Annotated in this window: 39 protein-coding genes, 2 tRNA genes and 1 pseudogene; 16 read left to right on the forward strand and 26 right to left on the reverse strand. The window is 67.6% G+C overall.

The features are described from left to right. The 8 genes and pseudogenes from QM619_RS02770 to QM619_RS02805 form a co-directional block, all read right to left on the reverse strand. A partial coding sequence (locus QM619_RS02770) for a class I SAM-dependent DNA methyltransferase (protein ID WP_415104079.1) occupies positions 1–3,376 on the reverse strand: 3,376 nt, incomplete at its 3' end. After that, positions 3,373–5,259 carry a C-terminal helicase domain-containing protein gene (locus QM619_RS02775; protein WP_415104151.1) on the reverse strand — a complete coding sequence of 629 codons (1,887 nt, stop codon included), beginning with the start codon at positions 5,257–5,259 and terminating at the stop codon, positions 3,373–3,375. The genes QM619_RS02770 and QM619_RS02775, both read right to left, overlap by 4 nt. Positions 5,260–5,325: 66 nt before the next feature. Continuing rightward, a pseudogene (locus tag QM619_RS02780) lies at positions 5,326–6,213 on the reverse strand (DEAD/DEAH box helicase); the annotation flags it as partial. A 632-nt stretch (positions 6,214–6,845) separates the two neighbouring features. Beyond that, on the reverse strand, positions 6,846–7,166 hold the full coding sequence (locus QM619_RS02785) for a hypothetical protein (RefSeq protein ID WP_415104081.1): 321 nt from the start codon (positions 7,164–7,166) through the stop codon (positions 6,846–6,848). Between the two features lie 92 nt (positions 7,167–7,258). Further along, a complete protein-coding gene (locus tag QM619_RS02790; RefSeq protein WP_415104083.1) occupies positions 7,259–7,576 on the reverse strand; it encodes a type II toxin-antitoxin system RelE/ParE family toxin in 318 nt (105 codons plus the stop codon). Next, on the reverse strand, positions 7,573–7,809 hold the full coding sequence (locus QM619_RS02795; protein ID WP_415104085.1) for an addiction module protein: 237 nt from the start codon (positions 7,807–7,809) through the stop codon (positions 7,573–7,575). Before QM619_RS02795 ends, QM619_RS02790 begins: the two co-directional genes overlap by 4 nt. Positions 7,810–7,883: 74 nt before the next feature. Next, positions 7,884–8,549, reverse strand: a complete 666-nt coding sequence (locus QM619_RS02800; protein WP_415104087.1) for a relaxase domain-containing protein — start codon at positions 8,547–8,549, stop codon at positions 7,884–7,886. 9 nt (positions 8,550–8,558) lie between these two features. Further along, positions 8,559–8,738, reverse strand: a complete 180-nt coding sequence (locus QM619_RS02805) for a hypothetical protein (protein WP_415104089.1) — start codon at positions 8,736–8,738, stop codon at positions 8,559–8,561. Between the two features lie 349 nt (positions 8,739–9,087). Here QM619_RS02805 and QM619_RS02810 point away from each other — a divergent pair, with 349 nt between their 5' ends. Beyond that, complete coding sequence (locus QM619_RS02810; protein ID WP_415104091.1) at positions 9,088–9,807, forward strand: hypothetical protein; 720 nt, start codon at positions 9,088–9,090, stop codon at positions 9,805–9,807. Positions 9,808–9,905: 98 nt separating this feature from the next. Here QM619_RS02810 and QM619_RS02815 read toward each other — a convergent pair whose 3' ends face one another. From QM619_RS02815 to QM619_RS02830, 4 genes are all read right to left on the reverse strand, one after another. Then, positions 9,906–10,577 (reverse strand): hypothetical protein, encoded by a 672-nt coding sequence (locus QM619_RS02815; RefSeq protein ID WP_415104093.1) that lies wholly within the window; start codon positions 10,575–10,577, stop codon positions 9,906–9,908. Positions 10,578–10,656: 79 nt separating this feature from the next. Continuing rightward, positions 10,657–11,697 (reverse strand): tyrosine-type recombinase/integrase, encoded by a 1,041-nt coding sequence (locus tag QM619_RS02820; RefSeq protein WP_415104095.1) that lies wholly within the window; start codon positions 11,695–11,697, stop codon positions 10,657–10,659. 165 nt (positions 11,698–11,862) lie between these two features. Continuing rightward, positions 11,863–12,093: a helix-turn-helix domain-containing protein gene (locus QM619_RS02825; RefSeq protein WP_415104097.1), complete on the reverse strand. Its 231-nt coding sequence runs from the start codon at positions 12,091–12,093 to the stop codon at positions 11,863–11,865. 182 nt (positions 12,094–12,275) lie between these two features. After that, positions 12,276–12,349, reverse strand: a tRNA-Met gene (locus tag QM619_RS02830). 147 nt (positions 12,350–12,496) lie between these two features. Between QM619_RS02830 and QM619_RS02835 the strand changes: the two genes are divergently transcribed. The 5 genes from QM619_RS02835 to QM619_RS02855 are packed head-to-tail and all read left to right on the forward strand — an operon-like array spanning position 12,497 to position 17,435. After that, positions 12,497–14,023: an ABC transporter substrate-binding protein gene (locus tag QM619_RS02835; protein WP_415104099.1), complete on the forward strand. Its 1,527-nt coding sequence runs from the start codon at positions 12,497–12,499 to the stop codon at positions 14,021–14,023. 10 nt (positions 14,024–14,033) lie between these two features. Further along, positions 14,034–14,993, forward strand: coding sequence for an ABC transporter permease (locus QM619_RS02840; RefSeq protein ID WP_415104101.1), 960 nt, complete (start codon positions 14,034–14,036; stop codon positions 14,991–14,993). Beyond that, entirely contained in the window at positions 14,990–15,802 is an 813-nt protein-coding gene (locus QM619_RS02845) for an ABC transporter permease (protein WP_415104103.1), read from the forward strand. Before QM619_RS02840 ends, QM619_RS02845 begins: the two co-directional genes overlap by 4 nt. Beyond that, positions 15,799–16,632, forward strand: a complete 834-nt coding sequence (locus QM619_RS02850; protein WP_415104105.1) for an ABC transporter ATP-binding protein — start codon at positions 15,799–15,801, stop codon at positions 16,630–16,632. The genes QM619_RS02845 and QM619_RS02850 overlap by 4 nt, the downstream gene beginning before the upstream one ends. After that, positions 16,629–17,435, forward strand: a complete 807-nt coding sequence (locus tag QM619_RS02855) for an ABC transporter ATP-binding protein (RefSeq protein WP_415104107.1) — start codon at positions 16,629–16,631, stop codon at positions 17,433–17,435. Before QM619_RS02850 ends, QM619_RS02855 begins: the two co-directional genes overlap by 4 nt. A gap of 27 nt (positions 17,436–17,462) precedes the next feature. Here QM619_RS02855 and QM619_RS02860 read toward each other — a convergent pair whose 3' ends face one another. From QM619_RS02860 to QM619_RS02895, 8 genes are all read right to left on the reverse strand, one after another. Continuing rightward, positions 17,463–18,710 carry a type II toxin-antitoxin system HipA family toxin gene (locus tag QM619_RS02860; protein WP_415104109.1) on the reverse strand — a complete coding sequence of 416 codons (1,248 nt, stop codon included), beginning with the start codon at positions 18,708–18,710 and terminating at the stop codon, positions 17,463–17,465. Further along, positions 18,707–20,395 (reverse strand): DUF262 domain-containing protein, encoded by a 1,689-nt coding sequence (locus QM619_RS02865; protein WP_415104111.1) that lies wholly within the window; start codon positions 20,393–20,395, stop codon positions 18,707–18,709. Before QM619_RS02865 ends, QM619_RS02860 begins: the two co-directional genes overlap by 4 nt. 113 nt (positions 20,396–20,508) lie before the next feature. Next, positions 20,509–22,134 carry a DHA2 family efflux MFS transporter permease subunit gene (locus tag QM619_RS02870; RefSeq protein WP_415104113.1) on the reverse strand — a complete coding sequence of 542 codons (1,626 nt, stop codon included), beginning with the start codon at positions 22,132–22,134 and terminating at the stop codon, positions 20,509–20,511. Continuing rightward, entirely contained in the window at positions 22,131–22,751 is a 621-nt protein-coding gene (locus QM619_RS02875; protein WP_415104115.1) for a PadR family transcriptional regulator, read from the reverse strand. Before QM619_RS02875 ends, QM619_RS02870 begins: the two co-directional genes overlap by 4 nt. 155 nt (positions 22,752–22,906) lie before the next feature. Beyond that, entirely contained in the window at positions 22,907–23,695 is a 789-nt protein-coding gene (locus tag QM619_RS02880; RefSeq protein ID WP_415104117.1) for an inositol monophosphatase family protein, read from the reverse strand. 56 nt (positions 23,696–23,751) lie between these two features. Next, entirely contained in the window at positions 23,752–24,762 is a 1,011-nt protein-coding gene (gene rsgA / locus QM619_RS02885) for a ribosome small subunit-dependent GTPase A (protein ID WP_415104119.1), read from the reverse strand. Further along, on the reverse strand, positions 24,759–26,024 hold the full coding sequence (aroA, locus tag QM619_RS02890; protein WP_415104121.1) for a 3-phosphoshikimate 1-carboxyvinyltransferase: 1,266 nt from the start codon (positions 26,022–26,024) through the stop codon (positions 24,759–24,761). Before aroA ends, rsgA begins: the two co-directional genes overlap by 4 nt. After that, positions 26,021–26,632 carry a DoxX family protein gene (locus QM619_RS02895; RefSeq protein WP_415104123.1) on the reverse strand — a complete coding sequence of 204 codons (612 nt, stop codon included), beginning with the start codon at positions 26,630–26,632 and terminating at the stop codon, positions 26,021–26,023. The genes aroA and QM619_RS02895 overlap by 4 nt, the downstream gene beginning before the upstream one ends. Before the next feature lie 59 nt (positions 26,633–26,691). On the opposite strand from QM619_RS02895, the gene QM619_RS02900 reads away from it, so the two are divergent. From QM619_RS02900 to rsrA, 3 genes are all read left to right on the forward strand, one after another. Then, a complete protein-coding gene (locus QM619_RS02900; protein WP_415104125.1) occupies positions 26,692–27,414 on the forward strand; it encodes an SOS response-associated peptidase in 723 nt (240 codons plus the stop codon). A gap of 218 nt (positions 27,415–27,632) precedes the next feature. After that, a complete protein-coding gene (locus QM619_RS02905) occupies positions 27,633–28,268 on the forward strand; it encodes a sigma-70 family RNA polymerase sigma factor (RefSeq protein WP_415104153.1) in 636 nt (211 codons plus the stop codon). Continuing rightward, positions 28,255–28,506, forward strand: coding sequence for a mycothiol system anti-sigma-R factor (gene rsrA, locus QM619_RS02910; RefSeq protein WP_415104127.1), 252 nt, complete (start codon positions 28,255–28,257; stop codon positions 28,504–28,506). Before QM619_RS02905 ends, rsrA begins: the two co-directional genes overlap by 14 nt. A gap of 178 nt (positions 28,507–28,684) precedes the next feature. Here the strand turns inward: rsrA and QM619_RS02915 are convergent, their stop codons facing one another. Then, positions 28,685–28,759: a 50S ribosomal protein bL37 gene (locus QM619_RS02915; protein ID WP_413774476.1), complete on the reverse strand. Its 75-nt coding sequence runs from the start codon at positions 28,757–28,759 to the stop codon at positions 28,685–28,687. Positions 28,760–28,833: 74 nt separating this feature from the next. Between QM619_RS02915 and QM619_RS02920 the strand changes: the two genes are divergently transcribed. Next, a complete protein-coding gene (locus QM619_RS02920) occupies positions 28,834–30,291 on the forward strand; it encodes a sensor histidine kinase (protein ID WP_415104129.1) in 1,458 nt (485 codons plus the stop codon). A 44-nt stretch (positions 30,292–30,335) separates the two neighbouring features. Here QM619_RS02920 and QM619_RS02925 read toward each other — a convergent pair whose 3' ends face one another. After that, on the reverse strand, positions 30,336–30,587 hold the full coding sequence (locus tag QM619_RS02925) for a WhiB family transcriptional regulator (RefSeq protein WP_415104131.1): 252 nt from the start codon (positions 30,585–30,587) through the stop codon (positions 30,336–30,338). 200 nt (positions 30,588–30,787) lie between these two features. On the opposite strand from QM619_RS02925, the gene QM619_RS02930 reads away from it, so the two are divergent. After that, on the forward strand, positions 30,788–31,168 hold the full coding sequence (locus QM619_RS02930) for a hypothetical protein (RefSeq protein ID WP_415104133.1): 381 nt from the start codon (positions 30,788–30,790) through the stop codon (positions 31,166–31,168). A gap of 13 nt (positions 31,169–31,181) precedes the next feature. On the opposite strand, the gene QM619_RS02935 is transcribed toward QM619_RS02930, so the two are convergent. Next, positions 31,182–35,117, reverse strand: coding sequence for a multifunctional oxoglutarate decarboxylase/oxoglutarate dehydrogenase thiamine pyrophosphate-binding subunit/dihydrolipoyllysine-residue succinyltransferase subunit (locus tag QM619_RS02935; protein WP_415104135.1), 3,936 nt, complete (start codon positions 35,115–35,117; stop codon positions 31,182–31,184). 108 nt (positions 35,118–35,225) lie between these two features. Beyond that, on the reverse strand, positions 35,226–36,101 hold the full coding sequence (locus QM619_RS02940) for a helix-turn-helix domain-containing protein (RefSeq protein WP_415104137.1): 876 nt from the start codon (positions 36,099–36,101) through the stop codon (positions 35,226–35,228). A gap of 48 nt (positions 36,102–36,149) precedes the next feature. Between QM619_RS02940 and QM619_RS02945 the strand changes: the two genes are divergently transcribed. After that, a complete protein-coding gene (locus QM619_RS02945) occupies positions 36,150–36,527 on the forward strand; it encodes a VOC family protein (RefSeq protein ID WP_415104139.1) in 378 nt (125 codons plus the stop codon). A 72-nt stretch (positions 36,528–36,599) separates the two neighbouring features. Here the strand turns inward: QM619_RS02945 and QM619_RS02950 are convergent. Then, positions 36,600–36,674 (reverse strand) — tRNA-Arg (locus tag QM619_RS02950). Positions 36,675–36,916: 242 nt separating this feature from the next. Between QM619_RS02950 and QM619_RS02955 the strand changes: the two genes are divergently transcribed. From QM619_RS02955 to thrH, 4 genes are all read left to right on the forward strand, one after another. Further along, complete coding sequence (locus QM619_RS02955) at positions 36,917–37,432, forward strand: hypothetical protein (RefSeq protein ID WP_415104141.1); 516 nt, start codon at positions 36,917–36,919, stop codon at positions 37,430–37,432. 89 nt (positions 37,433–37,521) lie between these two features. Continuing rightward, complete coding sequence (gene lysA, locus QM619_RS02960) at positions 37,522–38,925, forward strand: diaminopimelate decarboxylase (RefSeq protein WP_415104143.1); 1,404 nt, start codon at positions 37,522–37,524, stop codon at positions 38,923–38,925. A gap of 31 nt (positions 38,926–38,956) precedes the next feature. After that, complete coding sequence (locus tag QM619_RS02965; RefSeq protein WP_415104145.1) at positions 38,957–40,258, forward strand: homoserine dehydrogenase; 1,302 nt, start codon at positions 38,957–38,959, stop codon at positions 40,256–40,258. 3 nt (positions 40,259–40,261) lie between these two features. Further along, positions 40,262–40,870, forward strand: a complete 609-nt coding sequence (gene thrH / locus QM619_RS02970) for a bifunctional phosphoserine phosphatase/homoserine phosphotransferase ThrH (protein WP_415104147.1) — start codon at positions 40,262–40,264, stop codon at positions 40,868–40,870. Positions 40,871–40,928: 58 nt separating this feature from the next. On the opposite strand, the gene QM619_RS02975 is transcribed toward thrH, so the two are convergent. After that, a complete protein-coding gene (locus tag QM619_RS02975; protein WP_415104149.1) occupies positions 40,929–41,369 on the reverse strand; it encodes a hypothetical protein in 441 nt (146 codons plus the stop codon). Positions 41,370–41,626 lie beyond the last annotated feature (257 nt).

Below are 41,626 nucleotides of genomic sequence, written 5' to 3' on the forward strand. Positions count from 1 at the left end.
GGCTGGCGTGGGGACGGAGGTCCCACTTGCCGTCGTCGTCCTTCAGGCCGGGCTCAGTTCCTGAACCATCATGTTTGAGCGACCGCTCGACCGTGTCCGGATGGTACAGCGACGTCGCCTGAAGGAACCCAGGTTCGCCGCCGTCCGCGTAGACGTGCACGCCGTAGCTCACGAGGTGATGGACCTCGAAGAGCGACAGTTCGTTGATGAACTGCCAGTGTCGACGGAGCCGCCGGTAGGTCGCCGAGCGCAACAGCCCGGCCTTCTCGTCGGTGAAGTGGGTCTCCGGGTGGATGAGGCCGACCGAACCTGTTGGTTTGGCGTGCCGCCAGGTTTGCTCCATGAAGCAGCGGTAGAGGTCGGGCTGAAGGCCGACGAGGTGCGCGTACTGAGCACCGTCGCCGAGGAAGGCCGCAATCGACGCAACGTCAGCGGTGCCGTCGAGCAGCAGTTCCCGAGTGCCAGGGATGGCGAGTGCGGCCTCGCGGTGCGCCTTGTCCTCGGTCGCGGTCGACTTGGACTTGAGTTGCCACCACGGGTCGGCCTCGGCGAGTAGTGCCTCGACATCGGAACGTGGGCGGACCCAGGGCGGGTTTCCGACCTGGAGGTCGAAGCCGCCTCGCGAGAAGACCGGGGCGAAGTCGAGCTCCCAGTGGAAGAAGCCCTGCTGCGCTGCGACCCGCTCGGCAGCAGCCACCCAAGGGTGGTCTTCGAGAATCTTTGCGACGTCGCTGACCATCGCGAAGCCCAGGTCGCTCTCTTCGGCAACATCGAGGTCGTCCCAGCTCGCAGCAGATGCCAGGGACAACTGACCGACGTGCTGCTTCTTGATGTTCCCGACTCGGCCGAGGAGCTTCTGGAGCGCCTCGATCCATTCGTCGAAGGACGGCGGTGCAGTCTCCTCCGTCAGCGGCCAGAACCACATGGCGCACCAGGCATCCATGACGCGACGTAGGCGACGGTAGGCGCCGTTCGGGTTCGCGAGGCTCTCTTCGATCTGCTCGCGAGTGACGGCGCCACCAACTGGTAGGCCATCTGCGCCCCAGACGTCGATCGAGCGTCGTACCTCGCTCTCCGCGATCGAGAGCCGACGCCATGTGAGTTGCCAGAGCGCTTCGACGCGGCGGCCGAGGCCGACGAGGGTGTCGACCTGTGTCTTGGTCGGCTGAACGAGCACCTGCTTGCGCCACTGCTTCAGCTTCGCCAGCGCTTCGGGGGCGAGTTCCTTGGCCTCCTTGGCGTTGATCGCTGATCCCCAGCCTTCGGCTGGCAGCAAGAAGTGGTGGACGCTGCCGCTCGCTGCACCGTCCCGTCCTTCGGTCACGTCGTCGGGAAGGTCAGTGATCGGGACATCGTTCGGGACGGCCTTCAACCATGCGCGCTTCTTCTCGACCTGGTGGCGCGGATAGACGGCGTGGCGCGCGCCGATCAGCGAGTTGCCGCGACGGAGGTGGAGGCCGAACCAGGGTGCTTGCAGGCCCGCCATCATGGTGTCGAGCCAGAGCGAGATTTCGGCCAGTTCGACGGCGGTGGAGTTGAGGTCCACGCCGTAGACGTTGTGGAGCGCGAGGTACGCCTTCACCTTCTGGAGTTCCTTCGGGTACTCCTCCGGGTCGACTCGCTCGCCCAGCTCGTCTTGGCGACGGGCGAGGTACTCGGCTGCCAGTTGCCGCACGGCTTCGATGGCGAACGCGCCCGACCCGAGTGCGGGCTCGCAGACCGTCATGGACAAAATGTCAGAAGCCGAGGTTGGTGTGTCGTCCTGGTCGAGCAGCTCTTCGAGTGCCTGGCTGACTGTGAACCTCGTCAGCACCTCCGGCGTGTAGTACGAGGCCGACTGTTGGCGCTCGCGACCAGCGAGTCGGAACACGAAGGAGCCGGTCTTGTGGAGCACCGGCTTGCTCTCGCTGGTGATCGGGTCCTCGTAGCGGACGAAGTCCTTGTCGTCGATGCCGCTGGCCCGATCGACGGGAACCAGCCACGAGCCCTTCGACCCGTCTCCACCCTTCGCGACCTCGTACAGGTCGGTTTCGGCAAACCGTCCTGTGTAGGACATCAGGCCCTCGTAGACCGCGCCGAGTTGGTTGATGCCGAGTTCGGCGTACGAGATGAATCCTCGATCGCTGCCGCGCTTCTCCTTGCTGAGGAGCAGGTGCTGGAGGACGCGCTGGAGTTCAACGTTGCTGAGCTTGACCTCGTCGATCAGCGTGGTGGCTTCGGGGCGAAACAGGTCGGCCTTGAGGGACCGGAAGGTGAGGGCTTGCAGGAGACCCTCGTCCTGCTCGGCTTCCGTCGGTGTGTAGCCCTGGTCCACAAGCTTGAACAGAACCGACAGCGACTCGTAGAGGTGGGAGCCGGTCTCGGCTTGCGGCGAGGTTAGCGGTGTCTGGATCAGGTCACGGAGCCGGTCGAGGCTGTAGCCCTGCTCGTACTCCGGTGCACCTGTCGGGAGCACGGCGAGTTCTGGTGATGCCTCGGCGTAGAGCAGGAACAGAATTCGGTAGAGGAACCGCAACGACTGCTTCGCGAGCGGCTGCGCCTCGCTCTCGGGGAGCGGTGGAAGTCCCTTGGCTGCGCGTCGGGTCACCACGTCGTTCGCGATGATCTCGATGGAGAGGCGCACACCCTCACGGAGGTCCTGGGAGACCCCGACGGTGTGGTTGATCGACTCTTCGAGGACGTTGTGCCACCAGATGTTGCCCTCGGGGTCCGGTGCCAACGACTCGGCGGAGACACACGTCAGGGCGGTGTCGGTCTCGCCGCCCTTCTTGTCGTCGTTTCGTTCGCTGACAAGTTGGAGGTCAATAGCGAGGTAGCGGCCCTCCGGCCAGCGCTCGCGTTCGGCTACGAGCGCGATCCGTCCTGCGAGCACGAGTGCGAAGTCGGGGGCGTCATCCTCGACGAACAGTGCCGACAGCAGTCGGGAGACTGAGTGAATCTGGGTGGAGTCGTCAACGTCGTACGGCTCGGCAAGCGTCGCGACGTCCTTCTCCAATAAGTCGTCAGCGGTTTCGACGGGCGCGGCGGCGACAAGCACGACGCCCGGGCCGTCCGTCAGGCTCACCTGCCGGACGAAGGTCACCGGACCGGCCACCGTGCTGGTCAGGCCAAGTGCGTTGTATCCAAGAACGTCGATCAGGTCCTTGCGGATCTCGCCGGACAGGTCAGGGTCGTCGTTGAGTGAGGCCAGCCGCGACAGGAGCGAGCCGCGTGCCGCGGTGAACCGGGAACGAACCGAGCCCGCGTCCTTCTGCTCGTCCCACACCTTGCGGCGCGCGAGCACCTGGGCCTTGAAAGACTGGCGCGTCGCGTCAGTGGTGAAGTAGTGCTCGCTGATCCAGTCCTCACCGATCAGAATCGCGTCGCTCACGCTCACTTGGCACCTTCCTTCGGCACAACGACCAGCAACGGGCGAACCAACCGCTGATCGGGAAGCAGGGACTCGGCGATCTCCTTCTCACCGACCACCAGAGAGCGACGCTCCCTGACTTCAGAACGCTGCACGAGCGCATCGGCCTCGTCGTCCCACTTGTTGACGCGGGCTGCCCATGCCTCGACGCGAGCGCGAGTGTCCTTCTCGGCCGCATCGACGACAGCCGAGAGGGTCTTGCGGGCTTGGCGGACGGCCGGCGCGACGTACTTCGTCAGGCGATCAAGGTCTTTGGGCGAACCGGAGTTGACGTGATTGCTGGCGATGCCGAGAGCCTCCAGTGCGCTTCTCAGGCTCGGATGCGGCTCACTCAAGGCGAGTTGGTCCGGCCCGCCACCCACAAACTTCGTCAGCAGGAACGATGAGGCGACGACCTGACCACGTCGGTTGCTCAGCGTCCCGTGTAGAAGGACGGAGACCTCGTCTACTGGTCCGTGGACTGCAAACACCTGGTTGCGGCCGAGTTGGGCAAGCGCACGGTCTGCCGCCCACTCCAGCACGGGGTGGAGTGGTGAGAGATAGTGAGCCTCGGGCCACAGCGTGTGCTGACCAGCCCCGCGAGCTGCCTCCAATGATGCCTGCCCACGACCGAGCGTCGTCGCGAGGCGGAGCCGCTCTGTGACCTCACGGTCCTTGATGTACGACTGCGGCAACACTTCCAGCCGCCTGCGCAGATCGGGCGACGGGGCAAGGTCGGCGATCTGATGGGTCGGTTCTTCCCTCCAGGAGACGCCGTCGGGCCACGGAAGGCCGGGAGTCTCCAGTACTTCGTTGAGGGTGTCCTTGAGGAAGTCGAGGTCCGCGTCGTAAACCGTGGTCGGGCCGTCGCTGACCGACTGTCCGCCGCCGTCCTCGACGTCGCCGATGAGTCGTGCAAAGAGGTCGTCGAAGCTATCGCCAGCACCGACCTGGCTGACTTCTTTGACGGTGTCCTCGAAGCTCTGCTGGCCAGCGAGCACCTTGCGGATCTCGTCCTCTTCGGTCTTCACATCGTGCTTGCCCATCAGCGACGCAGAGTCGCCGAGAGCCTTGTGAGCCTCATGCTCGCGTTCCATCAGTCGGGTCAACACGCGGAGGTCGCCGAGCGAGTTTTCGATGTCAGGGTCGAGAAGCAGCGTGGTGATGCGTGGCTGGTGCTTCTGCCCGTAGCGGTCGACGCGGCCGTTGCGCTGTTGGATGCGGATGAGAGACCACGGAATGTCGTAGTGAATCAGGTTATGGCACTGAAGGTGGAGGTTGACACCCTCAGAGGCGACATCGCCGGTGACCAGAATGCGGATGGATGAAGACTCCAACTTGAAGGACTCGACGACGGCCTGCTGGTCAGTGTCGGTCAGGCCACCGTGCAGCACCTCAACCTCGTCCGCCTTGAAGCCGAAGTCCTTGCAGAGCTTCTCGCGAAGGAAGTGAAGCGTCGGCACGCGCTCGGCGAACACAACGGCGCGCATCGCCTTACGCTTGCCGACTCCGATGTCGGACAGATGCGCACGCAGTGCGTCGTATTTCGCCGTCGGCTCAGTCAGGCCGCGCTGGGCCAACTCCTCCAGCCTCTTGAGGGCAGCCTCCTCAACCTGTTCTGCGGCGGACAAGTCGTGGCCGAGGCGCTTGCGTCGCTCGGAAGCCGAAACGAGCAGCGCGGCCGGTGACGACAGGAACGCCTTGACCAGCGTCCACGGGAACAGTGACGAGTTCGGCCCAGAGTAGGGGCTCTTGCCACTCGACGGGTGGAGCCACACCTCGTCGAGCTCGTGGGCGATCTCGTTCTCGATGGCGGACGCCTTGATGATCTGGTTGTCCGGCGGTAGGCGTTCGGCCCAATCACCGCCCACGTAGCTGGCGACCTCTTCGCTGTGGCGGTGCCGCCGAATGACGAGGCGCTGGACTTGCTCTTCGACCAGATCGCCGTCGGGAGTGACCGCGCTGGGCTCCAACATCCGAATCAGCTCTGCGAAGGATTCCTTGCGGCCGTTGTGCGGAGTCGCCGAAGCAAGGATCAGAGCGTCGGTGCGGCTGGACAGCAGACGGGCAAGGCGGTTGTTCTGCGAGGCTCCGGTGACGTTGTGGCTCTCGTCGATAACAACCGCATCCCAGTGCTGCTTGCGCAGGTGGCTGATGTAGCGGTTGCTCTTGAGCGTGTCGATCGAAATGACAACGCGCTTGAAGTAGGCGAACGGGTTACGATTGCCGGGCAGTTTCTGGCGGATGCGCTGGATGCCGAGCGAGTCGAGGCGGACGAACGGCAGTGCAAAGCGAGTCCACATCTCGAACTGCATCTGCTCCAGGACGTGCCTTGGCGTGACGATCAAGATGCGCTCGCCGCGCCCACGCCGGACAAGTTCGGAGAGGATCATCCCGATCTCCAGCGTCTTGCCGAGACCGACCGCATCGGCGAGCAGGATGCGAGGACGGAGGTTATCGGGAGCGAGTGCCTTGCGCACCGCTGCGAGTTGGTACGGGAGGCTGTCAGCGAGCCCCTGTGTCGCGACCGTCAGCGCCGGGTCGGTGATCGGAACAGCCGTCTTGCGAGCCATCGCTTCGAGCCAGAGCCTCGACCGACGGTGACCCGGCGACTCGTCGGCGACAACCTTCGCCTCAGCGGGATCGAGCAGTTGGATCTCGTCCAAGGCCGTCGAGAAGGTCGCCGACGTGTCCCTGACCAACTCCGAGACGCCTTGGACGGTTACGAACCACTCGCCATCGCTCGCGCGCTCGGCGCGCGTGACCAGCCACTCCTCGTCGCGGATGAGCAACACGGAGCCTGGAGCTGGAAGCGTGTCGCCCATTCGACTCATTGGTGTCGCTCTCTCGAAGGTGTCCTGCAAGTACAAGGACAAACCTATCGACGGTGGCCGACGTAATCCTGCGAGACCACGCCTTTCGCCCTGTGGTCACATGCTGAGATGACGGCGTATGGGGTTTCGTTGCCGTTCGTCATTGGTTGTCGACGGTTGTATTTGACTGTCATCGAACGTTGCTGAAAACCCTTGCAGGGCAGGAGATTTGGCGCTTGACAACCGCTTCGATGAGGCGCGCCTTCGATGTATGGGTGTCTCCATGACCACCGCTCCCTCGGCTCGGGCCGGGGTCAACGGGGCCGCCGAATCGGCGGCCCCGTTGGGGATGTCTCTGGTGGTGGTGACTCACCACCACCGAAGTTCTCACGAGCGTCCTTGACGGTGGTGCGGACTCCGCACCACCGGGTCAGATGGAACGGTCCCGTCGATTCGGCGGAACCGTTCGGTGGTGAGGACTCCTCACCACCGTCGGCTGGCCCGGCGCGATCGATTCGAGCGAACCGTCTGAATCACGTTTCCGCAAGTCGTAACGGCTCCGCCGAGTCGGCGGAACCGTTGGTGGGGCCGAATCGGCACCACCGTGAGCAGTCTCCTCATGACCGAATGACTGCCGCACGTCGCTACAGCCGGGCGCGTTCGGCATTGACCTCGGCGACCGGGCCGTGGGCGACGAGCCCGGCGACGTCCTCGCGTGCTGCGGTGGTCGCTACCACGAGTCCTCGGTCGGCAGGGTCACGGGTGAGGGCTTCGGTGAACTGCTCCTTTGCGTGGTCCATGTCAGCGGCGACGATGTGGAGCAGGTTCGCATGGCGTCCTCGGGTCATGCCGACGTAGACCCCAGCGGCATCGAGGGCATCGGACAGGACCGTGTGGGAGACATCGACGGTCGCTCCTTGGACTCCGTAGGCGGTGACCGCATAGCCGAGGTTCTGCAAACGCACTCACCTGTGATCGTGCGCGTCTGCGCGGTTCCAGTGTATCGGTGACTCGTGGCGCTTGCCGAAGCTCTGGCTGCGGCGATGCTGCCTGCTGTTCAGTCGTTCAGTCGGTGGAGCCAGTAGCCCGGCTCTCGGCGCTCGTGCGCGTAGGCGAGGATCAGGATCGTGTCCGGCTCGACCGTGTAGACGATGCGGTACGGGTATCCGCGAATAGCCTTGCTGCGGATCACGGTGCCATCGTCAGCGGTCGTGAATGGTGGGGCGGCGTTCGGCCACTGGTCGAGGTCTTTCCGGGCTTGCCGCGCTCGGTCGATCAGGGCAAGACCGATCCGTGGTTCCTGCTCTTCGTACCAGCGCACGGCGGCGTCGAACTCCGCGACGGCCTCGGGGTGTTCCCGCTGGGGGCGGGTCATGCGGTGAGCGAGGCCCGCAAACGCTCGTAGTGCTCGTCAGCATCCACTAGCTCGACCGTACCTTCACGCACCTCGGCCAGTCGCCGGGTGGCCTCGGCACGCCAGGCCGCATCGACCTCGCTCGCGTCGCCTGCATCATGGAGGCTTTCGAGCAGGGCGTTAGCGACGACCGCGCGCTGATCGGCGTCGAGCGCGAGGCCGTCTCGGATCAGAGTGGCGGTGTCGGGTGTCATGTCTTCGAGTGTACGTCGAACGGCCGACAATCGCCCTGGCGTCTGTGTCTCGGGTTGCGGCTCTGCTGTGAACGTCACGCCGACGCGACATGCTGCATCCTCGCCGACAATGTCGGGCCAGGTGTCTCACCGGGATGCGCCGTCTCCCACTCGGCCTCCATGCGTTCCAGGTTGCGTCTGATCTGGGCCGACCGCTTCGACATGACGGCGTTGAACGGCTCCAACTCGACCACCTCCCCGGATACGGGGTCGAGGGTCAGGCCATGCTCGGAGAGCGTGGCGGCGAGCTGTAGGTGTGCGGCGATCACCGCCGTGCCGAGGGCACGGATCGCTCCCTGCTGCTGGAACAGTGCTGCGGTGGTCAATGCCCGCCACTTCCCGCCCGCCCACACCCTCGTACCGATCTGGAAGTGGACATGCCGGTGGGGATCACCAGCACGCGAGGTCTTGTGCGTGATCGCCACGGTCTGCATGTGCTCGACCGGCAGCACCTCCTGCGCGCCGCGCGGCCCCGCCAACGTGACCGAATGCAGGCCGAGGAACCGTTGAATCTCCCGCGCCGCATCCCGCTGCGCTACATCGAGGGCGTCGGACACGTCGGGGTGGAGTGCAGCGGCGACAGACAGCGACTTGGGGGCGTTGATGACCATCTCTGCGAACAACGGCGAGCCCCGACGCACCGCGCCAGGCTTACGCGGGATGCTCATCGACTCCCCGGTCTCTGGGTTCACCCAATCCACCCACGCCTCCTACTCGTCGGCGGTCAGGGAGCGGGTGGCGGTGACTTCGCCGGTCGCGTCGATCACGGCGTACTCGGCCACTGCGTCGTCTGCGCCGAGGTAGTACTCGTCAGCACGGGAGCGATCGGCCTCGACATAGGCACGGGCGGCAGCACCGCTGCCGTGAAACAAGCGCACGCCGCCTTTCACGCTGGCCTCCCTCACGAGTCGTCTCGTGAGGGAGGTGCGCACTACGGCCCGCCGGTAGCATGCGTCCATTCAATTCATTCATTCATTCAATTCATTCATTCATTCAATTCATTCATTCGTTTTGGGGTCGGCGGAGCCGAGGACGGGCGTAGAGCGGTGCGGCGCCGGCGATAGGCAGTGGCGCGAGTGCGAGGTTCAGCGCGATCGGAAGTGGCGAGTTCGCGGAGACGAACAGCGGGGTTGGTCAAGGCTTAGCTGCTCTCCGCAGCAGCTAAGGACGTTTCTCGTATCTTGATGTACCCTGATCGTAGGGATGTTTCCCGTATCGTCTTGCAGGAATGAGGTTGCCATGCCCACGATCACTCGTGACCGCGCCACGGCCGCGCAGGAGCGCGACCGCATCATGGGCTCACGCAATGGGTTCTGGCGGCCCTCGGATCTTGCGACGTCCGGTTCGACGACGCTGCACTTGCTGGCCGACCTGGTGGAGGCTGGTGAGCTTCGCCGTATCCGTCGCGGTCTCTACTGGCGCGGGAACAAGACTCCGCTGGGGATGAGCTATCCCCGGACAGAGTTGGTGATCGCCGAACTCGCCCCCGGACCGGGGGTGGGGCCGACAGGCTTGGATGCGTCCAATCGTCTCCGGGTATCGACTCAGGTGCCCCGCAAGGCACACATCGCGGTGCCGCACCGCGCACCAGAGTCCACCTACGACATCGACTTCTATGCGCGACCGGCGCGCCGCGCCCGCGTGGAGGCCGAGCTTGGCTCGGGTGAGGTGGCGTTGCTCGAAGCCCTCGACCAGTGGGAGCGCACAGTCGAGGTGCCTCCGGCCGAGGCGTGGGAGCGGTTCCGTGAACTGATCCGCAACGGGCAGTTGCGTGCCGACCGTCTGGCGCGCGGTTCGCAGACTGAGCCGGGCAAGGTGCGGGCACGGTTGCGGGCGCTCTTGGAGTCTCTCGGTGAGCACGCCCTCGCCGAGCAGATTCCGATGCCTGACCGTCGCACCACCGACAGCGCTCTGGCGATTCTCACGAGTGCCGCCGATGGACAGCAGCTTGAGCCGTGATCTATCCTTGTGTCAGCAAGGCTTCGACTTCTTGCCTTCGGGTTCGTGAGTCAGGTTGGCCCCCGGTGTAGCTACGGCAGCCGGGGGTTGCTTCTTTCTCAGTCGAGTTGGATGACATGGGTCAGTTCCTCGATCTCGCCGAACAGTTCGTCGCGCCGAAACAGCAACTTCTGCCGGTAAGCGCTGCACACGAGGTCGGGCAGCCACAGCAGGTGCTCTGAGCCGGGCGAGACTGACGCCAGTGCCATCGACTCGCTGATCGCCTTGTCGGCGATGAGATGCTTCCTGACCGAGCGGTCGAAGTTGTTCTTACGGGCCTCGCGCTGCTCCTCGATCACGGCAAGGTTGACCGGCGGGTGCGATCCGAACTCGGCGGTGTGCACCGCAGTCAGGAGCCGACCGAGGACGGCTCCACGGGCCTGGGTGCCGTCCTCGTCTTCCGCGTCCAGGGCGACTTTGTCGACGATGACGCAGGTCTCGTCAGGGATGCGGAATGTCCGGAGTAGCGACCGGGCGTGTTCGCGCCCTTCCTCGGTGCGCAGTTCGTCAGTGGTGTGCCACCAGCCATCTGGCACGAGCGAGTCGAGCTCGTCGCGCAGCGGGTCACGGTCCTCGTGGAGAACGACCACCGCTGCCATGACGTAGAAGCGCCGGCGGCCGTCCTGCTCGACGTGATAGGTCTCGTCGAGGAACGCGACCGGGCCGGTGCCCACGCGGGTGTAGTGGGTCTTGAGGACGTTGACTTGACCTGGCCCTGCGGGCGGACTCATGAAACTCCGATCATGTGTGTCGTGCTTTCCCGGACGATTCGTGCCGGGAACGGCACCACCCGCGAACTGCTACCTCCCATCATGCCGTGTGCCCCCGACGCTCCTTGGGAGCGAGGGCTTCGAGAAGCTCGGCCGTCACCGGGTTCACGGTCTCGTCGGGCTCGATGTAGTGCTGCTTGGTGATCTTCGAGGACGTGTGACCGAGCATGTCTGCCGCGAGGTCGGCGCCGCTGGCTCGATCCAAGACCGTGGCCACGGTGCGGCGGAAGGCGTGGGGCGTGACACCTTCGATGCCTGCTTCCTCCAGGATGGTCCGGAGGCGGCGGCGTACGTTGTTCGTCGTCAAGGGCGTGTGGTTGCGGCTGAAGAACAGCAGATGGTCCCCCGGCTCGTCGGCAAGCACCACCAGTCGCTGACGGATGACCTCGGCGGTGAAGCTGGGCACCGACACCACACGAGTCGACTTCTCCGTCTTCGGATGTGCCTGCCGGTAGGTCGGCTTGCCTGTCGGGGAGATGATCGTTCCGCAGATGCGCACCCGTGCCGGGGTCACCGTGACGTCGACGTCGCACTTGCGGATCGCCAGCACTTCCCCGATGCGGCCCGAGGTGCCGAGCATGACCTCGATGATCTGCTCCAACTGCCCGTCCGGCTTCGGCCCCGACAAACCCGTACCGCGTCGCCAACCTCGGACAGCAGCCCTGATCGCGTCCACCTGGGCGGACGTGAGTGCCATCGCCTGTGACGGCGGTTTGTGCAGCACCGCGATGCTGCGCACCGGGTTCTCCCGCAAGGCGTCGTACCTGACTGCCAGCCCCAGCGCGAGGCTCAGCACGGTGCGGGCCTGTTTGGCCATGCTGTAGGACTTGTTCGCCGCGAGCGCCTTGATGAACTGGTCGACCTTGCGCACCGTGATCTCCCGCAACAGCAGATGCTCGAACGCGGGCATGACGAGTTGCCGCATGTTCCGCTCATACAAGCCCCGCGTGCTCACCGCGAGCCTTCCGGTCAGATCGAGGTCGGCGAGCCACACCTCCACGAGACGACCGAAGGTGCTGTCCGCCGACAGGTCGCGGCTCCCGGCCGAGAACTTGTCCCGGTGGGTCAGCTTCTTCTTCAACGCCCGCTCCGCGGCGGTGCGGGTGTCGCCGGTGGCTTGGACGAGCCGGAGTTGCCCGTCGTCGTCGCGGAACCTCACCCGGGCTTTGACCTTGCCGTTGTGGGCGGTGATGTAGGTGAACTGGCCGAAGGTGCCGACATCGGTGCGTGGACGTGCCGTCTCAGATCACCGGCCCTCGCGTGGCTGGCCGGGCCGGACCTCGCGCTGGGCGTCGATCCAAGCCAGCACGTCGGCTTGGGTGAACTTCACATGGCGTCCAACACGGACGCCGCACGCACGCTTGCCGCCCACGCGCCAGTCGTAGATCGTCGCGACGGGCACGCCGAGAAACTCGGCAAGGTCCTCGATACTCATCAGCGGAACAAGGCCGCTGGCCGGTTGCAGTGTCGTCTTCATGCCAGACAGGTGCGCCGGGCAAACCGCCCGGCTCCGAAACGTCCCGAGACGCTCCATGCCCGCGTCCCGAAGGGGACGCCGCGCACACCTGTCGTACGAGTAAGTGATGACTATGTGATGACCGAGTCAAGTCTAGAAAGCTTTCAGGCTCGGTTCCCAGCGGGAACCGAGCCTGAAATTCGTAGCGGGGACAGGATTTGAACCTGTGACCTCTGGGTTATGAGCCCAGCGAGCTACCGAGCTGCTCCACCCCGCGTCGCTCGATCAACTATAGGGGAGACCTCCACCAGACCCAAATCGGCCAGCATCGAGGCGGACGCGGCACCGGGGCGCGGGGGCGCTGCTCGGCTAGACTTCCGGCGATCCGCTGCCCCGGCCGGGGGCAGGGCTACGAGGAGGGCCGATGGTCTCCAGCACGACCACTGCAACCGCGCGACGCCGGGGATGGCGTTGGGCGGCACTGTTCGTCACTGTGGCACTGCTGTCCGGCTGTATGGCCCAGCAACCCACGAACTCGCCGCCGCAGGCGGCGCACACCCTGGTGGTCGGTGCGACCCTCGAGCCGCCGACGATGAACCCGAGCGCCTCGGCGGCGGCGTCCATTCCGCAGGTGCTGCTCTACAACGTCTACGAGACGCTGGTGAAGATGGACGCCGCGGGCGACCTCAGGCCGTGGCTGGCGCAGGAGTGGGACGTCAGCGCGAACGGTCTCGTCTACACCTTCCGGCTCAACCCGGCCGCGCACTTCGCCAGCGGCAAGCCGGTCAACGCCCAGGCGGTGGTGACCAGTTTCAACCGGATCAAGACCGACCCGACCATCGTGTCGTCCCTGGTCGATCAGATGGCGGTGGTGAAGTCCACCGAGGCGGTCGACGATCAGACCGTCAAGGTCACCCTCAACCAGCCCTCCAACCTGTGGCTGTACGACATCAGCTCGACCGCGGGCATCATCTACGACCCGGCCGGCCTGGCGGCCCTCGACACGACGCCCGCCGGATCCGGCCCTTTCGTGCTGCAGAGCGTGAACAAGGGCCAGAGCGTCGTCCTGGCTGCGAACACGTCCTACTGGGGGACGCCGCCGCGCCTGGATTCGGTCACCTTCCGGTTTTTGGACGCCAACGCGATGAACGCCGCCATGCTGGCCGGTGACATCGACGTCATCTCGAACCTGCAGGCTCCGGACGCCGTCGACCAGTTCAGCGACACCAGTCGGTTCACCGTCATCGATGGCACCACCACCGGCGAGGTGGTGATGGCGCTGAACAACGCCCGTCCGGTGTTCCAGGACGTCCGGGTGCGAAAGGCCATCTCGATGGCGATCGACAAGAGGTCGCTGCTCGACACGGTCTGGAACGGCAAGGGGACGCTGATCGGCTCGATGGCGGTGCCCACCGACCCGTGGTACGAGGACCTGACCTCGATCAACGCCTACAACCAGGCGGAGGCCAAGAAGCTGCTGGCCGAGGCGAAGGCCACCAACCTGTCGCTCAAGCTGCGGGTGCCGACCCTTCCCTATGCGACCAAGAGCGCGCAGTTCGTCGAGAGCGCGCTGCGCCAGATCGGCGTCAAGGTGACCGTGGACGAGCTCGCCTTCGAGACCTGGCTGGACGACGTGCACAACGGCGGCAACTACGACATGTCCATCGTCGCCCATGTCGAGGCCCGCGACCTGCGCCGGTTCACCGACCCCGATTACTACTTCCACTACGACAATCCCACCTTCAACAAGCAGTTCCAGGCCGCCGACGAGGCGGCTGCGGACGACCTGGTGCCGCTGATGCGCAAGGCCGTCCGGACGCTGGCTCAGGACGCCGCGGCGGTCTGGCTGTTCGACCTGCCCAATCTGGTGATCACCAAGAACACGGTCACCGGCGTCCCGCAGAACGCGGCCGCGCTTAGCTTCGACCTGACCACGATCGCCAACCGCTGACGAGCCCTCCGTGCCGATCCTGGCCTTCCTCGGGCGACGGCTCGCGATCTTCGCGGTGAGCCTGTTGGGCGCGTCCCTGCTGGTCTTCATGGTCTGCTCGGCGCTGCCCGGTCAAGTGGCCGCGATCATGCTCGGCGAGGGCGCCACACAGGCTCAGATCGATGCTTTGACGGCGCAACTCGGGCTCGACCGGCCGTGGCCGCAGCGGTACCTGGAGTGGCTCGGCGGCATGCTGCACGGCGACTTCGGCTACTCCTACTTCGACCGGCGGAGCGTGATCGAACTGATGGCGCCGCGGATCGCGGTCACCTGGTGGCTGGTGGTCTTCTCACTGCTGCTGTCGATCGCGGTGGCCATTCCGGTCGGCATGCTGGCCGCCATGAAGCGCCGGTCGTGGCAGGGCTTCGTCGCCTCGACACTGTCCCAGCTCGGCATGGCCGTTCCGGCGTTCTGGGCGGCGATCGTGCTGGTGCTGATCTTCGCGGTCGGCCTGCGCTGGTTGCCGGCCAACGGATATGTGCCGCTCACCGTCAACCCGGTGCAATGGGCGTCCCATCTGGTGTTGCCGGTGGTGTCGCTGGCGATCGTGCAGTCGGCGGTGCTGGTGCGCTACGTCCGGTCCGCCTTCATCGAGGTGCTCAGCGAGGACTACTACCGCACCGCGCGGGCGGTCGGCTGGCGTCCGTTCCCGGCGCTGCTGCGGCACGGACTGCGGAACGCTGCGTTGTCGCTGGTCACCGTCGTCGGGCTGCAGCTGTCCGCTGTCCTGGTCGGCGCGATCGTGATCGAGCAGGTGTTCGCGCTGCCGGGCCTCGGCAGCCAGCTGTTGGCCGCGGTGTCCCAGCGCGACCTGATGATCGTGCAGGGCGTGGTGATGTTCCTGGCGGCCTCGGTGCTGCTGATCAACTTCCTGGTCGACCTGTCGTACGCCTGGATCGATCCGCGGCTGCGGACGGAGCGGGCGCGATGAGGCGGGCCGGTCTGTGGCTCGGTGCCGCCCTGGTCGGCGCCGTGCTGGCGATGGCCGTCGTCTCGCTGGTCTGGACGCCGTTCGACCCGACCCTGGTCACGCCGGGCCAGCGCCTGCAAGGCCCCAGCGCCCAGCACTTGCTCGGCACCGACGGCATGGGCATCGACGTCTTCAGCCGTATCCTGATCGGTGCGCAGACCACCATCGTGGTCGGCGTGGTGTCGGTCGGCATCGCGGCGCTGCTCGGCGTCCCGCTCGGAATGCTGGCCGGACAAGGGCCGAAGTGGCTGGACGAGATCGTGATGCGGCTGACCGACGTCGCCTACGCCTTTCCCGCCCTGCTGCTGGCGATCTTGCTGGCCGCCCGGTACGGGGCCTCGCCGGTGACCGCGATGACCGCCATCGGGCTGGCCACCATTCCCAGCTTCGCGCGGGTCACACGGGCCGGCACGCTGCAGGTGATGAGCAGCGATTTCGTGCTGGCGGCCCGGTCGTCCGGCACCCGGTGGGCGGGGGTCTCGGTACGGCATGTGCTGCCCAACATCGCTCCGCTGATCGGCGTCCAGGCGTCCGTCACCTTCGCGATGGCGATCCTGGCCGAGGCCGCGCTGAGCTACCTCGGACTGTCCACCGCCGCCATCGTGCCGACCTGGGGCCGGATGCTGCGCGACGCGCAGACGGTGATGTTCAACGCGCCGCTGCAGGCGGTCTGGCCGGGCCTGGCGATCGCCGCGGCCGTGCTCGGCTTCAACCTGCTCGGCGACGGACTGCGCGATTTGCTCGATCCCCGGCTGCGGGAGGTGCGATGACTCTGCTCGAGGTCACCGACCTCTCGGTCAGCTTCGGACGCCGGCGCCGGGTCGCCGTCGAGGGCGTCTCGTTCACCCTGGACGCCGGGCAGCGGCTCGGCATCATCGGCGAATCCGGCTCGGGCAAGACGGTGACGGCGCTGGCCGTGCTGGGGTTGCTGCCGGACAACGCGCAGGTCGCCGGCTCGGTGCGGCTCGCCGGCCGAGAACTGATCGGGCTGGACGACGCGGCGCACGCCCGGCTGCGCGGCGATCTGGTGTCGATGGTCTTCCAGGAGCCGATGACGGCCCTCGACCCCACCATGAGGGTCGGACGCCAGGTCGCCGAAGTGCTCCGGCTGCACGCCTCCGAGCGCGCCGGCGCGACCAGGGCACGGGTGATCGAGATGCTCGGCCGGGTCGGCCTGGCCGACGCCGAGCGGGTGGCGGACAGCTTCCCGCATCAGCTGTCCGGCGGGCAGCGGCAGCGGTGCCTGATGGCGATGGCGCTGATCAACTCGCCCGACCTGGTGATCTGCGACGAGCCGACCACCGCGCTCGACGTCACCGTGCAGGCTCGGGTGCTGGCCCTGCTCGACGAGGTGCTGACCGCTGAGGGCGCCGCCTGCCTGTTCATCAGCCACGACCTGGCGGTGGTCTCGCACGTGTGCAGCGACGTCCTGGTGATGCTGGACGGCCGGATCGTCGAGGCCGGCCCGGTGGCGAAGCTGTTCACCGCGCCCGAACACCCCTACACGCGCGGGCTGGTCGTCACGGCCCGGATCGATCAGCTGCCGCCCGGTCAGCGGCTGCCGACCGTCGAGGACTTCTACCCGCGAGTGACACGATGAGCGCCGACAGCCCGCAGCCTGCCGACCGGCCGCTGTACCAGGTGACCGACCTGACCCGGGTCTTCGGACGCGACGGCCGCGTCCGGGCGCTGGACGGGGTGAGCCTGCAGGTGCGGGCCGGTCAGCGGCTCGGCATCGTGGGGGAGTCCGGGTCGGGCAAGTCGACCCTGATCCGGCTGATGGCCGCGCTGGACCGGCCGACGTCCGGGTCGGTGACCTTCGAGGGCCAGCAGATCAGCGGGCTGCGGGAACCCCGGCTCGGGTTCCTGCGCGCCGCCGTCCAACTGGTCTTCCAAGATCCGCGCAGTTCGCTCAACCCGCGGATGACGGTCGGCTCGATCGTCACCGAGCCGTTGCGGTCGCGGCATCTGCGCGGTGCGCTGGAACCGGTGGACGCCGGCGTCCGGCTCCGCGAGGTGCTCCAGGCCGTCGACCTGCCGGCGGACGCGGCGTCCCGGTACCCGCACGAGTTCTCCGGCGGCCAGCGCCAGCGGATCGCGATCGCCCGGGCGCTGGCGCCCGATCCGCGGGTGCTGATCGCCGACGAACCGGTCTCGGCCTTGGACGTCAGCGTCCGCGCCCAGGTGCTCAACCTGCTCGCCGACCTGGTGGCCGCCCGCGGGCTGACGTTGATCTTCGTCAGCCACGACCTGTCGGTGGTGCGACACCTGTGCGACTCGGTGGTGGTGCTGCGCGCCGGCCGGATCGAGGAGCAAGGTCCCTCCGAGCAGGTGTTCGCCCAGCCGTCCGCCGATTACACGCGTGCCTTGATCGCCGCGATCCCTCGGCTTCGGATTGGTTGACCATTCGGCTGCCTTACGGTGGCTCACTCAGCGGTCGCTTGCCCCAAGCTGTCGGGACATCCGCGCGATGCGATCGGCAATGTCGGCGCGCAGTTCGGGGAAGGACCCGAGATTTTCGTCGGCTATCCGTGGCCAGTGCGCATGGACGGAGCGCACCGTCGCCAGTGCGACCTCCGCGAGGCTGCCAGATCGGGCCAGTCTGGCGTCGAGACGGTCGAAGGACGCCAGCGACAGCGAGCCGAAGTGGCGGCGTCCGCCGAACTTCAACGCCAAGTCTTCCTCACCGCGCCCGGAGAGTTGTCGATAGTAACCGGTCGAGACCAGATCGTATGCGGGAGCGAGTTGCGGCCGGGTCGGCGTGCGGTAGATCAACGACCAGTTCTTCAGATGGGCATCGCCGTTCCCGATGAGCACTCCGAAAGTCAGTCGCCGAACGAACTCTTGCAGGTCGGCCAGTTGCCGGTTGCGATAGATCAGGGCGGCCACCGTTTCGAATGTGCCGTCGTATTTGTGTTCCGGAAAGAAATTTCGGACCTGGGCAAGATCCTCGATATGGATCAGACCGCGGGTCGCGGTGCGATCGAACCTCCGGATTGAATATGCCCACTCTTCGCCCGTGGGCCAGACCGTTTCGGGAAGTCCGTCGACTGAGTCTCGATGGACGAGTTCCACCTGCGGCACGTCGATACCTGCCAAGGCGGCCAGCCGCATCATTGCGTACTCGTTGCGCGGAACCTGTGGGAATTCACGGTCGGGCAACTTGACGATCCAGTCCCCGCGTTGGTCGGCGGCTGGCAACGTCAATCGATCGCGGTCTTGGAGCATCGAGAATTTCAAAGCGACGCCGGCCAGGGAGAACTTCCAGGTTCCGGGCGGGGAAGATCCGGCAGGGTCGCTCGTGTCCATCTCCGGCCACTGTTCGGTGTCTGCGGTAGGCGAGTCGATCTCGCGAACGCGAACGGCTCCGGGGAGGTCGTGACCGACTTGTGCCAGGAGTTCCATCTCCCGGGTAGGGGAGACTTGACGATCGCGAGCGATCCAATCGCGCAGTATGCCTTCCGGCAGAAGATTGGAGAACCATTCCGGAAGGCGCAGCGCGCGCGAATGCTTCGCGGTCAAGTCTTGTTCGAAATGCAAGCCCAGGACGGGTCGATTGGCCGAGTTCAGATAGTCTTCGTCGAAGACGAATCGGGTATGATCACCTTTCTGCGACAAGGTGCCCACACGATACTCATGGAGCCACACTCCGTAGTAGTTCTGCTGAATACCGGTCATGTCTGGTCGGCTCCGCTGAATTCCTCGTCCAAGTCGAGCAGACCGAGGTCGCCGATATCTTCATAATCCCATTCGCATTGCGTCGCGGAGAACTCATCGAGTCGTGCCGCGAGCGCCGCGTGACGCGCGTGGATGAACCCGGTGTGATCGCCGGCGTCCAGACAGGCCAACGCCTCGCCCTCTATGCCGTACGAGGCGAGTACCTGCCGCCAGTCGTCGGACGAGATGGTGAGCGGTGGCTGGGTGATCGCGGAGACCGCCTCCAGTGCTCCGTCCGGAATCGCCGGCATGAGCAGCCTATTCGCCGCCCAGTCGCGAACCGCCGGATCGAGAGCCGATCGACGAAATGCCACCTGAACGGCTGGAGCAGCGGTGTTGCCGTCGCCGATCGCCTCGGCCAGTTCTTCGCGGGTGAATGGTTCGGCCGTCGAGCAATTGCGCGGGTGCAATCGCCACCAGCTGCAGAGCACGAGCTTGGTTGCGGCGTGGTTGGTATTGAACCGGGACAGGTCGGGCAAGGCGGGCCGGGTGGTGCCGACCAATTCGAGCAGCCCCCGCAGCGACTCCTCCACCGGGCCTCGGTCTATCCGCCCGGCGAATGACCGGGTGACGCCGGTGGTGCTGCCCTTGTCGATGGACGGCCCGGCGAACGCCGCGCGCCACAGCCAGCGTTTGAGGAGCCGCTCCTGCGCGGGGGTGAGCTCCTGGTGGAGTCCGAAGAACCGCGTTAAGACGATCAGCAGGTATCGATACGGGAGCATCGAGAAGTGGGGAATACCTGATCGGATCACGAACTCGACGGCCTGTGCGAGGGCGTCGCGACCGCGGCGATATGCCTCGTCCTGGGATTCGCCGGGAAAGTCCACACGGCCGGTGCGGTCCGGATCGAACTCGTTGCGTATCTCGCGCTGGATGTCCGGGCCACGGCGAGCGAGAATGCATCGCAAGACGGTGTCGTCGTCGATCTGGCCAAAGCCCAGCCGTGCCTCGACCTCTTCGGCAACCCGCTGAATAGTCAGTTGTTGCGACGCCTGGCCATCTGTTCCCGCGGTGAGAGCTGAGAACACCTCGGCGCGAGTGAGTCGCTTCCCGGAGTTGTTCATGCGATCGAAGATGTTCTGCAGTACGGTCACGTCGTCCTGGACGACCTGGTATGCGGGAATGGAGAATTGGCGCAGGTCACGAGCCAGCCGGAACGCCGCGTCACGCCATTCGGAAACCTCCGGGTGCTCCGCAAACCAGGTGAGCACCTCGGTCAAGTCGAAGATGACCGGAATCGGAATGATCGAAGCGGACGGAATCGCGGGTAGCGGGACGATCCGATCCGAGGGCAGATCGTAGCCGACCGCGAATCGTGGATCGTGGTGGCCGTCGGGATGAAGCACGTTCGCCAGGCTGGTGACGCGTTGCTGGCCGTCGACGACCCACAGCGCCCGATCGGTCGCGGGGGCGTCCATCTGCAGGTACCCCAACCGAACCTCCTGGGCGGGAGCGGCCCGCTCCCACAACAACAGGCTCCCGATCGGATATCCGCGGTGGATGCTGTCGAAGAGTTGCAGGACGTCGTTTCGGGTCCACCGGAAGTCGCGTTGAAAATGCGGTACTCGCAACGTGCCGGCCCAGGCCAACTCGGCCAGCTCGTCCAGTCGAAACGTGCGGGCACCCGCGCGAGTGTCAGTAGGCACGGCACTTCCCTTCATCGGCTACTGACATTGTGGCCGGTGCGTCTGACATCGGACGCGGGCGACACCCGGCCTGGTCGGCAGACCGGGTCCCGGGCCATCGGCGATGGCAGGGTTCAGCGGAGTGCGCGAGACGCCGGCTCGATGGCGCGGGCCGGACGATAGGGCTGTTTGAGGCTCTGCGGGCGGCGCAGGAAGAGGACTGCCGCGACGCCGATCAACAGCACGGACGCCGGGAGCAGCGCCGATTGCGCCATGGCTGTTGAGAAGCCGTCGCGGACGAAGGCAGGCAGGGTGCCCGAACTGAAGCCGCCGCTGTGTTCGGCGGAGCCGGGCAGGTTGGCCACCAGCCGTCCTTGCATGAATGCCGCGATGGCGGCCGAACCGATCACCGAGCCGATCGTGCGGGTGGTGTTGTAGATGCCGGCGCCGGCCCCGGCCTGCCGGGGCGGCAGGTTCCGGGTCGCGGTGGTGGCCAGCGGTCCCCACATCCCCGCGCTGCCCAGGCCCATCACCGCCGAGGGGAACAGGAACATCCACGCTGAGGTGTCCGGACGCATCAACGCCGCGTACCAGAACAGCGCGCCCGCGGTCAGCAGCAGGCCCGGCACCAGCAGGAACCTCGGATCGGTGCGATCCAGCAGCCGTCCGGCGAACGGCGCCAGGACGCCGGAGAGCACCGCCATCGGCACCATCAGCAGCGCGGCCTGGGTGGGGCTGAGCCCAAGCACCAGCTGGATGAAGAACATCAGCGGCAGCGACATGCTGGTCACCGTGAAGCCGACCGTGGCGATGGCCAGGTTCGACACCGAGAAGTTGCGGTCGCCGAAGAGCTCCAACGGCACCAGCGGCTCGTTGCGGGTGCGGGCCTGCGTCCAGATGAACAGGCCGAGGACGACGACGCCGGTGACGATCATGCTCCAGACCGAGATCGGTCCCCAGATCACGCCCCAGGAATAGGCCTCGCCCTCTTGCAGGCCGAACACGATCAGGAAGAGCGCGGCCGCGCTGAGCACGACCCCCGGCAGGTCGAACCGGTGCGGATGGGTGGGCAGCTTCGGCACCAGCGCCCAGGCCAGCACGAAGCCGATCACCCCTACCGGCAGGTTGACGAAGAAGATCCACTCCCAGCCGAAGGCGTCCACCAGCAGTCCGCCGGCCAGCGGGCCGACCAGAGTCGCGACACCGGCCGTCGACCCCCACAGGCCCATCGCCGCGCCGCGGCGGTCCGGCGGGAAGGTGCGGGTGATCACCGCCATCGTCTGGGGGGTCATCATCGCGGCACCGAGGCCTTGCACGGCGCGCATCGCCACCAGCATGCCGAGCGTGCTGGACAGCCCGCAGCCCAGCGAGGCCAGGGTGAAGATCGCCAGCCCGATCAGGTAGATGGTGCGCGGTCCGAACCGGTCGCCGAGGCGTCCGGTGATCAGCAGCGGGACGGCGTAGGCGAGCAGGTAGGCGCTGGTCACCCAGACCACGTTGTCGAGGTTGTTGGTGGTCGGGTCGAGGGCCGCCTTGATGGCGGGATTCGCCACCGAGACGATCGTGGTGTCGACCAGGATCATGAAGAAGCCGACGACCAGAGCCCACAGCGCGGGCCACGGGTTGCTGGGGCCTTGGGCATGGTGGTCGTGGCCGTTCGGTGCCGGCTTTCCAGTGGGGACGGCGCTGCCGGGTTCGGCGACGCGGCGTCCGACGGTGCCAGGTTCGGGCGTTGCGGTCCGGGTTTGTTCGCTTCTCATGGCTGTGGTGCCTCTCGATGGGCGGGGCCGCTGGCCGGAACGCTGTGGTTCGGCGGGCCCCAGGCGATGGTGGTGTTGTCCAGGCGGGTGAGGAACGCCGCTGTCCAGCGCAGTTCGGCGTCCAGCAGGGCGGCCTGGCGGTCGATCTCGATCAGGTATTGCTCGGGGACCTCGCGCTGCCGTGACGCGCGCAGGCCCTCGCGGTGCATGGTGTGCTCGGCGGTCAGGGTCGCCTGGCGCGCGGTGAGCAGCTGGACGACCTCGTGGCGATCGAGGTTGTGCGCCTCGGCCAGCGCCACCCGGAACTCCGCCGGACGGTCGATGCGGACGAGTTCGCGGCGCACCCAGTCGGCCACCGCGTCTCGTCCGTCGACGGTCAGCGAATAGGTGGTGCGTTCGGGCCGGTTGCCGTCGCGGTCGGTGCCCACCTCGGCGAGCAGTCCGGCGCGGGCGAGCCGGGCAACGGTGTGGTACATCGTCCCGTTGGTGACCGGCACCAGGCGGTCTCCATGACGCTGCCGCATCAGCCGGATCATCTCGTAAGGGTGCATATCGCCCTCGCGCAGCAGCGCCAGCACCATCACCCCGAGCGGGGTGAGCCGGCAGGCGTCCTTCATGCGAGGTCCGTTCGTATATCCCGGATTGACTAGTCCATGTGGACTATAGGTCGCGAACCGTCCACACACAACCGGAGGGGGTGGTTCTCAAGGTCACTGGGGACGGTCCCTCTGGTGACCGGAAGAACCGTCCCCGGGTACGGGCTTGAAGGGGGCTATTCGGCGAGTTGGTCGACGACCGCGTCGTGCAGCAGGCCGTTGGTGGCGATCGCGCCGGGGCCGCGGGGGCCGTCCACGCCGTCCAGGTTGGTGAACCGGCCGCCGGCCTCGCGGACGATGACGTCCAGGGCGGCCATGTCGTGCAAGGCGAGCTCGGGCTCGGTGGCGATGTCGACCGCTCCCTCGGCGAGCAGCATGTAGCTCCAGAAGTCGCCGTAGGCGCGGGTCCGCCAACAGCCGCGCATCAGGTCGACGAATTGCTGACCGCGGCTGGTCGCCACCCAGCCGTGAATGGACGAGTACGACAGCGAGGCGTCCTCGATGCTGCCCACCGCGGAGACCCGGCAGGGCTGGCCCTGCAGCAGGGTCTTGCCGCAGAACGCGCCGCCACCCTCGCTCGCCCACCAGCGGCGGCCCAGGGCGGGAGCGGAGACCACGCCGACCCGGACCCGGTCCTCGACCATCAGCGCGATCAGCGTCGCCCAGACCGGGACGCCGCGGACGAAGTTGGCGGTGCCGTCGATAGGGTCGATCACCCAGCGCCGCGGCCCCCAGCCGGTGTCCTCGCGTTCCTCGCCATGGACGGCGTCGCGCGGCCGGGCGGTCTTCAGGGTGCGGCGGATGGTGTCCTCGACCGCGACGTCCGCGTCGCTGACCGGGGTGAGATCGGGCTTGGAGTCGACCTTCAGATCGAGTGCCTTGAACCTGCTCATGGTCAACGAATCGGCGTTGTCGGCCATCATGTGGGCAAGTCGAAGGTCGTCCAGGTAGCTCTGCTCCGCCATATGCCTCAACCTAGCGGTTCAGCGGCTGGCCGCGCTCGGCGACGCTCGGACGGACCTCACCCGGACGCCGGCCGCTCCAGCCAGGCGCCCTCCAGGCGGCGGAACGATTCCAGCCGCTTGGCCGCCAGCCGGCCTTCGGCGACGGCGGTGTCGAGGGCGCATTCGGGGGCGTCCGTGCCGTGCGTGCAGCCGCGGGGGCAGTCGGCGATCAGCTGGCTGAGGTCGCTGAATGCGGCGAGGATCGACTCGCGGGTGACGTGGCTCAGCCCGAACGACCGGACGCCGGGGGTGTCGATCACCCAGCCCGCATGTTCGGGCAGTTCCAGCGCGATCGCCGCGGTGGACGTGTGCCGGCCGCGTCCGGTGACCTCGTTGACCTCGCCGGTGGCCCGGTCTACCCCCGGAATCAGCGCGTTCACCAGCGTCGACTTGCCCACCCCGGAGTGCCCGATGAAGACGCTGGTGAGGTCACGCAGCAGCTCCCGCAGCGCGGTCAGATCGGCACCGGGACGCACCGTGACGACAGGGACGTCCAACGGGGCGTAGGCGGCGACCAAGTCGTCCGCCGGTGCCAGGTCTTCTTTTGTCAGGCACAGCACCGGATCGAGACCGGCGTCGTAGGCGGCCACCAGGATCCGGTCGATCATCCCGGTCCGCGGCGGCGGGTCGGCCAGCGCGGTGACGATCACCAGCTGGTCCGCGTTGGCCACGATGGGCCGTTCGAACGGGTCGGTGTCGTCGGCGGTGCGGCGCAGCACGGTGCGCCGAGGAAGCACCTCGACGATCCGGGCCAGGGTGCCTTCGGCTCCGGACAGATCGCCGACCACCGCCACCCGGTCGCCGACGATGACGCCCTTGCGGCCCAGCGCGCGGGCCTTGGTGGCGGTCAGCGCGACGTCCCCGAGCAGGCAGCGGTAGCGGCCGCGGTCGATCGTGGTCACGATCGCCTGCGGGGCGTCCGAGTAGTCGGGCCGGTCCTTGGTCCGGGGCCGGGTCCGGCGGGGCGGACGTCCGAAGCCGGCGTGATCGTCCTCGGTGATCGCCCCGCTCGGCAGCCGGCGACTCACTCGCGGCCCGCCAGGGTGGCCCACAGGCCGGGAAAATCGGGCAGCGTCTTCGTGGTGCAGCTCATGTCGGAGAGCCGCAACCCTGGGACGGCGAGGCCGAGCAGCGCCCCGGCGTGCGCCATCCGGTGGTCGGCATAGGTGTGGAAGACGCCGCCGTGCAGCGGCAGCGGCGTGACCCGCAAACCGTCCGCGGTCTGCTCGACACGTCCGCCGAGCGCGTTGATCTCGGTCTCCAGCGCGGCGAGCCGGTCGGTCTCGTGACCCCGGACGTGCGCCACGCCGCGGATGCTGCCCGGTGCGTCCGCCACCGCCAGCAGTGCTGTGGCGATGCAGGTGAGCTCGCTGGCCGCCGACAGGTCCAGGTCGGCGCCGCGGACGACGCCCTCACCGGACACGCTGACCGACTCCGGGTCGCGCCGGACGGTGCCGCCCAGAGCGGCCAGCACCTGGAGAATCGTGTCGGCCGCCTGCACGGTGTGCCGCGGCCAGGCGGTGGTCACCTCGCCGCCGACCAGCAGCGGGGCCGCCAGGAAGGTGGCGGCGTTGATCAGGTCGGGTTCGATGGCCTCGTCGCGGGCGGAGATCGGGCCGGGAGCCACCTGCCACCGGTCGGCGCCTTCGCTCGCATCGATCCGGACGCCGCGGTCGCGCAGCATCGCCACGGTCAGCCCGATGTGCGGCCGGGACGGCAACGTGCCGCCGGCGTGGCTGAGGTCGAGGCCGCCGTCGAAACGGGCACCGGCCAGCAGCAGACCGGAGACGAATTGGCTCGATCCGGACGCGTCGATGCGCACCCGCCCACCGGGCACGGCCCCGGTGCCATGCACGGCGAACGGCAGCGCCTGCGGATGCTCCACCCGGACGCCGGCCTGCATCAACCCATCCAGCAGCGGCGCCACCGGACGCAGCCGCGCCTGGGGATCGCCGTCGAAGCGGCTAGGTCCGTCGGCGAGCGCGGCAACCGGCGGCAGGAACCGCATCAGCGTGCCGGCCAGGCCCACCTCGACATCGGCGGCAGTGAACGTCGTGGGCGGTTCGACCCGGACCAGATCGGTGCCGAGGTCGACGAACCCCACGCCCAGCGAGGTCAGCGCGGCCCGCATCAGCCGGGTGTCACGGGCGTCCAGGACGCCGCTCAGCATGCTCGGCGCGTCCGCCAGAGCGGCGAGCAGGTAGCTGCGCGCGGTGGCCGACTTGGAGCCGGGGACGACGATGCTGGCCCGCAGCGGCCCAGAACGTTCTGGAGCCGCCAGCGGGGTCACTTCAGGGCACCTTCGATCGTCTTGGTGGCCTTGTTCGCGACCTTCTTGGCTTTGCGGGCGGCCCGCTTGCCCTCGCGGGCCAGGCTGGCCTTGGCGTGGGCGGCCTCGCGCGAAATGGTTGCGCGGGTGTGCTCGGCCTCGCGTCCGAGCAACTCGGCCCGGTTCTTGGTCCGCCAGGCCAGGTCGGGCCGGCCCTCGGTGTCCTGCGCGGCGAGCAGAACCCCGCCGGTCAGGGCGATGTCGCGCAGGAAGGTGTCCTTGCCGGCCCCGGCCTCGTCGGATTCGCCGGTGAACGGGTTGCTGGCCAGCAGCTGCGGCGCCATGCTCACCGCGAGTACGACCGCGCCGAGCCGGCGTCCGATCCCGGTGGCCAGGCTCAGCCCGCCCACCACCTGGGCGAACCCGGTCAGCCGGACCAGGCCCCTGGCGTCCTCGGGCAGGTAGGCGACGGCCTGCCGCGGAAGCGTCTTCTCCGCCAGCGGCAGGAAGGTCTTCGCGAGCGGCTCGGTCGGGCCAACCCAGGGCTCCGGATCACGCATCGCCTTGACACCGTTGACGACAAAGAAGCTGGCCAGCATCGTGCGGGCCGCGAAGCGCAGCAGACTCATGCTCTATGTCTAGCGCCTGGCCGGCTTTTGGCCAAGCGCTTTCGTCTACTCTCACCGGTGTGTGTGGACGGTATGCATCCTCGGCGGACGCCTCGTGGCTGGAGGAGGTCTTCGAGATCGACGAGATGCCCGACGAGGTGCTGCCGCCGCGCTACAACATCGCACCCACCGATCCGGTGATGGCGGTCGTCGAGCGGACGCCCAAGGACGCTCCCGACCAGGTCGTCCGCAAGCTGGTCGAACTGCGCTGGGGGCTGGTGCCGTCCTGGTCGCGCGACCCCAAGGGTGCGGCCCGGATGATCAACGCCCGGTTCGAGACGGTGGCCGAGAAGCCCGCCTTCCGCCGGGCGCTCGCGGTGCGCCGCTGCTTGCTCCCGGCCGACGGCTACTACGAGTGGTACGCCCCCGAGGGCAGCGCCGAACTGCCGGCGCGACGGCGTCCGCCCAAGCAGCCGTTCTTCATCCATCCCGCGGACGGCTCGTCGATGGCGATGGCCGGGCTGTACGAGTTCTGGAAGAACCCGGCGGGGGAGTGGCTGAGCACCTGCACGATCATCACCGCCACGGCCGCGGACGCCGTGGGCCACATTCACGACCGGATGCCGATGACCGTCCGGCCCGATCGCTGGGACGCCTGGCTCGACCCTGGGCTGACCGAGGGCGCGCTCGACCTGTTGGACGTGCCCGGCCCCGCATTGGAGGCCTACGCGGTCTCCCGGCTGGTCAGCACGGTCGGCAACGACGGTCCTGAGCTGATCGAGCCATTGTCGGAGTCGTCGTAGGAGAGCCCGGCGTTCGCCGGGATGACGAGCACCTCCGTCATCAGACCTCCGTCATCACACCTGCGTCATCCCGGCGAACGCCGGGATCTTCCGCGCACGCCAGCACCGGGAATAGCGACAACACCGAGGGCGTTGCCCGGCATGTGATGAGCACCCTCAGCACCGCGCCTGTCGGACGTCCGGCAGCGCATCTGGCCGACCCGCTACTCTCGTACGCGATGACCATTCCTGCTGCCCACGAGGATGTCGTCGCCGACCTGGCGACCGAGACACCCGAGGAGCGTGCCGCGCGTTTCGAGCGCGACGCCATGGGCTTCCTCGACCAGCTCTACGGCGCGGCGCTGCGGATGACTCGCAACCCCGCCGATGCCGAAGACCTGGTGCAGGACACCTACGTCAAGGCCTTCGCCTCGTTCCACCAGTTCACGCCAGGGACGAACCTGAAGGCCTGGCTGTACCGCATCCTGACCAACGGCTACATCAACACCTACCGCAAACGGCAGCGGCAGCCGCAGACCTCCGGTGGCGACCAGATCGAGGACTGGCAGCTCGCCCGTGCCGAGGCGCACACCTCCGACGGATTGCGCACCGCCGAGATGGACGCCCTGGACCGGATGCCGGATTCGGCGGTGACGGACGCCATGAACGCCCTGTCTCCCGACTTCCGGCTCGCCGTCTACCTGGCCGACGTGGAGGGGTTCTCCTACAAAGAGATCGCCGAGATCATGGGCACCCCGATCGGCACCGTGATGTCGCGGCTGAACCGTGGCCGCAACCAGCTGCGTTCGGCGCTCGCCGACTATGCGGTCGAGCACGGACTCTCCCGCCGAGGAGACGATCATGAGCACCGATGACTGTGCGGCGGCACTCACCCGCCTGTACGAATTCTTCGACAACGAGCTGTGCGAGGCGGACGCCGACACCATCCGCGCCCACCTGGCCGCCTGCGAGCCCTGCCTGGACCGGTTCGGTACCGAGGAACACGTCCGGGCCCTGGTCAAGCGCTGCTGCACCTCGGCCCGCGCGCCCGAAACGTTGCGCGTCCGGGTCACCCAGGTGACGACGATGACGGTGGTCCTCCGCGAGGACTGACCCTCTCCGCCCCCGTACCACCCGTCGCGTCCCCCGGAACCTAAACCCCTCCCTAACTACTTCTGCCCTGCCACATGTGGCAGGGCAGAAGTAGTTAGGGAGGGCCCTGGACGGGCCAGGCGGTGCCCCCGAACGGGAGCCGCGCCAGGGGCGTCCAGAGCGGCCCTGCGGTCGCGGGTCAGGCGTTGGGACGCTTGCCGTGATTGGCCTTGTTCCGCCTGCGCGAGCGACGCTTGCGTCCACCCTTGCCCATGGTTGTCTCCTGTCGTCGTTCTGCTCGTGGGGCGCTGTCGGCGCGGCTTGTCATTCTGCCATAGGGTGACAGTCATGCTGTCGATGGCCGAGGTGATCGCGGAACACACTGCCTTGGCCGCCAGCGACGTGGCGTGGCTGGAGCATCTGGTCGCCGAATGGCACCTGCTCGCCGATCTCGCCTTCTCCGACCTCATCTTGTGGGTGCCGGACGTCGACGACAACGTCTTCTGGGCCTGCGCGCAGGTCCGCCCGACCACGGGGCCGACCGCGCTCGAGGACGACGTCGTCGGCGAGGACATCCACTACGACCCGGAGCACCTGGTCACCGAGGCCTACCTCTCCCACGAGATCGCCCGGACCAGCGACAACCAGCTCAACTCCGGCATCCCGGTCGACGTGAACGCCATCCCGGTGGTGGTGGACGGCCGGGTGCTCGGAGTGGTCGAGGCGCACACCAACCGCCTCGGCGTCCGCGCCCCCGGTGCCCTGGAAGACGCCTACCTGGAGGCCGCCGACGTGCTGTCCGGCATGGTGCACCGTGGCGAGTTCCCGACCGGCGGCGACAAAGCGGTGCCGTGGGTGTCGCCGCGGGTCGGCGACGGCATGCTCCGGGTGGACGCCGCCGGGCTGGTCACCTTCGCCAGCCCGAACGCGGTCAGCGCCTACCGCCGGATGGGCCTGCACACCGACTTGGAGGGCGAGAACCTCGCGGCGGTCACCATGTCGCTGCTGCGCAACCGGGCGCCGGTCGAGATGGCGCTGCCGACGGTGCTGCGCGGACAAGGTCTGCGCGAGGTGGAACTCGAGACGCCGGACGTCCAACTGCGGCTGCGGATCATCAACCTCAACGACGCCAACGGTCCTTGTGGCGGACTGGTGCTGTGTCGGGACACCACCGAGCTGCGCAGCCGGGAACGCCAGCTGGTCACCAAGGACGCGACCATCCGCGAGATCCATCACCGGGTGAAGAACAACCTGCAGACGGTGGCGGCGTTGCTGCGGCTGCAGGCCCGCCGGATCTCGTCACCCGAGGCGACGGACGCCCTCACCGACGCCATGAAGCGGGTCGGGGCGATCGCCGTGGTTCACGAGATCCTGTCCCAGGCGTTCGACACCTCGGTGAAATTCGACGATGTGGCGGACCGGCTGCTGCGCATGGTGGTGGATGTCGCCGCCACCGGCGGCCCGGTGCAACTGCGTCGCGAGGGCACCTTCGGCTATGTGCCCGCCGACGTGGCGACCAGCCTGTCGCTGGTGCTCACCGAGTTGTGCCAGAACGCGATCGAGCACGGTCTGGGCCGCGAGCGTGGCGTGGTATGGGTCAAGCCCCGGCAGGCCGCCGGGCGCCTGGTGGTCGAGGTGACCAACGAGGGTGCACCGCTGCCGCCGGACTTCTCGCTGAGCACGACGAACAGCCTCGGGCTGTCGATCGTGACCACCCTGGTCGACGACCTCGGCGGCGAATTCTCGCTGAGTGCAGCCGATACCGGTGTGGGCACGGTGGCACGGATCGCAATTCCACTGGCTTGAGCCCAAGGAACCTGATTGAGCCTGTCTCGACCGGCGTCTAGGCCCTAGTTGGTTCGCACCCTCGAGCGGGCCGCGCGGCGCTTCAGCGCCCGACGCTCGTCCTCGCTCAGCCCACCCCACACACCGTGATCCTGTCCGGCGTCCAGCGCCCACTGCAGGCAGGCCTCGCGGACGTCACAGCGCTTGCACACCTTCTTGGCCTCCTGAATCTGCATCAGGGCAGGCCCGGTATTGCCGACCGGAAAGAACAACTCCGGATCCTCGGTGAGGCAGGCAGCCCGATGGCGCCAATCCATGCGGTTTCCAACTCCTTCTGGGGGTTTCACACTGCGCCGTGGGGGGCTTGAGGCCCCCTCCATGAACGCGGCTCACGAGTGTCTTGTAAAAGCCTCGCAATGATAGCCGCCGGGGACAACCCCCCGGCCAGTCATTGAACCTCTTCTCGGCTCGATTCAGCTGTCCGCGCATTTTCCGGTAGTTGGTCTACGGTGGGGGAGTGCAACAGGGACGTCCGGCAGGGTTGGTGACAGCGGTCGGCTGCAGCATCGTCTTGGGCCTGACCTTCATCACCTTCGCCGCCATCAGCGCGGCCGGCGGACACGGCGTCTTCAGCCTGCAGATCGGCCTGCTGCTCGCCGCGTACGGGCTGATCTTGATCGGCGCGGCGCTGGGACTGTGGCAACGGCGATTGTGGGCGCGCGGTCCGGTGATCGCGCTGAACCTGATGGCCGGCTTCGGCTTCGGCGAATACCTGCTCAACCAGCCCTGGATGTGGCTGCTGGTGCCGGTCTGCCTGGGTGCGGTGGTCGGGGTCGCCCTGCCCAGCACCACCCGCGCCCTCAAAGAGCGGGGCGAGCCGGCCGACCGGCCCGCCTAACCGGGGGCGTCCGCTATTCCGCGAAGGCGCGGGTCATCAGGTCTTCCTGCTGCTGCCGGTGCACCTTCAGCGAACCCACCGAGGGCGCGGACGCCGCCGGCCGGGTGACCGCCGTCATGGTCAGCAGGTAACCGGGCAGGAAGGCCGCGACCGCCTCGGGCAGATGTTGCTGCAGGAACCACCAGGCGCCCTGGTTCTCCGGCTCGTCCTGGACGAAGCGGATGTCGGCGTCGGCTGGATAGCTGGCCAGCTGCCCGGCCAGTTCCTTCGCCGGCAGCGGGTAGAGCCGTTCCAGCGAGATGATCGCCACCTTGCCCTCCAGGCCGGCCTCGGCACGCGCGGCCACCAGATCCCAGCGGACCTTGCCTGAGCAGAGCAGAATGCGCCGCACCTTCGACGGATCGCTGATCGTCGGATCGCCGGTGGCGGGCTCCCAGCGTCCCTGTGTGAAGTCCTTCGGCTGCGACACCGCCTGCTTGCTGCGCAGCATCGACTTCGGCGTGGCGACCACGACTGGACGATGCCAGTTCACATAGGCATGGGTGCGCAACAGATGGAAATAGCTGGCCGGCGTGGACGGCTGGCAGACCGCCAGCGCGCCTTCGTGGCACAACTGCAGCCAGCGCTCGATCCGGGCCGAGGAATGGTCGGGGCCCTGCCCCTCGTAGCCGTGCGGGAGCAGCAGCACGACGCCGGACTTCTGCGTCCACTTGGCGTTGCCGGAGGCCACGAACTCGTCGGCGATGGTCTGGGCGCCGTTGGCGAAGTCGCCGAACTGGGCCTCCCAGCAGACCAGGGCGTCGGGGGCCGCCACCGAATAGCCGTACTCGAAGCCCATCGCCGCGTACTCGCTGAGCAGCGAGTCGTAGACGTGGAAGGAGCCCTGGTCGTCCGAGAGGTGATTGAGCGGCACGTACGCCTCGGCGGTGTCGCGGTCGATGACGGTCGCGAAGCGCTGCACGAAGGTGCCGCGCCGGCTGTCCTGGCCGACCAGCCGCACCGGGCGTCCCTCCAGCAGCAGCGAGCCGAACGCCAGCAGTTCGCCGGTCGCCCAGTCGATCGGGCCGTTGAGAATGTTGTCGGCGCGACGCTGCAACTGTGGCAACACCTTGGGATGGACGGTGAACCCCTCCGGGAAGGTGACGTGGGCGCGGGCCACCTTCGCCATCGTGTCGGGGCTGATCGTGGTGCCCTGGGTCTTGCCGAGCTTGGGCGGGTAGTAGGGCACCCGGCGGTAGCCGTTGTCCTCCTCGGCGTCCTCGCGGGCCTGCTTGAAGACGCTCTCCAGGCCGTCGCGGAACCGGGTCAACACGGCCTCGGCGTCCTCGGTGCTGATGTCGCCGCGGCCGATCAGGGCCTCGGTGTACAGCTTGCGGACGCTGCGCTTCTGCTCGATCAGGTCGTACATCCGGGGCTGGGTGAAGCTCGGGTCGTCGCCCTCGTTGTGGCCGCGGCGCCGGTAGCAGACGATGTCGAGGACGACGTCCTTGTTGAACCGCTGCCGGTACTGGAAGGCAAGTTGCGCGATCCGGGCGCAGGCCTCGGGGTCGTCGCCGTTGACGTGGAAGATCGGCGCCTGGATCGTCTTGGCGACGTCCGTGCAGTAGGCCGAGGTTCGCGAGTCATAGGGGGACGTGGTGAAGCCGACCTGGTTGTTGACCACCACATGGATGGTGCCGCCGGTCTTGTACGGCCGCAGCTGGCTCATCTGCAGGGTCTCGTAGACCACACCCTGGCCGGCGAAGGACGCGTCGCCGTGCAGCAGGATCGGCAGCACCGGGAAGCCGTCGCGGGAATCGAGTTGGTCGAGCTTGGCCCGGGCGATGCCCTCCAAGACCGGATCGACGGCCTCCAGGTGGCTCGGGTTGGCGGCCACGGACGTCTTGATCGTCTTGCCCGACAGCGCGGTGAACTCGCCCTCGGCGCCTAGGTGGTACTTGACGTCGCCAGTGCCCTGGGCGAGTCGCGGGTCGACGTTGCCCTCGAACTCGCGGAAGATCTGGCTGTAGCTCTTGCCGACGATGTTGGCCAGCACGTTGAGCCGGCCGCGGTGCGGCATGCCGATGCACACCTCGTCCAACCCGGCGTTGGCGGCCTGGTCGCACAGCTCGTCGAGCAGCACGATGGTCGACTCACCGCCTTCGAGGCTGAACCGCTTCTGGCCGACGAATTTGGTCTGCAGGAAGGTCTCGAAGATCTCCGCCTCGTTCAGCCGGTCGAGGATTCGCAGATGCTCGTCCCGCGGCCACGATGCATGCTGCACTTCGACCCGCTTCTGAATCCAGGTGCGCTGCTCGTTGTCCTGGATGTGCATGTATTCGATGCCGACGTGCCGGCAGTACGAGCCGCGCAGCGTCTCCAGGATGTCGCGCAGCGGCATGATCTCGCCGTCGTGGCCGCCGAAATTGCCGACCGGGAATTCGCGGTCGAGATCCCACAGGGTGAGGCCGTGGTACTCCAGGGTGAGCTCGGGGTGGGAGCGCTGCCGGTACTCCAGCGGGTCGATGTCGGCCATCAGATGCCCGAATTGGCGGTAGGCGGCGATCAGCGAGAACACCCGTGCCGACTTCGGGATCTGCCCTGGACGCTCGGCGCTGACGTCCTGCGCCCAGCGGATCGGGGCGTACGGAATGCGCAGCGAAGCGAAGATCTGGTCGTAGAAGCCGTGCTTGCCGAGCAGCAGCTCGTGGATCACCTTGAGGAACTCGCCCGACTGGGCGCCCTGGATGATCCGGTGGTCGTAGGTGGAGGTGAGCGTGGTCACCTTGGAGACGCCGCCGTCGGTGATCCGGCGCATCGAGGCGCCCTGGAACTCCGGCGGGTACTCGATGGAGCCGACGCCGAGGATCAGACCCTGGCCGGCCATCAGCCGGGGCACCGAATGGCTGGTGCCGATGCCGCCCGGGTTGGTCAGGGTGGCGGTGGTGCCCTGGAAGTCGGCGACCTCGAGCTTGCCGGCGCGGGCCTTGCGCACCATCGCCTCGTAGGCGGACCAGAACTGGCCGAAGCTCATCTGCTCGCAGCCCTTGATGGTGGGCACCAGCAGCTGCCGGGTGCCGTCCGGGCGCGCCAGGTCGATGGCCAGGCCGAGGTTGATCGTGTTGGGCTCGACCAGGAACGGCTTGCCGTCGACCTCGTCGTAGGAGTTGTTCATCGCCGGCACCCGCTTCAGCGCCTGCACCATGGCGTAGCCGATCAGGTGGGTGAACGACACCTTGCCGCCGGTGGTGCGGGCCAGGTGCGCGTTGACCATCTGGCGCTGGTCGATGGCGAGCTTCATCGGGATGTTCCGCACCGAGGTGGCGGTCGGCATGCTCAGCGAGGCGTCCATGTTGCGGGCGGTGCGCATCGGCGCGCCCCGCAACTGGGTGCGGGTCGGCTCGGAGGTCGCTTCGTTGCGGACGGTCAGATTCGGCCGGTTCGCGGACAGCCCCATTCCCGAGCCGGGAGATTCCGGTGCCCGGTCGTGGCGCGCGCTGCCGGCGGACTCCACCTTCGCCGACGGGGCGGCGGCCTGGGTGGCGACCGGCTCTGCGGGCTTCGCCGCCGGCGCCGGCGTCCGGGGCGAGCGGGCATCGGCGACCACCGAATACGACTCGGTCGCGGCCGGTGGGACCACGGGTGTACTGGTGGTCTTCTCGGCGGACGCGGACGCTTGGGCCGGCGCAGTCGGTGCGGCGGTTTCGGGCGCGTTGCTCGGTGTGGCGTCCGGCGGTTGCTCCTCGGCGGTGGAAGCGGCGTGGGCGGAGTTGCCGGGTGCCGCCGAACCGAGGTCGGCGCCATTGGCCGGTGCCGCCGCGCGCTCGGTGAAGAATTGCTGCCAGCGTGGATCCACCGAGTCGGGATCGGTTCGATAGGCCTGGTACATCTCGTCGATCAACCAGTCGTTGGCGCCAAATTCGTCGGTTTGCTGGTTAGTCGCCGTCAGATTCTCGGGCGCGAGGGGCACGATCGCCTTCTTCCGTGTTCTTCGGGCAGGCAGCGACGCCTGCTCTGCTCGATGCTACTAAGGCTGGGCTGGAGGCGAAACCGGCCATGCCGTTCTCGGGCTGACGTGTCACCGGTCGTCGGTTTCGGACGGCGCGGCGATACCTCGGTGCGGGGCGGACCGGGTTCGGTACGCGCTGGGTGGGACGCCGACGAGGCGGGAGAAGTCCCGGGCGAACTGGTTCTGGTCGTACCAGCCGAGCCGGCTGGCCAGGTCGGCGAGGCTCTCGGTGCTGCCGGCGTCCATCGCGGCCACCGCGTCGTGCATCCGCTGCCGCCGGATCAGCCACTTCGGGCTGACCCCCACGTAGCGCCGGAGGGTGCGTTGCAGCGTCCGGACCGAACAGCCGCAGCGAGCGGCCAGGTCGTCGACACGGGTCACTGCCGGCGTGACCGCGAGGGACGTCGCCCGCTGAACGAGCTCGGGGATCGGGGCGGCGTCGCCGGCGTTGCGCTCGACGAAGGCCAGCAGGGCGGGCGCCGACTCGCCGGCATCGAGCGGAAGGTCGCGCAGGGCGTCCGTGCCGTCGAGGTGGACGGCGGCGGGCCGGACCCGGTCGGTGAGCAGATCGGACCCGACTCCCGACCAGGCGGTGAATCCACCCGGACGGAACTTGATGCCGACGGCGCCGCCGCGGCCGTGCAGCCTCACGTCGAAGCGGCTGGTCCCCACGCCGGTGATCCAGACCCCGTCGCCGTCGCGGCCAGGGCGGGCGAACTCGCCCCGTTCGACAGTGACCTCCACCGCTGGGTTGGGAATCAACGACGTGGTGTGGACGACGCCGTCCGGCAACTCCCAGCTGGTCGACCAGACGCGCTCCACCCACTGGGCCGCCGGACCGGTCGCCGGCACCTCGCCGAAGCGCACCAGCCGGGCGAACTCCTCGGGCCGGAGCAGGCCCTTCGACACCGGCAGGCGTCCTGTCGCGTTTGTGCTAGGCGTCACGGTCGGGAGTGTAGAAGCGTGGACTGACACGCATCGAAGGAGGAGACGATGACCACCCAGGCTTCGGCCGCGCTGGCCATGGTGACGATCGACTGTGCGGACCCGTCGCGGGAGGCCGCGTTCTGGGCCGCCGCCCTCGGCTGGGAGGTGACCTACGCGGACCGCGACTATGGCATGGCCAGCGACGGCTCGCAGCGGCTCGGCTTCGGCCGGGTCGACGGCTGGCAGGCGCCCGCCTGGCCCAATCCGGACGGCACCAAGCAATTCCATTTCGACCTCGCGGTGGACGATCTGGCGTCCGCCGAACAGGAACTGGTCGCTCTCGGGGCGACCAAGCCGTCCGAGCAGCCGGGGGACACCTGGACCGTTCTGCTCGATCCGGACGGGCATCCGTTCTGTCTGACCAAGGCCGCCAACTGGGGCTGACGTCCCGGTGAAACGGCGATGGCCGGACCCAGCTGATCTGGGTCCGGCCATCGCCGTGTGGTGAAGATTCGGTGGCGCCCCCGGCAGGATTCGAACCTGCGCACCCGCCTCCGGAGGGCGGCGCTCTATCCCCTGAGCTACGGGGGCCCGTGCCATCGGGCCGGCCACGACTGTAGCGCATCGCCGGGATCGGGAACCAATCGGCACACAGGCGCATGGCCCGCCTCTCGTCGTCCTGGACCCTCGTCATCCCGGACCCTCTCGTCATCCCGGACTTGCTCCTGACTTGCTCCGGGATCTTTGGTTGCGCCAACTGGACCGCATGAGATCCCGGCGTTCGCGCGGGATGACTACGGGTGGTGGCCGTTGGTCCCGCTAGCCTCGGGGCCATGCGAGGTGGGTTCCGGGTGGTGGCGCTGGCGATGGCGGTGCTGCTCGCCGGATGTGCCGGACGCTCGGACCTGCCGGGCCAGCCGATGCGGCGGACGTCGGGGCCGCCGTGGCCGGCGCCGCGGGACGGGCTGGCGCAGATCCAGGCGGCCGGGCTGGAGCCGTCCAGGCTGGACGACACCACCAACCAGCGGCGCTTCTCGCTGACCCTGACCGTGGACGGCGCCGCCGTGCCGCTGGTGCCCTACATCGGCATGGACCGTCCGCGCGCCCTGCAGGGGCCGGCGCACACCCACGACGACTCCGGGGTGGTCTGGCTGGAGGGCCGGGGCGCCGATCAGGTCACCCTGGGCCAGTTCTTCACGCTGTGGGGAGTCCGGTTCGACCAGCAGTGCCTCGGCGCCAGTTGCGGGACGATCGCCGTGCGGGCCGACGGCGCGACGGTCTCCGAGCCGGTGACGCTCCGGCTCGCCACTGTCCAGGAGCGCCTCGACGTGACCGCCACCAGCCGCTGAACAGGCGCCTCCGTCCCGGCCGTCCGCAACAAGGCAGGCCGCTGGACGCCGCCGTTCGTCCACCGGGCGTTCTGGCAGAGTGGGGCGCTATGACCCACATGCATGTCGCCGGTGCCATTCATGCCGACGCGACCGCGCACGCACCTCAGTGGCTGACCTTGCCCGAGGACGTGAATGCGCTGACCAAGCAGCTGTGGAGCAGCAACACGCGGCGCACCGACGCCGGTGAGTTGGAGATCGCCGGACGCACCGCGGCGTCCATCATCGACGAGGTCGGCAGCCCGGTCTACGTGATCGACGCCGACGACTTCCGCAGCAGGGCGCGGCGCTGGCGCGAGGCCTTCGGCGACTGGCAGGTGTTCTACGCCGGCAAATCGTTCCTGTGCACCACCGTGGCCCGCTGGATCAACGAGGAGGGCCTCGGACTGGACGTCTGCTCCGGCGGCGAACTGGCGGTCGCTCTGCGCGGCGGCATGGACCCGGCCCGGATCGGCATGCACGGCAACAACAAGAGCGACGACGAGTTGCGCGCGGCGCTGGCTGCCGGGGTGGGCCGGATCATCGTCGACTCCTCCCAAGAGATCGGACGGCTGGAGCGGCTCTGCGCCGAGCTGGACACCGTCGCCGAGGTGATGATCCGGGTGACCACCGGGGTCGAGGCGCACACCCACGAGTACATCGCCACCGCTCACGAGGACCAGAAGTTCGGCTTCTCGATCAACGGCGGTGCCGCGCTGGTCGCCCTGGTGCGCAGCCACCACAGCCCCTACCTGCACCTGCGCGGCGTGCACAGCCACATCGGCTCGCAGATCTTCGACACCGACGGTTTCGAGGTCGCGGCGCGCCGCACGCTGAAGCTGATCGCGCAGTTCAAGGAGGCCACCGGCACCGAGCTGGGCGAACTCGACCTGGGCGGCGGGTTCGGCATCGCCTACGTCAAAGAGGACACCCCGGCGACGCCGGAGGAACTGGCTGCCGGGTTGCGCAGCATCGTCGAGCACGAATGCCGCGGCTTCGGGTTGCAGGTGCCGCTGATGTCGGTCGAGCCCGGACGGGCGATCTGCGGTCCGTCCGGCACCGCGCTGTACACGGTCGGCACGGTGAAGGCGGTCGAGATCGGTTCCGGTCAGGCCCGCCGCTACATCTCGGTGGACGGCGGGATGAGCGACAACATCCGTCCGGCCCTGTACGCCGCGGAGTACTCCGCCACCCTGGCCAACCGGGCGAGCAGCACCGGCCCGGTGCTGTCCCGCGTGGTCGGTAAGCATTGTGAGGGTGGCGACATCCTGGTGCGCGACGAATTCTTGCCCGACGATGTTATGCCCGGAGATTTGATCGCGGTTCCCGCGGCGGGCGCGTACAGCCGATCGATGGCGAGCAACTACAATCACGTACCGCGTCCGCCTGTGGTGGCCGTCGCCGACGGCCGGATCACGACCCTGCTGCGACGCGAGACCCTGGACGACCTGCTGGCCCTGGACGCCGGCGCCTGAACAACTCGATCCCGAGAAACGAGGACATGCGATGACACCAGCGAAACCGCTCACGGTGGCCCTGTTGGGCTGCGGAGTGGTGGGCTCGGAAGTGGCCCGGCTGTTGCTGGACAACGCCGACGAGTTCCAGGCCCGGATCGGACGCCGGCTGGAGCTGGTCGGCATCGCCGTGCGGAACCTGGCCAAGGAGCGACCCGGCATCGACCGTGAACTGCTCACCGACGACGCCGCGGAACTGGCCGGCCGGCCCGGCATCGACCTGGTGATCGAGGTGATGGGCGGCATCGAGCCGGCCCGTTCGCTGATCCTGGCCGCGCTCGCCAACGGCGCCTCGGTGATCACCGCCAATAAGCAGCTGCTCGCCCAGGACGGCTCCACCGTCTACTCGGCGGCAGCGGACGCCGGTGTCGACCTCTACTTCGAGGCCGCGGTGGCCGGCGCCATCCCGATCATCCGGCCGCTGCGCGAATCGTTGGTCGGCGACGAGGTGACCGCGGTGAAGGGCATCGTCAACGGCACCACCAACTTCATCCTGGACAAGATGCACACCGAGGGCTCCTCCTTCGCCGAGGTGCTGGCCGAGGCTCAGCGCCTGGGCTTCGCCGAGGAGGATCCGACTGCTGACGTCGAGGGCCTGGACGCTGCGGCGAAGGCCGCGATCCTGGCCAGCCTCGCTTTCCACAGCCGGGTGAAGCTCGACGACGTCGACTGCGAGGGCATCACCAAGGTGACGGCGTCCGACGTGGCGACCGCCAAGGAGCTCGGCTACGTGATCAAGCTGCTGGCCCGCTGCGCGTTGGCCCCGGACGGCTCCATCTCGGTCGGCGTACACCCGACGATGGTGCCGGCCAACCATCCGCTGGCGAACGTGTCCGGCGCGTTCAACGCGGTGTTCATAGAGTCCCGGCACGCCGGCCAGCTGATGTTCATGGGCCCGGGTGCCGGCGGCTCGCCGACCGCGTCCGCGGTGCTGGGCGACACCGTCACCGCTGCCCGCAACCGGGTGCGCGGGGCGTCCGGACCGGGGGAGTCGACCTACTCGGCGCGTCCGATCACGCCGCGCGGGCAGGTGCCGTCGAGGTTCTACGTGTCGCTGAGCGTCGAGGACGAGCCGGGCGTGCTGGCCCGGATCGCCGCCGCGTTCGCCCGCTACCAGGTGTCCATCCAGGCGGTCCGCCAGGAGAGCGAGCTGGACCGTCCACACGGCCAGGGTGCCAAGCTGGCGATCCTCACCCATGCCGCGCGGGTGGGCGACATGCGGGCCGCGGTGGAGGACCTGCAGGCTCTTCCGGACGTCCGCAGCGATATCGCGCTGATGCGGGTCGAGGGCTGAACCATGCAGATGGCCTGCCTCGATCTGGAAGGGGTGCTGATTCCGGAGATCTGGATCGCCGTGGCCGAGGCCACCGGCATCGACGGACTGCGCCGGACCACCCGCGACGAGCCCGACTACGACGTGCTGATGCGCTATCGGCTCGACCTGCTGGACGCCCATGGGCTCGGCCTGAGCGAGATCCAGCGGGTGATCGGCACCCTCGACCCGATGCCAGGTGCGGTGGAGATGGTGGGCTGGCTGCGGGAGCATTTCCAGCTGGTCATCCTGTCGGACACCTTTTATGAGTTCGGCATGCCGTTCATGGCCAAGTTGGGCTACCCGACGCTGCTGTGCCACAAGCTGGAGATCGCCGACGGCCGAATCGTCGACTACACGCTGCGAATGCCCGACCAGAAGCGCGAAGCGGTGCGCCGATTCCACGAACTGAACTACCGGGTGATCGCCACCGGCGACTCCTACAACGACACCAATATGCTCGCCGAGGCCGACGCCGGCATCCTGTTCCGCCCCCCGGCGAACGTGATCGCCGAGTTCCCGCAGTTCCCGGTCGCCACCGACTACGACCAGTTGCGCGCCGAGTTCAGCAAGGCCGCCGGACGCCTCGGCTAACTCGCCGCTGGTCGAGCGGCCACCGCTGGTCGAGCTTGTCGAGACCCTTGTGAGACCTTTACGACTCGGCAGGCGGATTCTCGACCGCCGCCAACAGCGTGCGGAGATCAGCTTGCTTTTCCTCGGGGACGTGGTCGAGCAAGCGCTTCAGCCGAATCGCCAGTGCATTGCGTACCACCTCGCGGACATCGTCCGCGGAACGCCAGACCTTCAGGCCTTCTTCGGCATTGCCCTCCCTGGTGAGGAACACTGCCGACAGGAAGTGACCATCGGGAAGATCGAGAACGTCGGGGTTTGCCTGAACGAAGCACATTGCCATGTCGAGCCGACCCACCTGAAGACTGTCGAGAGCATGCTCGGCAGCAACGGACGGTTCAGTGACCAGGTCGTGCAACCAATCGAGCACTTCGGACGGGGTGCGCTCGCCTTCGGCGCCAATCGCAAAAGCAAGTATCGCGAGATGTTGCCCGGCGACTGAAGCGTCGGGATATTGCTCCAACAGATCGCAGCACACCGGGCCTCGGAGGTCATCGAGGTTTGCGCACTGGGCTGCCGGGCTTTTTTCCGGACTTGCTTGTTTTCTAGGCGGCTGTTGGGTTGGTGTTGTTGCCGTAGAGGACTTCGTTGGGCGTTTGGTATCCAAGTGTGGAATGAAGTCTACGCTGATTGTAGAACAGTTCGATCCAGCGTAGACTTCATTCCACACTTGGATACCAAACGCCCAACGAAGTCCTCTACGGCAACAACACCAACCCA

It is taken from the genome of Micropruina sp. (assembly GCF_047606665.1).
In the GTDB taxonomy this organism is placed as follows: Bacteria; Actinomycetota; Actinomycetes; order Propionibacteriales; family Propionibacteriaceae; genus Micropruina.

Excerpts from the sequence above, each read along its gene's own strand:
- QM619_RS02790 (WP_415104083.1), bottom strand. The coding sequence starts at position 7,576 with ATGACCCGCCCCCAGCGGGAACACCCCGAGGCCGTCGCGGAGTTCGAC.
- QM619_RS02795 (WP_415104085.1), bottom strand. The coding sequence starts at position 7,809 with ATGACACCCGACACCGCCACTCTGATCCGAGACGGCCTCGCGCTCGAC.
- QM619_RS02810 (WP_415104091.1), top strand. The coding sequence starts at position 9,088 with ATGCCCACGATCACTCGTGACCGCGCCACGGCCGCGCAGGAGCGCGAC.
- QM619_RS02815 (WP_415104093.1), bottom strand. The coding sequence starts at position 10,577 with ATGAGTCCGCCCGCAGGGCCAGGTCAAGTCAACGTCCTCAAGACCCAC.
- QM619_RS02825 (WP_415104097.1), bottom strand. The coding sequence starts at position 12,093 with ATGAAGACGACACTGCAACCGGCCAGCGGCCTTGTTCCGCTGATGAGT.
- QM619_RS02835 (WP_415104099.1), top strand. The coding sequence starts at position 12,497 with ATGGTCTCCAGCACGACCACTGCAACCGCGCGACGCCGGGGATGGCGT.
- QM619_RS02845 (WP_415104103.1), top strand. The coding sequence starts at position 14,990 with ATGAGGCGGGCCGGTCTGTGGCTCGGTGCCGCCCTGGTCGGCGCCGTG.
- QM619_RS02850 (WP_415104105.1), top strand. The coding sequence starts at position 15,799 with ATGACTCTGCTCGAGGTCACCGACCTCTCGGTCAGCTTCGGACGCCGG.
- QM619_RS02855 (WP_415104107.1), top strand. The coding sequence starts at position 16,629 with ATGAGCGCCGACAGCCCGCAGCCTGCCGACCGGCCGCTGTACCAGGTG.
- QM619_RS02860 (WP_415104109.1), bottom strand. The coding sequence starts at position 18,710 with ATGACCGGTATTCAGCAGAACTACTACGGAGTGTGGCTCCATGAGTAT.
- QM619_RS02870 (WP_415104113.1), bottom strand. The coding sequence starts at position 22,134 with ATGAGAAGCGAACAAACCCGGACCGCAACGCCCGAACCTGGCACCGTC.
- QM619_RS02875 (WP_415104115.1), bottom strand. The coding sequence starts at position 22,751 with ATGAAGGACGCCTGCCGGCTCACCCCGCTCGGGGTGATGGTGCTGGCG.
- QM619_RS02880 (WP_415104117.1), bottom strand. The coding sequence starts at position 23,695 with ATGGCGGAGCAGAGCTACCTGGACGACCTTCGACTTGCCCACATGATG.
- QM619_RS02895 (WP_415104123.1), bottom strand. The coding sequence starts at position 26,632 with ATGAGTCTGCTGCGCTTCGCGGCCCGCACGATGCTGGCCAGCTTCTTT.
- QM619_RS02905 (WP_415104153.1), top strand. The coding sequence starts at position 27,633 with ATGACCATTCCTGCTGCCCACGAGGATGTCGTCGCCGACCTGGCGACC.
- rsrA (WP_415104127.1), top strand. The coding sequence starts at position 28,255 with ATGAGCACCGATGACTGTGCGGCGGCACTCACCCGCCTGTACGAATTC.
- QM619_RS02920 (WP_415104129.1), top strand. The coding sequence starts at position 28,834 with ATGCTGTCGATGGCCGAGGTGATCGCGGAACACACTGCCTTGGCCGCC.
- QM619_RS02925 (WP_415104131.1), bottom strand. The coding sequence starts at position 30,587 with ATGGATTGGCGCCATCGGGCTGCCTGCCTCACCGAGGATCCGGAGTTG.
- QM619_RS02945 (WP_415104139.1), top strand. The coding sequence starts at position 36,150 with ATGACCACCCAGGCTTCGGCCGCGCTGGCCATGGTGACGATCGACTGT.
- QM619_RS02955 (WP_415104141.1), top strand. The coding sequence starts at position 36,917 with ATGCGAGGTGGGTTCCGGGTGGTGGCGCTGGCGATGGCGGTGCTGCTC.
- lysA (WP_415104143.1), top strand. The coding sequence starts at position 37,522 with ATGACCCACATGCATGTCGCCGGTGCCATTCATGCCGACGCGACCGCG.
- QM619_RS02965 (WP_415104145.1), top strand. The coding sequence starts at position 38,957 with ATGACACCAGCGAAACCGCTCACGGTGGCCCTGTTGGGCTGCGGAGTG.
- thrH (WP_415104147.1), top strand. The coding sequence starts at position 40,262 with ATGCAGATGGCCTGCCTCGATCTGGAAGGGGTGCTGATTCCGGAGATC.